General features: G+C 32.8%; 55 protein-coding genes, 2 riboswitches and 1 other annotated feature (2 of these 58 cut by a window edge). Of the genes, 15 read left to right on the top strand and 40 right to left on the bottom strand.

Annotation, left to right across the window (positions count from 1 at the left end; all coding sequences use genetic code 11):
• Positions 1-741, bottom strand: the start of a protein-coding gene (gene acsA / locus ACY191_RS07695) for an acetate--CoA ligase (protein WP_107512578.1). 969 nt of this gene lie to the left of the window's left edge; 741 of the gene's 1,710 nt are visible here — the first part of the coding sequence; its start codon is at positions 739-741; its stop codon lies off the left edge, out of view.
• A gap of 179 nt (positions 742-920) precedes the next feature.
• On the opposite strand from acsA, the gene ACY191_RS07690 reads away from it, so the two are divergent.
• Both ACY191_RS07690 and ACY191_RS07685 read left to right on the top strand, forming a co-directional pair.
• Entirely contained in the window at positions 921-1,553 is a 633-nt protein-coding gene (locus ACY191_RS07690) for a GNAT family N-acetyltransferase (protein WP_042738406.1), read from the top strand.
• A 13-nt stretch (positions 1,554-1,566) separates the two neighbouring features.
• Positions 1,567-2,724, top strand: a complete 1,158-nt coding sequence (locus ACY191_RS07685) for an acetoin utilization protein AcuC (RefSeq protein WP_042738405.1) — start codon at positions 1,567-1,569, stop codon at positions 2,722-2,724.
• A 187-nt stretch (positions 2,725-2,911) separates the two neighbouring features.
• On the opposite strand, the gene ccpA is transcribed toward ACY191_RS07685, so the two are convergent.
• The 10 genes from ccpA to ACY191_RS07635 all read right to left on the bottom strand — a co-directional run bounded on the left by ccpA (position 2,912) and on the right by ACY191_RS07635 (position 16,303).
• Positions 2,912-3,901, bottom strand: a complete 990-nt coding sequence (gene ccpA / locus ACY191_RS07680) for a catabolite control protein A (RefSeq protein WP_229367289.1) — start codon at positions 3,899-3,901, stop codon at positions 2,912-2,914.
• Positions 3,902-4,250: 349 nt separating this feature from the next.
• Entirely contained in the window at positions 4,251-5,342 is a 1,092-nt protein-coding gene (locus ACY191_RS07675) for a bifunctional 3-deoxy-7-phosphoheptulonate synthase/chorismate mutase (protein WP_042738403.1), read from the bottom strand.
• Between the two features lie 594 nt (positions 5,343-5,936).
• Entirely contained in the window at positions 5,937-7,316 is a 1,380-nt protein-coding gene (locus ACY191_RS07670) for a hypothetical protein (protein WP_229367290.1), read from the bottom strand.
• Positions 7,317-7,397: 81 nt separating this feature from the next.
• Positions 7,398-7,910, bottom strand: coding sequence for a DUF948 domain-containing protein (locus ACY191_RS07665; protein WP_042738401.1), 513 nt, complete (start codon positions 7,908-7,910; stop codon positions 7,398-7,400).
• A gap of 70 nt (positions 7,911-7,980) precedes the next feature.
• Positions 7,981-9,294 carry a UDP-N-acetylmuramate--L-alanine ligase gene (gene murC, locus ACY191_RS07660; RefSeq protein ID WP_229367291.1) on the bottom strand — a complete coding sequence of 438 codons (1,314 nt, stop codon included), beginning with the start codon at positions 9,292-9,294 and terminating at the stop codon, positions 7,981-7,983.
• Positions 9,295-9,334: 40 nt separating this feature from the next.
• On the bottom strand, positions 9,335-13,279 hold the full coding sequence (locus ACY191_RS07655) for a DNA translocase FtsK (protein ID WP_229367292.1): 3,945 nt from the start codon (positions 13,277-13,279) through the stop codon (positions 9,335-9,337).
• A 15-nt stretch (positions 13,280-13,294) separates the two neighbouring features.
• Positions 13,295-13,894 (bottom strand): YtpR family tRNA-binding protein, encoded by a 600-nt coding sequence (ytpR, locus tag ACY191_RS07650; protein WP_229367293.1) that lies wholly within the window; start codon positions 13,892-13,894, stop codon positions 13,295-13,297.
• A gap of 17 nt (positions 13,895-13,911) precedes the next feature.
• Positions 13,912-14,775, bottom strand: coding sequence for a DUF1444 domain-containing protein (locus ACY191_RS07645; protein ID WP_042738397.1), 864 nt, complete (start codon positions 14,773-14,775; stop codon positions 13,912-13,914).
• Positions 14,776-14,900: 125 nt separating this feature from the next.
• Complete coding sequence (locus tag ACY191_RS07640; RefSeq protein WP_042738396.1) at positions 14,901-15,212, bottom strand: thioredoxin family protein; 312 nt, start codon at positions 15,210-15,212, stop codon at positions 14,901-14,903.
• Between the two features lie 14 nt (positions 15,213-15,226).
• Complete coding sequence (locus ACY191_RS07635; RefSeq protein ID WP_229367294.1) at positions 15,227-16,303, bottom strand: M42 family metallopeptidase; 1,077 nt, start codon at positions 16,301-16,303, stop codon at positions 15,227-15,229.
• A gap of 82 nt (positions 16,304-16,385) precedes the next feature.
• Between ACY191_RS07635 and ACY191_RS07630 the strand changes: the two genes are divergently transcribed.
• The gene (locus ACY191_RS07630) at positions 16,386-16,706 is read left to right on the top strand and encodes a PepSY domain-containing protein (RefSeq protein WP_229367295.1); all 321 of its coding nucleotides are present in this window, start codon (positions 16,386-16,388) and stop codon (positions 16,704-16,706) included.
• Between the two features lie 147 nt (positions 16,707-16,853).
• On the opposite strand, the gene ACY191_RS07625 is transcribed toward ACY191_RS07630, so the two are convergent.
• The 8 genes from ACY191_RS07625 to ACY191_RS07590 all read right to left on the bottom strand — a co-directional run bounded on the left by ACY191_RS07625 (position 16,854) and on the right by ACY191_RS07590 (position 25,436).
• Entirely contained in the window at positions 16,854-17,681 is an 828-nt protein-coding gene (locus tag ACY191_RS07625; protein ID WP_463269995.1) for a YtnP family quorum-quenching lactonase, read from the bottom strand.
• 157 nt (positions 17,682-17,838) lie between these two features.
• On the bottom strand, positions 17,839-18,477 hold the full coding sequence (trmB, locus tag ACY191_RS07620) for a tRNA (guanosine(46)-N7)-methyltransferase TrmB (RefSeq protein ID WP_229367296.1): 639 nt from the start codon (positions 18,475-18,477) through the stop codon (positions 17,839-17,841).
• 12 nt (positions 18,478-18,489) lie between these two features.
• Positions 18,490-19,281 carry a phosphotransferase family protein gene (locus tag ACY191_RS07615; protein ID WP_042738391.1) on the bottom strand — a complete coding sequence of 264 codons (792 nt, stop codon included), beginning with the start codon at positions 19,279-19,281 and terminating at the stop codon, positions 18,490-18,492.
• 435 nt (positions 19,282-19,716) lie between these two features.
• The gene (gene dat / locus ACY191_RS07610) at positions 19,717-20,592 is read right to left on the bottom strand and encodes a D-amino-acid transaminase (protein ID WP_042738390.1); all 876 of its coding nucleotides are present in this window, start codon (positions 20,590-20,592) and stop codon (positions 19,717-19,719) included.
• 2 nt (positions 20,593-20,594) lie between these two features.
• Complete coding sequence (pepV, locus tag ACY191_RS07605) at positions 20,595-22,004, bottom strand: dipeptidase PepV (RefSeq protein WP_042738389.1); 1,410 nt, start codon at positions 22,002-22,004, stop codon at positions 20,595-20,597.
• A 680-nt stretch (positions 22,005-22,684) separates the two neighbouring features.
• A complete protein-coding gene (locus ACY191_RS07600; protein WP_042738388.1) occupies positions 22,685-23,089 on the bottom strand; it encodes a YtxH domain-containing protein in 405 nt (134 codons plus the stop codon).
• A gap of 14 nt (positions 23,090-23,103) precedes the next feature.
• On the bottom strand, positions 23,104-23,802 hold the full coding sequence (locus tag ACY191_RS07595) for a pseudouridine synthase (protein WP_107527464.1): 699 nt from the start codon (positions 23,800-23,802) through the stop codon (positions 23,104-23,106).
• Positions 23,799-25,436 carry a putative polysaccharide biosynthesis protein gene (locus tag ACY191_RS07590; RefSeq protein WP_042738386.1) on the bottom strand — a complete coding sequence of 546 codons (1,638 nt, stop codon included), beginning with the start codon at positions 25,434-25,436 and terminating at the stop codon, positions 23,799-23,801. The genes ACY191_RS07595 and ACY191_RS07590 overlap by 4 nt, the downstream gene beginning before the upstream one ends.
• Before the next feature lie 327 nt (positions 25,437-25,763).
• Here ACY191_RS07590 and ACY191_RS07585 point away from each other — a divergent pair, with 327 nt between their 5' ends.
• Positions 25,764-27,032: a BaiN/RdsA family NAD(P)/FAD-dependent oxidoreductase gene (locus ACY191_RS07585; RefSeq protein ID WP_229367297.1), complete on the top strand. Its 1,269-nt coding sequence runs from the start codon at positions 25,764-25,766 to the stop codon at positions 27,030-27,032.
• A gap of 147 nt (positions 27,033-27,179) precedes the next feature.
• On the opposite strand, the gene ACY191_RS07580 is transcribed toward ACY191_RS07585, so the two are convergent.
• The 3 genes from ACY191_RS07580 to ACY191_RS07570 all read right to left on the bottom strand — a co-directional run bounded on the left by ACY191_RS07580 (position 27,180) and on the right by ACY191_RS07570 (position 31,439).
• Positions 27,180-27,491 (bottom strand): rhodanese-like domain-containing protein, encoded by a 312-nt coding sequence (locus tag ACY191_RS07580; RefSeq protein WP_229367298.1) that lies wholly within the window; start codon positions 27,489-27,491, stop codon positions 27,180-27,182.
• A 17-nt stretch (positions 27,492-27,508) separates the two neighbouring features.
• On the bottom strand, positions 27,509-29,923 hold the full coding sequence (leuS, locus tag ACY191_RS07575) for a leucine--tRNA ligase (protein WP_107642304.1): 2,415 nt from the start codon (positions 29,921-29,923) through the stop codon (positions 27,509-27,511).
• Between the two features lie 48 nt (positions 29,924-29,971).
• Positions 29,972-30,171, bottom strand: a binding site (T-box leader).
• A gap of 92 nt (positions 30,172-30,263) precedes the next feature.
• Positions 30,264-31,439 carry an MDR family MFS transporter gene (locus ACY191_RS07570; RefSeq protein ID WP_042738382.1) on the bottom strand — a complete coding sequence of 392 codons (1,176 nt, stop codon included), beginning with the start codon at positions 31,437-31,439 and terminating at the stop codon, positions 30,264-30,266.
• A gap of 106 nt (positions 31,440-31,545) precedes the next feature.
• Here ACY191_RS07570 and mnmL point away from each other — a divergent pair, with 106 nt between their 5' ends.
• A complete protein-coding gene (gene mnmL, locus ACY191_RS07565) occupies positions 31,546-32,499 on the top strand; it encodes a tRNA modification radical SAM protein MnmL/YtqA (protein ID WP_042738381.1) in 954 nt (317 codons plus the stop codon).
• On the top strand, positions 32,496-33,056 hold the full coding sequence (mnmM, locus tag ACY191_RS07560; RefSeq protein ID WP_229367299.1) for a tRNA 5-(aminomethyl)-2-thiouridylate-methyltransferase MnmM: 561 nt from the start codon (positions 32,496-32,498) through the stop codon (positions 33,054-33,056). The genes mnmL and mnmM overlap by 4 nt, the downstream gene beginning before the upstream one ends.
• 426 nt (positions 33,057-33,482) lie before the next feature.
• On the opposite strand, the gene ACY191_RS07555 is transcribed toward mnmM, so the two are convergent.
• The 3 genes from ACY191_RS07555 to ACY191_RS07545 form a co-directional block, all read right to left on the bottom strand.
• Positions 33,483-33,884, bottom strand: a complete 402-nt coding sequence (locus ACY191_RS07555; RefSeq protein ID WP_229367300.1) for a transcriptional regulator, SarA/Rot family — start codon at positions 33,882-33,884, stop codon at positions 33,483-33,485.
• Between the two features lie 145 nt (positions 33,885-34,029).
• Positions 34,030-34,986: an L-lactate dehydrogenase gene (locus ACY191_RS07550; protein ID WP_042738378.1), complete on the bottom strand. Its 957-nt coding sequence runs from the start codon at positions 34,984-34,986 to the stop codon at positions 34,030-34,032.
• Positions 34,987-35,373: 387 nt separating this feature from the next.
• A complete protein-coding gene (locus tag ACY191_RS07545; protein ID WP_042738377.1) occupies positions 35,374-36,198 on the bottom strand; it encodes an alpha/beta fold hydrolase in 825 nt (274 codons plus the stop codon).
• A gap of 271 nt (positions 36,199-36,469) precedes the next feature.
• Here ACY191_RS07545 and ACY191_RS07540 point away from each other — a divergent pair, with 271 nt between their 5' ends.
• A complete protein-coding gene (locus ACY191_RS07540; protein WP_042738376.1) occupies positions 36,470-37,471 on the top strand; it encodes a proline dehydrogenase family protein in 1,002 nt (333 codons plus the stop codon).
• A 189-nt stretch (positions 37,472-37,660) separates the two neighbouring features.
• Here the strand turns inward: ACY191_RS07540 and ribH are convergent, their stop codons facing one another.
• The 5 genes from ribH to ACY191_RS07515 form a co-directional block, all read right to left on the bottom strand.
• Complete coding sequence (gene ribH / locus ACY191_RS07535; protein ID WP_042738375.1) at positions 37,661-38,122, bottom strand: 6,7-dimethyl-8-ribityllumazine synthase; 462 nt, start codon at positions 38,120-38,122, stop codon at positions 37,661-37,663.
• 13 nt (positions 38,123-38,135) lie between these two features.
• Positions 38,136-39,320, bottom strand: a complete 1,185-nt coding sequence (gene ribB / locus ACY191_RS07530; protein WP_042738374.1) for a 3,4-dihydroxy-2-butanone-4-phosphate synthase — start codon at positions 39,318-39,320, stop codon at positions 38,136-38,138.
• A gap of 11 nt (positions 39,321-39,331) precedes the next feature.
• Entirely contained in the window at positions 39,332-39,967 is a 636-nt protein-coding gene (gene ribE / locus ACY191_RS07525; RefSeq protein WP_229367301.1) for a riboflavin synthase, read from the bottom strand.
• A 7-nt stretch (positions 39,968-39,974) separates the two neighbouring features.
• Positions 39,975-41,018, bottom strand: coding sequence for a bifunctional diaminohydroxyphosphoribosylaminopyrimidine deaminase/5-amino-6-(5-phosphoribosylamino)uracil reductase RibD (gene ribD, locus ACY191_RS07520; protein WP_107579945.1), 1,044 nt, complete (start codon positions 41,016-41,018; stop codon positions 39,975-39,977).
• A gap of 164 nt (positions 41,019-41,182) precedes the next feature.
• A riboswitch (FMN riboswitch) is annotated at positions 41,183-41,314 on the bottom strand.
• 253 nt (positions 41,315-41,567) lie between these two features.
• A complete protein-coding gene (locus tag ACY191_RS07515) occupies positions 41,568-43,028 on the bottom strand; it encodes an FAD/NAD(P)-binding protein (protein ID WP_463269994.1) in 1,461 nt (486 codons plus the stop codon).
• A gap of 176 nt (positions 43,029-43,204) precedes the next feature.
• On the opposite strand from ACY191_RS07515, the gene ACY191_RS07510 reads away from it, so the two are divergent.
• A complete protein-coding gene (locus tag ACY191_RS07510) occupies positions 43,205-44,131 on the top strand; it encodes an osmoprotectant ABC transporter substrate-binding protein (RefSeq protein WP_107528089.1) in 927 nt (308 codons plus the stop codon).
• Positions 44,132-44,828: 697 nt separating this feature from the next.
• Here ACY191_RS07510 and sagB read toward each other — a convergent pair.
• Both sagB and ACY191_RS07500 read right to left on the bottom strand, forming a co-directional pair.
• On the bottom strand, positions 44,829-45,680 hold the full coding sequence (gene sagB, locus ACY191_RS07505) for a peptidoglycan release complex glucosaminidase SagB (protein WP_042738369.1): 852 nt from the start codon (positions 45,678-45,680) through the stop codon (positions 44,829-44,831).
• Positions 45,681-45,846: 166 nt separating this feature from the next.
• Positions 45,847-46,068, bottom strand: coding sequence for a hypothetical protein (locus ACY191_RS07500; RefSeq protein WP_042738368.1), 222 nt, complete (start codon positions 46,066-46,068; stop codon positions 45,847-45,849).
• 221 nt (positions 46,069-46,289) lie between these two features.
• Here ACY191_RS07500 and ACY191_RS07495 point away from each other — a divergent pair, with 221 nt between their 5' ends.
• Positions 46,290-46,754, top strand: coding sequence for a sigma-70 family RNA polymerase sigma factor (locus tag ACY191_RS07495; RefSeq protein WP_042738367.1), 465 nt, complete (start codon positions 46,290-46,292; stop codon positions 46,752-46,754).
• Positions 46,755-46,769: 15 nt separating this feature from the next.
• On the top strand, positions 46,770-47,192 hold the full coding sequence (locus ACY191_RS07490) for a competence protein ComK (protein ID WP_042738366.1): 423 nt from the start codon (positions 46,770-46,772) through the stop codon (positions 47,190-47,192).
• A 6-nt stretch (positions 47,193-47,198) separates the two neighbouring features.
• Here the strand turns inward: ACY191_RS07490 and ACY191_RS07485 are convergent, their stop codons facing one another.
• Complete coding sequence (locus ACY191_RS07485) at positions 47,199-47,648, bottom strand: hypothetical protein (RefSeq protein ID WP_042738365.1); 450 nt, start codon at positions 47,646-47,648, stop codon at positions 47,199-47,201.
• Between the two features lie 351 nt (positions 47,649-47,999).
• On the bottom strand, positions 48,000-48,713 hold the full coding sequence (locus ACY191_RS07480) for a transaldolase (protein ID WP_042738364.1): 714 nt from the start codon (positions 48,711-48,713) through the stop codon (positions 48,000-48,002).
• A 286-nt stretch (positions 48,714-48,999) separates the two neighbouring features.
• Between ACY191_RS07480 and ACY191_RS07475 the strand changes: the two genes are divergently transcribed.
• The 3 genes from ACY191_RS07475 to ACY191_RS07465 all read left to right on the top strand — a co-directional run bounded on the left by ACY191_RS07475 (position 49,000) and on the right by ACY191_RS07465 (position 50,089).
• Positions 49,000-49,305 (top strand): hypothetical protein, encoded by a 306-nt coding sequence (locus ACY191_RS07475; protein ID WP_042738363.1) that lies wholly within the window; start codon positions 49,000-49,002, stop codon positions 49,303-49,305.
• Positions 49,306-49,370: 65 nt separating this feature from the next.
• Positions 49,371-49,736: a fluoride efflux transporter CrcB gene (crcB, locus tag ACY191_RS07470; protein ID WP_042739017.1), complete on the top strand. Its 366-nt coding sequence runs from the start codon at positions 49,371-49,373 to the stop codon at positions 49,734-49,736.
• The gene (locus ACY191_RS07465) at positions 49,733-50,089 is read left to right on the top strand and encodes a fluoride efflux transporter FluC (RefSeq protein WP_042738362.1); all 357 of its coding nucleotides are present in this window, start codon (positions 49,733-49,735) and stop codon (positions 50,087-50,089) included. The genes crcB and ACY191_RS07465 overlap by 4 nt, the downstream gene beginning before the upstream one ends.
• Positions 50,090-50,198: 109 nt before the next feature.
• Here ACY191_RS07465 and ACY191_RS07460 read toward each other — a convergent pair whose 3' ends face one another.
• The 3 genes from ACY191_RS07460 to metK all read right to left on the bottom strand — a co-directional run bounded on the left by ACY191_RS07460 (position 50,199) and on the right by metK (position 53,712).
• Positions 50,199-51,035 (bottom strand): aldo/keto reductase, encoded by an 837-nt coding sequence (locus tag ACY191_RS07460; RefSeq protein WP_229367303.1) that lies wholly within the window; start codon positions 51,033-51,035, stop codon positions 50,199-50,201.
• 480 nt (positions 51,036-51,515) lie between these two features.
• Positions 51,516-52,424, bottom strand: coding sequence for an NERD domain-containing protein (locus tag ACY191_RS07455; protein ID WP_107513097.1), 909 nt, complete (start codon positions 52,422-52,424; stop codon positions 51,516-51,518).
• 91 nt (positions 52,425-52,515) lie between these two features.
• Positions 52,516-53,712 carry a methionine adenosyltransferase gene (metK, locus tag ACY191_RS07450; RefSeq protein WP_107513098.1) on the bottom strand — a complete coding sequence of 399 codons (1,197 nt, stop codon included), beginning with the start codon at positions 53,710-53,712 and terminating at the stop codon, positions 52,516-52,518.
• Between the two features lie 109 nt (positions 53,713-53,821).
• Positions 53,822-53,934, bottom strand: a riboswitch (SAM riboswitch).
• A gap of 165 nt (positions 53,935-54,099) precedes the next feature.
• Here metK and pckA point away from each other — a divergent pair.
• Positions 54,100-55,689 carry a phosphoenolpyruvate carboxykinase (ATP) gene (gene pckA / locus ACY191_RS07445; RefSeq protein WP_042738358.1) on the top strand — a complete coding sequence of 530 codons (1,590 nt, stop codon included), beginning with the start codon at positions 54,100-54,102 and terminating at the stop codon, positions 55,687-55,689.
• A 117-nt stretch (positions 55,690-55,806) separates the two neighbouring features.
• Here the strand turns inward: pckA and ACY191_RS07440 are convergent, their stop codons facing one another.
• Together ACY191_RS07440 and ytkD are read right to left on the bottom strand one after the other, a co-directional pair.
• Positions 55,807-56,595, bottom strand: a complete 789-nt coding sequence (locus ACY191_RS07440; RefSeq protein ID WP_229367304.1) for an alpha/beta hydrolase family protein — start codon at positions 56,593-56,595, stop codon at positions 55,807-55,809.
• Positions 56,576-57,055, bottom strand: coding sequence for an RNA deprotection pyrophosphohydrolase (gene ytkD, locus ACY191_RS07435; RefSeq protein WP_042738357.1), 480 nt, complete (start codon positions 57,053-57,055; stop codon positions 56,576-56,578). Before ytkD ends, ACY191_RS07440 begins: the two co-directional genes overlap by 20 nt.
• A gap of 60 nt (positions 57,056-57,115) precedes the next feature.
• Here ytkD and yidD point away from each other — a divergent pair, with 60 nt between their 5' ends.
• Positions 57,116-57,352, top strand: a complete 237-nt coding sequence (yidD, locus tag ACY191_RS07430) for a membrane protein insertion efficiency factor YidD (protein WP_107513312.1) — start codon at positions 57,116-57,118, stop codon at positions 57,350-57,352.
• On the opposite strand, the gene menC is transcribed toward yidD, so the two are convergent.
• Positions 57,349-57,671, bottom strand: the end of a protein-coding gene (gene menC, locus ACY191_RS07425) for an o-succinylbenzoate synthase (RefSeq protein ID WP_229367305.1). 682 nt of this gene lie beyond the right edge of the window; 323 of the gene's 1,005 nt are visible here — the last part of the coding sequence; its start codon lies beyond the right edge, outside the window; its stop codon occupies positions 57,349-57,351. The genes yidD and menC overlap by 4 nt on opposite strands.

Below are 57,671 nucleotides of genomic sequence, written 5' to 3'. Positions count from 1 at the left end.
AATATCATCTTCTTGGAAATCTAATACATACTTACCTGAAATATAGTGTTGTAACATTGCTCGTTGTGCATGTAATACACCTTTGGGTTGACCTGTTGAACCTGACGTATAATGTAAGATTAAGCCATCATCTAATGTTAGCCATTCAATATCAAATGTATCGCTTGCCGCTTCAAATTCACTATTGAAATCAACATGTTCAGCATCAACCTCTTCATCTACAACTACGATTGTTTCTAAATGAGGCAATTTATCTTTTGGTATTCTTGGTAATAAAGCATTAGTAGTAACAATCACTTTTGCTTCACTGTTTTCAAGTCTATCAGACACTGCTTTTTCCATAAATGCTTCAAACAATGGTCCAACGATTGCTCCAATTTTCAAAATACCAAATAACGCAAAATATAATTCTGGCGTTCTAGGCATGAATATAAATACACGATCTCCTTTTTCTACATGCGCTTTATCTTTTAATACGTTAGCTGCTTTATTACTATTTTCCTGCATTTCTTTAAACGTATAGCTTTCTTTTCGCTTATCGTCTTTATAATTTAATGCAATTTTATCCGCTTTTCCTTCATCCACATGTTTATCAATACATTCATATGCCATATTAACTTTACCTGTTTCTGACCATGAAAATACCTTTTCAACTTCTTTCCAATCGAAGTTATTATATGTTTGTTCATAATCCTGAAGGTTAAAATTACCGTTATCCCCTTTATATACTTCTACTTTCATTTTAAATCCCCCTTATGAAATCGTTTGCTTTAAAAATATTATATCGAACAATTTCCGAATTTTCAAAATAATATTATGTAAGCGAATACATTTTTATGTTATTTTTTTATTTTTTAACATATAATATGAGTAAACGAATTGGGATATATTAAACATATGAAGTAGTTTGGAGTGAGAAAATGAAACATATTAAAACATATCAATACAAAGATTTTAATTTAGATGAAGGCCATTTCGTAATAGAAGGTCCCGTGTCCCACAGTGAACTAAATCAAATGACCTTTGATAATGGTTTGAAGTCTTTCCGCTCACCAGATGAACAGTTTGAGGCAGTCAAGGAAATCAGTGAGTTACCAGAAGGTCGCATATTCGTCTTGAGATTAGACAACCATATCGTTGGTTATGTGACATATCATTATCCTGATCCTCTAGAAAGATGGTCAACTGGTAATTTAGAATACCTCATTGAACTCGGTGCCATTGAAATCAGTTTACCTTACCGACATTTACGTTTAGGTAGCGAATTGATTAAGATTAGCCTAGCTGGTGACGAATATGAAGATTATATTGTATTAACTACTGAGTATTATTGGCATTGGGATTTGAAAAATGCAAAACTTGACGTTTATGAATATAAAAAACTCATGCAAAAATTAATGGGATATGGGGGCCTAGAAATTTTTGCTACAGATGATCCTGAGATTACCAGTCACCCTGCTAATTGTTTAATGGCTAGGATTGGTTCAAGAATTTCAATTGATCAATTACAAGCGTTTGATGATATCAGATATATGAATCGCTTTTTCTTTTAAAGGGGAGAAATTTATGAATAATAAGCAACAACTTACGGGCTATGTCTATTCTAATGATTTATTGCAATATCGCTTTAGTAACAGCCATCCATTTAATCAAATGCGCCTTAAATTAACGACGGAGTTATTAACAGAGCTAGGTTACCTTAAACCCTCTCATATTATCAAGCCACGCATCGCTACAGATGATGAAATCGCACTTATTCATAGCTATGATTATATTCAAGCAATTCGACATGCATCGCACGGAATTCTAAGTGATAGTGAAGCTAAAAAATATGGTCTTGATGGTGATGATACACAACAATTTCGCATGATGCATAAGCATAGTGCTAGAATTGTAGGTGGAGCATTAAATTTAGTTGATCAAGTTATGACAAATCAAATAACTAATGGCTGTCACTTAGGTGGTGGATTACATCATAGTTTACCTGGCAGAGCAAATGGCTTTTGTATCTATAATGATGTTGCTATAGCGATTAAGTATTTAATGAAGTATTATAATCAACGTGTACTTTGTATTGATACAGATGCACATCATGGCGATGGTACACAATGGAGCTTTTACACGAATGACCAAGCTTTAATTTATTCTATTCATGAAACTGGAAAATTCTTATTCCCTGGTTCAGGACATTACACAGAGCGTGGGAATGAAGAAGGATTCGGATATACTGTCAATATGCCATTGGAACCCTACACAGAGGATGAATCATTTATAGAGACATTTAAAGCAACAATAGAACCCGTTGTCGCATCATTTAATCCAGATATTATTATTAGTGTACATGGTGTGGACATACATTATTTGGATCCATTGACACATATGCATTGTACCTTAGATGCACTATACCAAATTCCTTATATTATTAAATCATTAGCTGATACATATACCAATGGAAAGGTTATTATGTTTGGCGGTGGTGGTTATAATATTTGGAAAGTTGTGCCAAGAGCTTGGACACATGTATTTCTAGCTCTTTTAGGAGAAAGTCCATTAACAGGAAATTTGCCTGAAGCGTGGATAAAAAAATGGCAACATTACGCGCCCATAACCTTACCAAATACATGGCAAGATGAATGCGAAGATTTTCAAGTTATTCCAAGAAAAGATGAAATTAGTGAAATTAATATGAAACGTGCGCAACAAGTACGGAGTTGGTTTATTTAATCATTCACTTCCCTAGCCAATGATTAATCAAATCCAATTGCCACATAAAAAATACCCCCTTATCTTCATTGGTAAAAGGTAATCAACAGATTAGAAGATAGATTACACTATTTTCTAACATGATTACTTCAGTGAAAATAAGGGGTTATTTATATAAGAAACGGTCTAACTTCGTAATATTAAATGATTACTTAGTTGTACCTCTATATTCAATTCTGTGCGGCAAGATAACATTAGGCTCTTCTATTTCTTCTTCATTCATATACTTAGTTAATAGTCTCATACCTACTGCCCCGATATCATATAACGGTTGAATAACACTAGATAACTGTGGTCTAACCATTTCAACTAATCTCGTATTATTGAAGCTTACTATTTGTAGTGATTCTGGTACACTAACACCAACATCTTGTGCTGAGTGTACTAAACCAATAGCTTGCTCATCACTAATAGATAAAATTGCATCTGGTTTAGATGATTTTAATGATTCAAATGCACGAACACCATCTTTGTATGTCTCATTACCATTAAAGATTAAGTCGTTGTCTAATTGTAATTGATGTTGAGATAAGACTTCTTGTAGTCCTGCTAACACATCTTCTTGTGCTTTCTTAGAATAATCTCCACCAACAAAAGCAAATGACTTAGCACCATTGGTAATTAACTGACTAGTAATTTCCTTGGCTGCTGCTTTAAAATCAATGTTTACAGAAGCAATGCCATCATCTTTACCATTTGTACCCGATACAACTACTGGAACTGAAGATTTATTAATTAAATCTTTGATTTCCTCAGAGATTGTACCACCTAGGAATATAATTCCATCTACTTGTTTACTTAATAAATTGTTAAAAATTTCCTTTTCCTTAACTGGATCATTATCAGAATTTGAGATAATAGAATGATATTTATACATTGTCGCTATATCTTCTAATCCTCTTGCCAATTGAGAATAATAAACATTAGAAATATCTGGTATAATTACGCCTACTGTTGTAGTACGTTTACTCGCTAATCCACGTGCTACTGCATTTGGTCTATAATTTAATTTTTTTATAACTTCGTTCACTTTGTCTCTCGTTTCAGGTTTAACATTTTGGTTTCCGTTAACGACACGTGACACGGTTGCCATTGAAACGCGTGCTTCTCTTGCAACATCATATATTGTAACTGTCATAATTTCCTCCTTGTAAGCGATTTATTTGTTATTATACTCTGTTTTCACAACTTTTCAAAGTTTACCACATTTTTTATAAATAGAAAATCATTTTGTTTTGAATGTCATAATTATGTCATTATATATAATTACATTTTATTTTTATACAGTGTAATAACTCGCCATAACTGCAGTAGTCTACTAATCAAGTCATTTATATCCTTATACTTGTTAAGAATAATACATTTAAGAATTAAATTAACGAAAATATCCCTATGTGTTTCAAACTAGAAACAACATAGGGATATTTTAATCTGTATCGTTAATTACACAAATAACATTATTATCTAATGTATATTTTGCATGGTGCTTATTTTAATTGTTTACTGTTATACATGTCTGCTAATGGCTTAAGCTCATTGTAGAATTTATCAAATTCGTTCAAGTCCATTTGTTGACCACTATCACTTAATGCTACTGCTGGATCTGGATGAACTTCAGCCATAATGCCATCTGCGCCCACAGCTAAACCTGCTTTAGCTGTCGGTAGCATGATATCTTTTCTACCTGTACTGTGTGTCACATCGACCATAACTGGTAAGTGTGTACCTTGTTTCAAAATTGGTACCGCTGAAATATCTAAAGTGTTTCTAGTTGCTTTTTCGTAAGTACGGATACCACGTTCGCATAAAATAATATTATTATTACCTTGTGATGCAATGTATTCAGCAGCATAAATAAATTCTTCAATTGTTGCTGATAATCCACGTTTTAATAATACTGGTTTATTAGAGCGACCTGCTTCTTTTAAAAGTTCGAAGTTTTGCATGTTACGTGCACCAATTTGGAATACATCTAAGTATTCATCGGCAACTTCAAAATCTGCAGGATTTACAATTTCACTGACTACATTTAAGCCGTATTTATCTTTTGTATTTTTAAGTATTTTTAAACCTTCAACACCTAATCCTTGGAAATCATATGGTGAAGTACGAGGTTTAAATGCCCCACCTCTGATGAATTTTTCGCCTCTCGCTTGTAATTCTGCAGCTACTGCATCAACTTGTTCTTGTGATTCAACAGAACATGGACCAAATACAAATGATTTATTACCATCTCCAATAATTCCACCATTATCAAATTGGACGATTGTATCTTCTGGTTTTAATTTTCTTGAAACATATAAATGTTTTTCATTTTCAGATTTTTGTAAATCAGTAGAGGCTTTAAAAATTTCTTTAAATAATTGCTTAATCACATTATCGTTAAATGGACCTTCATTTTTATCTAAAAGTACATTAATCATTTCTTTTTCACGTTGTGGATCATAAACCATTGTACCTTGTTTACGTTTCTCCTCACCGATTTGTTGTGCCAATTTCCCTCTTTTAGATAAAAGCTTTAAAATTTCATCGTTAATTTCAACAATTTCGTCTCTGTATTCTTGTAATTTATCTGTCATTTAAGTCACCTCTATGAAAATTTTAAACTGCATATTTTATTCTGCTTTAAAGCGATAAAATATTTGTTAAACGTAATTCTAACAATAAGTACCAATAAGTTCAAGTCACTATTTAAAAAATTTTCACTTTTAAGTGAATAACATTAATGATAACTGAATTTTCAGTCAGTTACTAGTTATATTTTACACTTTTCATCAAATTTATTAATTTAATAACAAAATGTTAATATTTATTTTGAAACCTTTAACACGATACAGTTTTAAAGCAGAAATGTATTAACGTATTTGTAATCATAGTCGTGATGTGAACAATTCATTATTCGCTTCTACAATTCAACAAGTCATCACATAAAAATCCATTTTGTCCTTGCCTATCACTGTAGTTAATTTTGGTATATTTCTTATGCGTTTTAATTTTTATTTAAAAAAAGCTGCTGACTCCCGTCTGTAATCAGGGAATCAGCAGCCTAGAAAATAGTATACTAAGCGAGTCATTACTTTAAAAATTTCGTATCTAATGCTGTTAAAACTTGTCTATAATCAACGTAATTACTCAGTATAATCAATACATTATTCAATAATTTGATTTAGCATTTAATCATTAAATGTTCGTTTCGCTATTTTACTTTTTGCCTTTTCAGCTTTTTTTGCTTGAGGACGATTTTTCGTATATGTCGAATTATTAGCGTCTTCATCTGTTTGTTCTTTAGCACTTCCGTGAGAAATAATACCCTCATTATAATCAACTTGTTCTTCACTTTGATTTGATGCTGTAGATGTTGATGTTGATTTATTACCACTTTGACCAGCTTTGTCATGCGTAATGATACCATCTTTGAATGATACAGTTTCATGTACTTGTTCCACTCTTCGTTCGGCATCATGAGGTTTTGATGCTGAAGTAGCAGTTGCACCTTTATTACCTTTATCAGCTGTATTATCTACCTTATCAGTTGATTCAACAGAAGTCTCAACATTGCTTTCTGTAACTAAGTTAGGAACTTCCGTTTTGTTATTACCTTTGATACCTTCTGGTGTTAATAGATTAGCAGTGTTATCTGCAACATTTGTGTCATTTTGTATCAAAGTTTGTTTTGATTTAGCAGCTGAAGCTAAACCTGCCGAAGTTACTGTACCAACCGCAACGGCACTAGCTTTCGTCGTACCATTCGATTGAGTTGTTTCAGATTTACTTTCTGTAACTAAATTTGGTGTTTCTTTTGCTTCAGTGGATGTTGATTTTTTGTCTTCAGATACTAATTCATCTGTTCTATTAGCTGTTTCCTCATCGTTGTCAATTTTATCATTCTTATCAGCAGCCGCTTTTGCGATTCCAGCTGCAGCAACTGTACCACCTGTAGCTGCAGCAATTTTTGCGCCATTATGATCGGAACTGGTTTCAGATTGTGATGAAGCTGAAGCATGATTTTCCGACGTACTCTGTGTCTCATCTTTAATCGCTTCTTGTTGGGCTGCAACCTCACTTTGGCTCGGTTCCTTAGAAGCATCGATATGTTTAGTTTCTAACTCTGCTACATTGCTTTCTTCGTCAGATGACTTCTGTGTTGCACTCACATCTTGTTGAGATTGTTGTGCATTTGGAGAAGTATCTGCTAAATGATGTTCTGCTACTTCTTCTTTAATAGCATCCTTTTGTGCCGCTAATTCGGCTGCTGATACACTTTCTTGGTTATTAATCGACGCTTTAATGTCTGCTACTTGTTCCTCTGCAGCACGTTGATCTGCTTCTGTTTGGTTAATTATACTAGATTTAAATTGGTCTTCTTTAGATTGTTTATCGGAATATTTGTCATTACGTGGTTTACTTAACGTCACTAGACCTATAGCTGAGCCGATTACTGCCCCTACAATAAATCCATAGACAAAGACATTTCTACTGCCTTTTGAAAAATATTCAGGCACTTCGTAACTTTCTAAATTTCTTTCATAGTTATCTCGATTGTAATACTTCATAAATGATAGCCCCCTATAACAAATGCACTTAAATAAGTTTAAATCCTCATTTAAGTGCATTTGTTTGTTTAAGTATATGAATTATTTATTATCAACTCGTGTAGTATAGCTATGGTTACCTTCGTTTGAGAAGTTCGCATCGTCTGCTACTCCACTTGTTTTATAACTTGCACTATTTCTACGATTTCTTCTGTTTTGCCATTTATCAGCAACTTCCATTGCTACATTTGACCATTGAACAACTTGAGAAATTTTATCTTCATTTTGAGAAATATTGTGCGTAATAGAGTTTGTAACTCGGTCTACAGAACCGTTTAAAGTTTGTACTGAGTCACCAATTCCTTTAACGGCATCAACCACTGAGTTCAAACGATCTGATTTGCCTTGGATGTCTTCAGTTAAGCGGTTTGCTTTGTGAAGTAAATCCGTTGACTCACGTGTAATACCTTGAATTTGTCCTTCAACACCATCTAGTGTTTTAGCAACATGATCTAAGTTTTTCTTGACTGAAAGTAATACAACTACGATACCAATTACTAGTATAAGAAATGCGATCGCAGCGATAATTCCAGCTATAGGTAAAATCCATTCCATTAAAAACGCCTCCTAATAAACATATGTTGTTACTTAATATAACTACCCATCTCATTTTAACATAAACATATTAAAATGAGGTAGTTACACCAACATTTTCCATGTATGCGCGTTGAATTTTTTGTATATCACCAGCGCCCATGAATAAAATAACTGCATTATTATATTGTTCCAATGCATTCACTGATTCTTCATCGATAAGTTTTGCACCATCAATTCTATCAACCAGATCTTGTATAGTTAAATTACCACTATTTTCTCTGATTGAACCAAAAATTTCACATAAAAATGTATGATCTGCTGTATTTAAACATTCAGCAAATTCATCTAAAAATGCTTTAGTTCTACTGAAGGTATGTGGTTGGAACACAGCAATAACTTCTTTATCAGGATATTTTTTTCTAGCAGTTTCAATCGTTGCACTGATTTCACGTGGATGGTGTGCATAATCATCAACAAGAACTTGATTCCCAACTTTAGTCTCATTAAAGCGTCGTTTCACACCACCAAATGTTTCAAGTGCTTCTTTAATATTAGCTACATTTAGATTTTCTAAATAGCTAATCGTGATAACTGCTAATGCATTTAGAATGTTATGATCCCCAAATTGTGGAGACAAGAATGTATCATAGTATTTATTTTCTACATAAACATCAAATTGCGTTCCTTTTGGACTTATTTGAACATTATCCGCATAAACATTATCATCTTTTGAGAAGCCATAATAATACACTGGTACATCTGCTTTGATGTCACGTAAATGTTCATCTCCGCCCCAAGCGATAATACCTTTTTTAACATTACGTGCCATTTCTTGGAAAGCATCAATTACATCATGGATATCTTTGAAGTAGTCAGGATGATCAAAATCAATGTTTGTCATGATGGCATAATCCGGATGATAGCTTAAGAAATGTCTACGGTATTCACAAGCTTCAAATGCAAAGTAATCACTTTCTGGAATACCTAAACCAGTACCATCACCAATTAAGAATGACGTCTTCTTATCACCATTCATTACATGTGATAGTAAACCTGTAGTTGATGTTTTACCATGAGCACCTGTTACTGCAACAGATGTATATTGGCTAATAACATGACCTAAAAAGTCATGATAACGAATTACATCTAATTTCAATTCATGTGCTCTTACCACTTCTTCATGTGTATCTGGAAATGCATTACCTTGAACGACAATCATATCTTCTTTAATATTTTTTGCATCAAAAGGTAAGATTTCTATGCCATTATTTTTTAATGCAACTTCTGTAAATACATAATTTTTTATATCTGAGCCTTGTACTTCATTTCCAAGATCATGCATTATTTGTGCTAATGAACTCATACCGGCACCTTTGATGCCGACAAAATGATAATGTGTCATTGTAACACTCCTCTTTTATTAATTTTTATTTTTCTCTCAATTAATCGTTGTTTAAATCAGCTTCTGTTATATATACATCTCTTGGTTTAGAACCATTAGCTCCTGAAACATAGCCTAATTGTTCTAACTGATCTATAATTCGTGCTGCCCGATTATAACCTATTTGGAAATGTCGTTGAATAAGTGATGTTGAAATATGTCCTTCTTGTAACATAAAGCGACAAACATCATTGAACAAATCATCTTGTGGTTGGGCTTCTGTCTTCTTCAATAATTCTTTCTCTTCAAATAAATATTCAGGTTCACGTTGTTGTTTGATAAAGTCAACGACATCATCAATTTCTTCATCTGATACGAATGTGCCTTGAACACGTATCGGTTTATTCATACCGCTACCTAAATAAAGCATATCTCCGTAACCCAATAATCTTTCGGCGCCACCACTATCTAATATAGTTCGAGAATCTACGCTTGATGATACCATAAATGCAATTCTAGTTGGTATATTAGCTTTAATTAAACCAGTAATTACATTAACAGATGGTCGCTGTGTAGCTACAAGCATATGAATTCCACATGCACGTGCTTTTTGAGCAATTCTAGCAATTGATTGCTCTACTTCTTGTGGGGCCATCATCATTAAATCTGCTAACTCATCAATGACAATAACAATTTTCGGCATTCTATCTTCATAAGCTGCTTTTTTGTTAAAGGCAGTAATGTTACGCACATGGTATTTGGCAAATACTTTATATCTACGTTCCATTTCCTCAACAGCCCATTTTAGACTTTGTGTTGCTGCCTTCACATCTGTTATAACTGGTGAAACTAAATGAGGTAAATCATTATATGGTGCTAATTCTACCATTTTCGGATCAATAAGTAACAATCTAAGTTCTTCAGGATGATTTTTATATAAAAGTGACATTAAAATACTATTAATACACACTGATTTTCCTGAACCTGTTGCACCTGCAATTAATGCATGTGGCGTCTTAGCAATGTCCATCAATAATGGTTCATTATTGATTCTATAACCCATCGCAACTGTAAGTTTTGATTCCGAATTTTTGAATTTCGGTGTATCTATAATTGAGCGCAAATTCACTTTTGTAGATGATTGGTTTGGTACTTCTATACCTACAAGACTCGTTCCAGGAATTGGTGCCTCAATTCTAATGTCCTTAGCTGCTAATGCCATTTTGATATCATCTTGTAGAGCAGTAATTCTTGAAACCTTCACACCTTTTTCAACAGACAATTCAAAACGAGTAACACTAGGACCTTCTGTAACATTTTGTACTTCCGCTGGAACATTAAAGTAATAAAAAGCCTCATTCAATTCTTGCTTCTTCTCTTCAATCCAGGAATTATCTATTTCATGTTCTTCTGGCTCCTCTAATAATACAGGACTCGGTAACTTAATATTTGGTCCCCTTCTGATAACTGGTTTCTCATTATTATCATCTTGGTGTTCTGTGTTAGAAGCACTTTCCTGTGGATGTTTATTGAACTCTGGTTGTAACGGTGGTATTTCAGTATTTCCTTGATTCACTTGATTAGATTCTGATAACACCTCATTATCGACTGATGTTTCCAATTTATCATCCGTTTGTTCAGCTATTGAATGGTCTCGTGTTTGATTTTCAACGCTTAACGATTCAGCTGATTCAGGTTCTAATGTAGGTTCTGATACTGTAGAATCGCTTTGGTTCAAGTTAATATCTTGGTGTTGATTATTTTCACTGGTTGAATTTGAAACTGTCTCAAATTGTGTATTGACTTCGCTTGTTTCTAATACGTTATCAGTAGTAATTTGTGTTTCTACTGTTTGCTCATTTTGCTGTTGATTCATACGTGATGTAGACAAGTTTTGTCTTGATTTTTTCGCATCCATCATGCGTTTTTTATCAGATGGTGTCATAACAACATTAAATGGTTTACCACCTTTTCTGAGTGGTGCATTGTGTTGTGATTGATTTGATGTTTGTTTATTTTGTTTGATATTGTCATCCGTTTGTTCCACGTGCGATACTGCTTGCTGTGTGCCAACATTTTCTTGTTGTGTATTAGCATCAGCTGCATTTGATTTAGAATCATCTTCAGTATCATCTACTACCTTGCTAGGATTATCAGATACATTGTCAATTGTTTCTGACGATTTCACTTCATTATTGTGGCCGTTCGACTCACTTGTAGTTTCAGATAATTCTGCATTTTGGTTTGCAACACTTTGACTATCAAGTTGCGATAAATGCTTAGATGAATCCAATTCACTTGTAGAAGTTATATCAGCATCAGCTGCTTCACTTGTAGAAGATGAATCTAATTCACTATAAGCTACAGAAGTTGCTTCTGATGTTTGATATGATTGAGCATTTTGTTCATAGTCAGTATCATCGACAACTGAATTCATTGTAGATTGTTCATCATGATCATGGGTCGCTAATTCTTGATTATGCTCTATTTCATCACTGTTTTTATCGTTTTCATTTACAAGTTCACGATATTGCGCATCAACTATTTCATCTTCTAATGCTTGATGCTTGCTCTGATCTAAGTCATTATAAGCCGAAGTAGCAATGTCTTGGTTAGTTGCATGCTCAATACCAGAATTTTGCTCACTATCATCCTCTTCCAGATCAGCAGCTTGTATAGATTCTGTTACTTCATCATCTTTGTTTGTTAAATATGAATCATGATTTTCTGTATTATTCAAATCATCTTCAGTAACTTCATCGATTTGTTGATATGATTGGTTAGCTGTATGTACATCACTAATATTATCCAAATCAATTTCTTCATAGTTAAACAAGCTTGTAGACTCATTATTTGAGTAATTTTCAGCGTTTTGAATATCTGACTCAGCTGAACTATAACCCGTCTCTTCTGAACTTGAATCACCATTTTTTTGAGATTCATCATAACTATTCAAATCATCAAGTGAACTTTCACCTAAATGATGTTTAGCTTGTTTTGCATACATCTCATTAATTGCATTTTGAATACTATCTTCATGATTATCATTATTTTGTTGTCTCTTCTGTTGTAATGCTTTTTTAAATTGACGTTTTTGTAATAATTTTCTCTCACGTTCTTTACGTATCTCTTCAACGATTTGAGAAGCATAAATGTTTTCAATATTAATGGTATTGTTTTTTGGTCCTTTAGACTGTTCTTGTGACTTATTCGCTTGATTAGTTGACTTATGTTCACCATTATTTTCAATATTACTTTTAGTATCAGATACATTAGAATCTATATATTGATCATTATAAAAAACTGTTTGTTGCGTATCTTTTGATGTGGATGATGTTGTACTACGGTGCTGTGTACTTTGCTCCGTATTCACCTTATCAATCTTGCTATCACTTTCATCTGTATCGTTAGATGTCGGTGGAATCACACCATTTTGCAAAGGACGTGGTTTTTTAGTTCCAAAGATTGCAGATGGCACTTCACTGGCTTTAAATTCACTTTGATGATATTTAGGCGCTTGGTGATTTGCCTTTGAATGTGTATTCGCTCTTAAAACATCTGTTTGAATTCGCATCCTTTTACCATGATGTTGTTTCTTTTCTCTTGACGTTTCTTCGTAACTACTATGTTGGTGCGCTACGTTAGAATTAACTTCATCATTTGTAGTATGCGCTTTTGCACTTTCGTGCATAGTTCTTCGTCTTCGATGTGGATGATTGACACTGACACGCTCGCCTTGATCTTCGCCTCGAGTTCTGTCCTTCTGTTGTGTCTCATGAAGTTTATCTTCGGAATCAACTTGTTCCTTGTGTGCTTGTTCACTCTCTAATCCGTCTACTGGAAAGCGAAATTTTCCCTTTGGTCTTTCATAAACGTCATTGTTTTGTGGAAGTAATGATTCACGCTTTTCTTGTTGCTTAGCTTTTTGACGTCGTTGGCTTCTTTTATTGAGATAATCATCATTAGAACCATTATCTTCTCCAAATAACTTGTCGAACCAGCTCATTCATACATTACCTCCTTATTCTTCAAAAAATGCTTGACCAACTGTGTAGTCATCAGACAATACCATTATTCCTTTTTCTTGAGGTGCGTTTGGTAAATTTAATTCTTTCATTGAACAAATCATACCACTTGAAGCTACACCTCTTAATTCTGCATCTTTAATTACCATACCGCTAGGCATAACTGCACCTACTTTGGCAACTACAACTTTCTGTCCCGCTTCAACATTCGGTGCACCACAAACAATTTGTAATTGCTCTGTAGCAACATCCACTTTTAGTACACTTAATTTATCAGCGTCTGGATGTTTTTCTTTCGTTTCTACATAACCTACAACAAACTTAGGAGAAAAATCTGCATTTAATTTATAGTCAAAGCCAGCATTTGTAATTGCAGTTTGTAACTCAGCAACCAATGCTTCAGTCAACTTGATATGACCGTTTCCGCTTATTTGAGATTTTTTTGAAATATTAAAAATGTTGTATCCAACAACTTGATCGTTATTTCTAATTTCTACAACATCACCTTTTGTTACGTAATCGAATGGCCCTTCAGTAACTTCAATTTGTAAAAATGCGACATCGCCGACTGCTTCATTATTGTAAAATAAATTCATGATTTTTAACTCCTTAATTATTTCTTATCTTTATTTTCATATTGCTTTCTAGTTGCTTCTAATCTTTGGATGACATTAGGATCTCGTTTTTGTTTATTATTTTTACCTAAGATAAATATAGGTTCAAAATGTCCTTGATCATAACCAAAGGATAATGAAGTGATAGGAACTAATCCTTTAGTGAAGAACTCCATCGTTAAATGTGCCATTACATCGTATCCTGTCTTATTACGAATATCTGCAATAATCAAGACATCTTGATGTGGTGCTGCTACTAACATTTCACCTTCACATTGACTTTGTAAATCATTTAGAAAACTTGTATTTAAAATTCTACTCGCATCATATCCATCATTGGAATTTACGAAATAAAAAATATTACCTTTCACTTCATCTGTTTTATATTTATTTTCAAGTTTACGTATATTAAATAAAGCCATTTCTTTTAATTGTTGCTTTGTAAGATTTAATTGCTGTAACATCTTTTCATCAATTAACCGATAAGATTTCCCTAAATCTACAGCATAATAAATATTAGTTTCTGCAGTATGCGGTTCAATCACAAATGCATTACCATTTTTATCTTTTTTATCAAAGCTTGGAGATCTAAGTACTGGCATAATTTGAATATTTTCTATATCAGTTACTTGCTTTTCTTTCATTTGTTCAATTGCTTCTTCGACATAGTAGACAATTTCATCTACTACATTTTCCTGTTGTTGTTTATACTTTGCTACTATTGTAGAAAGTTTGACTGTAACACCTTGGTTATTATCAGTTCTAGAAATTCGTAGCGTTTCTTCATCGCGATTGAAACTAAATTTTACATCTAAATGGTTTAATCGCTCTTTGAGTTTATCTCTCATTTGAAAGACATTCATAATTAACACTCCTATTTACGTGCCTTATTACAGTTTACAATAAATATACCCTTAGGAACAGAAAAAAAGTACGTTCTAAGGGTATATATTTTTCAAATTCTGTTTATGGTTTTTTAACTCAATTTTTAATTTAATGACGCTAAAAAACTATCGATTTGTTCGATTGATTTTCTTTCTTTTCCAATATAGCTACCAATTTGCTCGCCATCTCGATAAACTAAGAAACTTGGAATGCCCATAATACCATGTTCAATACAAATATCTAAATATTTATCTCTATCCACTGATACAAAATTATACTCTTGATATTTGTCTTCTAGTTGTGGTAAATCTGGTTCAATAACTTTACAGTCTGGACACCAGTCTGCAGTAAATAAAAATACTGTTTGTTGTTGCTTAAGTTCTTTAAATTGTGTTTCATTTTCTAATGTTTTCATAGTATCTCTCCTAGTTATTTATATTGTAAAGTTTGAATTTGGTCATCATCAAGTCGTTTCGTTGCTTCGTACAGCAAATGTCTAGCGGCAAAGTAATCTCTGATATCAAACACTGAGTCTGTACTATGAATATAACGTGCACAAACTCCAATTACAGCAGTTGGTACACCTATTCTCGCTTTGTGAATTTCACCACCATCTGTTCCACCAGGTGAAATATAGTATTGATGGTTAATTTTTTGATCATTTGCGATTTCCAATAGATAGTCTCTAAAGCTAGGTTTCAATAACATTGTACCGTCTTTAATGCGAATTAATGTGCCGCCACCTAATTCTCCAGACAAATTTTGCTTGCCTTTCATATCATTTGCAGGAGAACAATCGACTACAAATGCTACGTCAGGATCAATTAATTCTGCAGCTGCACGTGCGCCGCGCAAACCTACTTCCTCTTGAACATTTGCACCAACATACAAATCAAAATCTAATGTTTCATCTTTTAATAATTCTAATAATTCTAACCCAATTAAACAACCATATCTATTATCCCATGCTTTGCTAGCAAAACGATAATCAGACAACTGTGTAAGTGATGTATCAGGAACAATCGTGTCCCCTATTTGAACACCTCTCGCTATAACAGATGCATCATCTTCACAACCTATATCTAACATTAAATCTTCAATTTTAGGTGCCCCTTCACTTCCGGTTCTAAAATGTTTAGGAATATTTGCAACTACACCTGTTATTTCTTCATTATTGCGTGTTTTTATTTTCAAACGTTGGCCTTGCCAAATATCAGTAGCTACACCACCTAAATTTGTGAACTGAATCATACCTTGCTTTGAAATATTTGTAATCATAAATCCAATTTCATCCATATGTGCGGCTACCATTACACGTTTAGGGTTTGCTACTTTCGAGCGTTTAACACCATAGAACCCTCCCATACGGTTATAGACAAATTCGTCTACATAAGGTTCCATCGCAGAAATTAGATAATCTTTCACGTTATCCTCAAATCCTGGTGCGCCATGCAATTCTGTTAATGTTTTAATTCTGCTTATTGTTGTTTGTTGATCAATATTCAATTTCGTTCACTCCTTAACATTTATTATATCATCTTCAATATGGTACACTATTAATATGACTTTAATGGGGGTAGATTCTGTCATGTTGAATAAAAAAAACTTATTCATCATAATATTTATTTTACTTGCATCCATTGTCGGAGTAAGTTTTGCATTTAATAGTCGCAAAAATCAACAACGCCTTAATCCTGAAAAGGTCATTAAGGAAGTAAGAACATATTTTATGAATGTCGTAGGTTCATACATATTAAATGAAACCATTCATTATAATCATGGCGATAAAGTATTAGTTGTATATCAAGGTGGTATTACTACACAACATAATGGCAACATCACTTACTATGATTTCTTTGCAGATGCTTCGACTGGAGAAATTATTGATATTATTGAATGTACAAAATAAAGGCTAAAGCAAGAGCATATCCACACTTGTTTAGTGGGTATATTAAATCAATTGTATAAACACTTTGTAAAATGGGAAACTGTTGATCATCAACATGTGAACATGGTGTTCTATATCTAGATTTAACGCTCTTACTTTAGCTATTTTTTAATTTCGTGACAGATAACTTTGTATCTCATTTGGTCTATCTTTATCATATTTTACTGCGAAATAATTATTGTCATGATAGAACAAGAACCAATACCCTTCATAGATAAATTTTGGTATCAATCGCTCCTTCGCTCTGATTGAATCCATTGGATAATCATCATAAGCGGTAACCCATAATGGATTTTTATGGGCTGTTGTTGGAAAAATATCGCCCATATGTACCGCTTTTTCCCCTTCACTTTCAATCGTAATGATAGAGTGGCCATAACTATGTCCACCAGTATGGCTAACTGTAATACCTGGATACACTTCATATTCTTTTTCAAAAAGAATTAAATTTCTCTGAAATGTACCATTGTTTTTTGGCCAATATGTTGATTTACTTCTTATATTAGGACTTTGGAACTCATGCCACTCATCTTGTTGAAAGACATGGATAGCATTTGGAAAGCTAGCATTCCCTTCATTATCAGTTAACCCTGAGGCATGATCAAAGTGTAAATGAGTTAAGATAAGTATATCTATGTCAGCTCTAGTTAAATGCAGTGCTTTTAAGTCCCTATCTATATCACTTTCATATTCAGCACCAAAGTTCCTACGTTCTTTTTCAGTTAGCTTTCCTACACCGATACCTGTATCGATTAAGATGTTTTTATCCTCAGTTTGAATTAAAATAGGGTGTGTAGGTAAAGGAATTTGATTCTTCTCATTTACCTCGTATTTTTTTGTCCACAATGCTTTCGGCACGACGCCAAACATTGCACCACCGTCAATATTGGTAATGCCTCCATTCACATAACGTACGTTAAATTTGCCAATTCTCATAAAGACTTCCTCCTAACCATCGATATGTATTAACTTGAACACTCCTTATACTAATACAATACCCTCGTTTAATACAATCATGATTGTTTCTAATCGTATACCCTAAATTTCGACATAAAAAAATTGATAGAGCATATGCGCCCTACCAATTTACATATTATGAGTGAAACTTAGCTTCCATACGATAAATTCTCGATCCTTTTTCAGAAAACTTTCGCTCATATTCAGTTTCTATATTACCTTCTACATCTTCTTCATGGAGATTTAGATTAATCTTTGTAAAATACATACCAAATTGCGACATACTTTCTAAACTATAAGCAAATAAACCTCTATTGTCTGTCTTAAAGTGAAGTTCGCCATCTTTCTTTAAGATTTGTTTATATAGTGCTAAATAGGTATGATATGTCAATCTTCGCTTGGCATGTCGATTCTTTGGCCATGGATCAGAGAAATTTAGATAAAGTCTATCAACTTCACCATCAACAAAATACTCATTTAATTCAACGGCATCATTACAAATTAACTTTATATTTGATAAATTTTGTTCTAGTACTTTATCCAAAACTTTTACCATCACATTTTTCTCACGTTCCATCGAAACAAAATTTATTTCTGGATTTTGAGCTGCGAGTGTTGTAATAAATTGTCCCATGCCAGAACCTACCTCAATGTAGATTGGCTGGTCATTATTAAACCATTCTCGGATATGCCCAGATCGACTACCGTCTATATCAACGATATCTGAATGTGATTTAAGATAATCTTCTGCCCATGGTTTATGACGCATTCTCATATTGATAACTCCTTAAATAAATGCATTGTTATTCATCATTTCGTTCAAGAATTTCAACCACATATTCATATCTTTATAACGTTTTTGTTCTTCATACCACTGTATCATTCCAATGGCTTGAATAGCTGTATACCACTTCATACGTTTTTGTAGATCTAATGAATCTTTCACTCCATAAACATCTAACCATTGAGGCCATTTACTTTCTGGAACGTAATTGTAAAGCAGCATACCTAAATCAATTGCAGGATCAGCTATCATCGCATCTTCCCAATCAACAAGATAAAGTTCATCATGATCAGATAACAACCAATTATTATGGTTTACATCACCATGAACAACAGTAAAGAAACGTGGATCTAAACTAGGTAAATGATCTTCTAAATAAGTTAACGCTTTTCTAACAACATGGTGTGTTAGCACTTCTCGAGATAAGGAGGCATTAATTTTATTCAACATAATATCTGGTGTAATGGGCTCCATTTCCATACGTTTTAACATATTTAGTAATGTTTTAGAATTGTGTATTTTTTTCATTAATTGTGCTACACGTTCCTCATGCATTTCATCGAAAGTAAGTTCTCTACCGTTTTTCCAATGTTGTGCGGTTACAACTTCACCTGTTTCGATACGTTTTGTCCACACTAGTTTTGGTACGATACCTTCAGCAGATAATGCCGCTATAAAAGGATTTGAATTTCTTTTCAAAAATAACTTCTGTCCATCTTGTTCGGCCATATAAGCTTCCCCAGATGCACCACCTGCTGAATCAAGCGTCCATCCTAATTGATAAAACTGCTCCAACACGTTCACCTCACTTTCAATTAGAAAATGGCTCTAGAAAAACAAATTTCAAGAGCCACATATAATAATTTCATTCACAAAATTATAAACTTCAACCAATTTTAATGTGTTTTCGTAAGAATCGACACACTTGTCCCTTTTGGTTCAAGTTCCTTTTTACTTTATAATTCGTACATACTGATCATGTTAATTTATAGCAACCCGTATAGCATACCATAAATTAACATGGTACAGAGTACTTAATTTTAAATTTCTCCATCTTTTTTATGAAATTTTCTACTTTCAAATTTCAAGTCTCATAAAAGATTTTATATTGTTTGGCTATGTATTTCAACCAAAAATGAGAAACAAAAAGTGACTTTTTACTTCTATAAATCGTATAGAATTTTAATTCGGCTCAGTTAGCATTATAACATAATTTGGCGTTAAATTATGTTATATTTTTTGTCCATTTTCTTGAAATTCTCCACTAACTGTATCTATATAGCGTGTGAAACCTTCTTGTAATTTTTTAGTGATTGCACCAACTTTTCCATCACCTACAGATTCACCATTTAGTTTCACTACTGGCATTACTTCGATTGAAGTACTAGAAACAATGACTTCATCAGCATTTTTTAAGAAGTCTAATGTAAACGTTTCTTCGTTAAATGGAATATTTTGTTCTTCTGCAATATGCTTTATCACTTTACGCGTGATTCCATTTAAGATGTAGTTATTCACTGGATGTGTGTATATTTCTCCATCCTTTATCGCATAAACATTACTTGAAGAACCTTCAGTAACAATGTCTCCTCTATGTTGAATTGCCTCTTTAGCATTGTACTTCACTGCCAATTCTTTAGCTAAGACATTTCCTAATAAGTTTAAACTCTTAATGTCACATCTTAACCAACGAATATCTTCGGTAGTCACTGCATTGATACCTTCCTCTAATTCTTTATAAGGACGGCCATAATTCTTTGTAAATGCCATTACATTAGCTTCTACTGAAGGTGTTGGGAAGGCATGGTCACGAGGCGCAGCACCACGAGTAACCTGAATATAAACGCCACCATTTACTATGCCATTCGCATTGATTAATTCTTGAACAAGTTCAATTAATCCTTCAACTGAATATTTTAAGTCTAAGCCTATTTCTTTTGCACTTCTTAACAATCTTTCAAAGTGTGGGCGTGCTGTGAAAATATGGTTATCATAAATTCTTACATATTCATAAATACCATCGCCAAAAACATAACCTCTGTCGTTATACGGAACATTTGCCTCTTGTTCATCTACAAGCTTTTCATTGATTAATACTTTTGTCATAGTTATTCCTCCACACATAATGCATACAATGATTCTAAATAAATACTTGTCGCATTAAATAATTGTTTTTTTGTAATATATTCGTTTTTCTGATGCATTAAATCTTCAGAGTCATCAAACATCGCACCAAATGCTACACCTTTATCAAGGTTACGTGCGTATGTGCCACCACCAATAGTATATGGTTCAGACTCATCACCTGTTTGGTTTCTATATGCTTGTACTAATGTTTGAACGAATGGATCGTCTTTTTCTACATAATGAGGTGTTTGGTTTTTACCTAATTCGATAGAAAAGCCTAATTCCGCTATTTCTTTTGTAAACCTAGACATCGCTTCATCAAATTCGAACCCTTCAGGATATCTTAAATTAATACCAAATTTCCCACCTTTAGTATTATTATATTCTATTACCCCAATATTAGTAGTAACATCACCCATGATTTCAGTATGATATTTCATTCCCATTTTTTCACCGAAATGTGAGTTGAATAAATACTTTTCACTAAAATCTACAAAATTAGCAGCTGATTTATCTAAATCGAGTTGAGATAAGAAGTTTAATAAATATAACCCTGCATTAATACCTATAGATGGATCCATACCGTGTACTGCTTTACCCTGTACATTCAGTACTAAAACACCGCTATCAACCGAACTCTCGCCTTCTAATTGATTATCTACAAGGAATTGTTCAAAGTTTTGAATCACATCTGTCATATTTTCTTTCACATTAATATGTGCTTCTGCTTCATCAGGAACCATGTTGTATCTTTGACCTGATGTAAATGAACGTAATTCGTATTCTGGTTCGTCTTGTTCCTCTGCTTGTTCATTTTGTATCACATCGAATGTACTTATCCCTTTTTCTCCATGTATTGCTGGGAATTCCGCATCTGGAGCGAAACCTAACGCTGGCATTTCTTCAGTTTTGAAGTAACGATCAGTACATTTCCAATCAGATTCTTCATCTGTCCCTATTATGATATGTATTCTTTTTTTCCAATTGACTTTCATGTCATTAAGTATTTTTACAGCATAGTAAGCAGCAATTGTAGGACCTTTGTCATCTAACGTTCCTCTAGCAATCACTTTATCTTCTGTCACTACAGGGTCAAATGGATTTGTATCCCAACCTTCACCAGCTGGTACAACATCAACATGACATAAAATACCAAATACATCTTCGCCTGATCCAACTTCAATTCTTCCTGCAATATGATCTACATCATGTGTACCAAAACCATCTCGTTCTGCAATTTTATACATATAATCAAGTGCCTGACGTGGTCCTGGGCCTACAGGGTTCTCTGTAGAGGATTTACTGTCATCTCTTACACTTTCAATAGCTAATAATCCCTTTAAATCTTCGATGATTTGATTTTCGTATTCTTGTACTTTTTCTCTCCACATTCGTGATCAACTTCCTTCTTCAAACTAATATATTTTATATTTTACATGAAGTAACGGATAAACTACAGTGAGATGACAATATTATTTCAAAATTTTATCTGTTATATTTCACCTAAAACAGTAAAACTACTGAAATGTTATGCTTTATCCATTCTGTATCAAAAACTAACAAATGATCTATATTAGAAATAGTATACATATAAATAATCAACCAAAGGGTTATTAACCATCCTCACTATATACAAACTGTAATATATACTTATTAAAGAATCATCCACTTCAGTTGGATTTAACACAACAAAATACTAAACAACATGAGCTTTATTGTTTCAAGCATAACCGTTAGCATCAGAGTATTGGTTTATGTGGCGCTTGGTCATATTATGGATATTGAGAATGTTGCTCAACTCATTCCACAGTATACGAGCATTAACAGTGCTCCATATTCTTATCATATATAAAAACAATAACTGCTTAAACAGACACACGCGTACTGACTATTTCTTTAGTAAACCTTGGTATTTTACTTATAATCCTCGTCACTGTAATCCAAAAATAAAAAAAATGAGTGGTACGGTGTTTTAAAGTCAAAACACCGTACCACTCATTATTAATACATATGATAGAGTACCAAATACTATTTCAAAGCTTCTTTACTCTACTTTCGTATACACTATTACTTATGATTTTTTATTGCCATTATTTTTTAATTCTTCTTCAGTAACTACACGTAAGTTATTTGAAGGATCCGCTGCACCTTCGTCAGCAAAGCGTGCTTCTTCAATTTCTTTATTGCTATCTGCTGTACCTTTGAAGTGTTCCTTTTGACTATTAACAAATCCTTTTGGATCTTGTTTAACCTTTTGAGCATAGCCTTTCGGATCTTGCTTCACTTCATTAAAAGTTTCTCCTGCTTTTGAGCTGATTTGTGTAGCGATATCTTTAGCATTTTGCTTGTAAGATTCTGGGTTGGATTTATATTTACTATATTCATTTTTTAATTTATCTCTGTTTTCCTTTTTAGATAGTACCACTGCAGCTGCAGCGCCTCCAACTCCGATTAATGCACGTAGTAATTTTGACATGAAAAACACCTCTTTTATTTTAATCCTAATTGTTTAAAATCTTGCTCAGTTAAATGACGATAAGTCCCTTGAATTAAATCATCATCAAGTGCTAAGTCACCGATTTTAATTCGCTTTAATTCAATCACTTCATTGTCAATTGCATGAAACATACGTTTGACTTGATGGTACTTACCTTCATAAATTGTTACGAAAGACTGTTTCTCTTGTTCGCCTACCTTTAATTCAGCAGGCTTTGTCAATCCTTCATTCAATTCAATACCCGTTTTAAACAATTTTATATCATTTTTTGTAATTGTTTTTTGAGAAATCACTTCATATGTTTTAGAAACATGTTTGGTTGGGCTCATCAATTGATGATTGAAATCACCGTCATTGGTAATCAACAATAACCCTTCCGTGTCTTTATCCAATCTACCTACAGGAAACAAGTCAAGATACTTATAATCATCTATTAAGTCTATCACTGTTTTATGGTGATCATCTACGGTCGCTGAAATATAACCTTTAGGTTTATTCAGTAATAAATAGACTTTATCTACATATTGAATACGCTCACCATTTAGCTTAACTTGGTCTTCACTAGGCTGAATTTGTGTCTTCGGTGATTTTTCAACTTGATTATTAACTGAAATAGCACCTTTTTTTAATAATTGCTTTACTTCTGTTCTAGTGCCAACACCCATATGACTTAAAAATTTATCTATTCTCATGATGCAATGCCTAGTTTCCTTCTAATTTTATTTGGAATATCACCTAAGAATTCATCTGCCAATCTATTCTTCATAGTGAAGCTAGCATAAATCAACATACCTACAACTACACTTATGATAACAATAATTAATGCACCGATTTTATGTTCTTGTGAAATAAAGAGCTGTAAGATATATGATGTAATTTCCACAGCAACCATCATAATTAAGCCATATAAGAATATTTTAGAAAAATGTAGCCATGTTTCACTAAAGTTGAATTTCGCATATTTTTTCAAAATAACAAAATTACATGATACAGCAAATAATAATGCAATTGCTGTACTAAGTATTGCACCTGCTGAATGGAAAGCTACAATTAGCGGTGTATTCAAAATAACTTTGATAACAACTGCTGCTAAGATAATGAATACAGTTAATTTCTGTTTATCTATACCTTGTAACATTGATGCAGTAACACCTAATAAAGAAATCAATATTGCTACCGGCGCATAATAGAATAGCATGTGACTACCATCGACATTATATTTATAAAACACTGTATATAAAGGAGCTGCCAAAGCCATGATTCCAAGTGCAGCTGGAACAGTAATATACATTAATACACCTAACGATGTTCTAATTTGACGGTGCATTTCATTAATTTCTCCTGCAGCATAAGTCTTCGTTATAAATGGAATTAAGCTTACTGCAAAGCCAGAAGCTAATGATGTTGGTATCATTACAATTTTATTCGTTGTCATGTTTAATATTGTGAAGAAATAGTCGTGTAGTTGGTTTGGAACACCAGCTACTCCCAATGCCGCATTATGCGTAAATTGGTCCACTAAGTTAAATAGTGGGAAGTTCAAACTTACAATTACAAACGGAATACTATAAGAGATAATCTCTTTATACATACGACCATAAGAAACATTTATACCTGTTGTATCACTAGCTACCATTTTTGAAATGTGTGGTTTTCTTTTTCTCCAATAATACCAAAGCGTAAAGATACCAGCTATTGCACCTACTGCCGCCGCAAACGTCGCAACAGCATTCGCAGATAGAATTGATCCATTAAATACATTTAATACTAAATAACTTCCTATTAAAATAAATAATATTCGAGCTACTTGTTCAAGCACTTCCGATACAGCTGTTGGCCCCATAGATTTATAACCTTGGAAGACGCCTCGCCACGTAGCTAGTAACGGGATAAAGATTACAACCATACTTATAATTCTAATAATCCAAGTAATATCAGCAACTGTCCATGCACCTTTGCCACCTGATTCATTTGCTAATGTAATCGTCGCTATGCTTGGTGCTAATAGATAAAGTAATAAGAAACCAATTACACCGGTTATAGACATTACCATAAAACTAGATTTGTATAATTTCTGACTGACTTTATATGCACCTAGCGCATTATATTTTGCGACATACTTCGAAGCCGCTAATGGTACGCCGGCAGTTGCAACTGCAATTGCAATATTATATGGAGTATACGCATAGTTAAAAGGTGCTAATTTTTCTTCGCCACCTATAATTGCGTAAAACGGGATAATATAAACTACACCCAGTATTTTTGTTATTAAAATACTTAATGTAATCAAGAAGGTCCCCCGCACTAATTCTTTACTTTCACTCATTCAGATCTTCCTATCTCAAATTTAATTTTTACACTCGTAAACTTTATCATAACGTTTTAACAATTATTTTTCAAAAGTAAATATAATGAAAGCATGATGAATCTTAAAGTTAAGCATAAATCAAATAACTTATATGTATTTAATCATCTTTAAAATGATGTAAAACCTATTAAACCATTTAGATAATAAAGCTTTGCCCTTTTAATATCTATCCTTTAAAATATAATGTTGTTATATAACGTGTGGGAAACATGTGTTTAAAGTGTTAATCGTAAAATAATATTTCTTCATATAAAATAACACTATATAGTAAAGGGAGGCAATAAAATGTATCAAACAATCATTATAGGTGGCGGACCTAGTGGTCTAATGGCTGCAGCTGCTGCAAGTGCTGATGGAGAACGTGTTTTACTGCTTGAAAAGAAAAAAGGTTTAGGTAGAAAATTAAAAATATCTGGCGGAGGACGTTGTAATGTGACTAACCGCTTACCTTATGATGAAATTATCAAGAATATTCCTGGAAACGGAAAGTTTCTATATAGTCCCTTTTCAATTTTTGATAATGAATCAATTATAGCTTTTTTCGAATCACGCGGTGTCAAACTAAAGGAAGAAGATCACGGCAGGATGTTTCCTGTGTCTAATAAAGCACAAGACGTTGTAGATACACTTGTTACAACATTACACCAAAACAAAGTTGAGGTGAAAGAGGAATCCACAGTTGAAAAAGTGGAATATACTTCACCAGATTCATTTAAAGTGACTTTGAATAATCAAAAGGAATATCAAAGTAAATCATTAATAATTGCTACAGGCGGTACAAGCGTCCCACAAACTGGTTCAACTGGTGACGGATACAAATTTGCGACTTCATTAGGCCATACAATTACCGAACTATTCCCTACTGAAGTCCCAATCACCTCTGCCGAGCCATTTATTAAAGATAAAAGATTAAAAGGATTAAGTTTGAAAGATGTTGGCGTGTCAGTTCTTAAAAAAAATGGCAAGAAGAGAATTACACATCAAATGGATATGATTTTCACCCATTTCGGTATAAGTGGCCCTGCTGCGTTAAGATGTAGCCAATTTGTCTATAAAGAACAAAAAAATCAAAAGAAACAAGACATAGAAATGCAAATCGATGCCTTCCCACAACTAACAACTGATGCTTTAGAACAAGAAATTAGAGGATTATTGAATGCGGCACCAGATAAATATGTAAAAAATAGTTTACATGGTTTAATAGAAGAAAGATATTTGCAATTTATGATTGACTGCGCAGAAATTGACGAAGACTTAACCGCACATCATATTTCTAATACGCAAATAAATACGCTTGTAGCATTATTTAAAGGCTTTACCTTTAAAGTTAACGGAACATTACCCATAGATAAAGCATTTGTAACTGGCGGCGGCGTGAGTTTAAAGGAAATACAACCTAAAACGATGATGTCTAAGTTAGTCCCAGGATTATTTTTATGCGGAGAAGTACTTGATATACATGGTTATACCGGTGGTTACAATATTACAAGTGCATTAGTTACCGGACATGTAGCTGGTTTAAATGCAGGTTCATTTTCCACAACAATAGATTAACATCATATAAATTGTAGTTAAATTACAAAAATCACTACTAATTCATAAACCTATAAGCCTCATTGAGTTTCTAAATCATATAAAAAAGCACGTACTTTGAGTATTAAAATTACTCACTCATGTACGTGCTTTTTTTAATATATTTATTTAAATACTATTAATTTCAAGGCCTTCGTCTCCCCAAGCATCCATGCCGCCTTCAACGTTAACGGCATTGACACCCTGTTGTTCAAGATAATGTACAACTTGTGCACTACGACCCCCAACTTTACAAATAATATAATATGTTTCATCACTGTTAAAATGATTTACATTGTCAGGAATATCATTCATAGGAATTGTTTCAGCACCAGGAATAATACCCATTGCTGTTTCTTCATCAGTTCTAACATCAATTATTTTTACTGGTTCTGAACTGAGTACCTTTTCCTTTAATTCATCAACTGTAATTGTTTCCATGTTGAACCCTCCTAAAATTATTTCGCTACTATATTCACTAACTTTTGTGGTACTGCTATCACTTTCTTGATGTCTTTACCTTCAATTTCTGATTTAACTACGTCATTCTCTAACGCAAGTTGTTCCATTTCTTCTTTTGTAGCATCTTTGGCAATTTTAAGCTTAGCTCTCACCTTACCATTAACTTGAATCACAATCTCTACTTCATCATCAACTAACATCGCTTCATCAAATGATGGCCATGGTTGATAAGTGATTGTTTCCTCATGTCCAAGTTTCGCCCAAAGCTCTTCAGAAATATGTGGTGCAATTGGAGCTAACATTTTTATGAAACCTTCAATATAAGGTTTATAGATTTCATTAGCTTTGTAACAATCATTAATAAATACCATTAACTGACTTATTGCGGTATTGAAGTTCAATGTATCAAAGTCTTCGGTTACCTTTTTCACAGTTTGGTGATAAGTTTTGTCTAATGATTTATTATTTTGAGCTACTACTTTGTCAGTTAGCGTATCATCTTCTGTTACCAAGAGTCTCCAAATACGATCTAAGAATCTACGTGAACCGTCGAGTCCATTTTCACTCCAAGCAATTGCAGCATCTAGTGGTCCCATAAACATTTCATATAGGCGTAATGTATCTGCACCATGTGATTGTACAATATCATCAGGATTAATTACATTACCTTTTGACTTACTCATTTTTTCGTTACCTTCACCTAAGATCATACCTTGGTTGAATAATTTTTGGAATGGCTCTTTTGTTGGAACAACGCCTAAATCAAACAATACTTTATGCCAAAATCTTGCATATAATAAGTGTAATACTGCATGTTCTACTCCACCAATATATAAATCAACAGGCAGCCAGTGCTTAAGCTTTTCAGGATCAGCAAGCATTTTTTCATTATCTGGATCAATATATCTCAAATAATACCAACAGCTACCAGCCCATTGTGGCATTGTATTTGTCTCGCGACGTCCCTTCATTCCTGTCTCTTCATCAACAACGTTTACAAACTCATCAATATTCGCTAATGGCGACTCACCTGTTCCTGATGGTTTGATTTCATCTGTTTCTGGTAACAATAATGGTAATTCTTCTTCAGGAACAGTAGTCATTGAACCATCTTCCCAATGAATAACTGGAATTGGTTCACCCCAGTATCTTTGTCTACTGAACAACCAATCTCTTAGTTTGTAATTGACTTTTTTAGTTCCAACACCTTTTTCTTCTAATAACTCTATCGCTTTTTTAATGGCAGCTTCGTTATAAAGACCATTTAACTCACCTGAATTAATATGTGGTCCATCACCAGTATAAGCTTCTTTAGTTAAATCGCCACCTTCGATGACTTCAACAATCGGTAAATCAAATGCTTTAGCAAATTCATAGTCACGTTGGTCACCACTTGGTACAGCCATAACCGCACCTGTCCCATAAGTTGAAAGTACATAATCTGCAATCCAAATTTGAGCCTTCTCACCTGATAAAGGATTAATTGCATATGCCCCTGTAAAGACGCCTGATTTTTCTTTTGATAAACCAGTACGTTCTAAATCAGATTTTTTCGCCGCTTCTTCTTGGTATTGCTTAATAGCTTCCTTTTTATCATCGGTAGTAATTTCGTCAACCAACTCATGTTCAGGACTAAGCACTAAGAATGTTGTACCATAAGTTGTATCTGGACGTGTGGTAAATACTTCGATTTGGGCATTACTATTTTCAACATCAAAGTTAATACTTGCACCTTCAGATCTTCCAATCCAATTTCTTTGCATATCTTTTAATGATTCTGGCCAATCTAAATCATCTAAATCTTCTAGTAGGCGATCAGCATATTCAGTTATTTTTAAGACCCATTGTTTCATTGGTCTTCTATAAACTGGGTGTCCTCCTCGTTCAGATACCCCATCAATTACCTCTTCATTCGATAATACAGTTCCCAATGCTGGACACCAGTTAACCGCTACTTCATCTACGTATGCTAGCCCTTTATTATATAATTGAATAAAAATCCATTGCGTCCATTTATAATATTGAGGATCCGTTGTGTTTACTTCTCTGTCCCAATCATAACTAAAACCAAGTTCTTTAATTTGACGCTTGAAAGTTGCTATATTTTGCTTAGTAAATTCTCTAGGATCATTGCCTGTATCCAATGCATATTGTTCTGCAGGCAACCCAAATGCATCCCACCCCATCGGATGTAAAACATTGTAGCCTTGCATTCGTTTATAACGAGAAACAATATCTGTAGCAGTATATCCTTCTGGGTGTCCAACATGCAAACCTGCACCTGATGGATACGGGAACATATCTAATGCATAGAATTTCTTTTGTCCAAGATTATCACTTGCTTTAAATGTTTTATGTTCTTCCCAAAAATCCTGCCATTTTTTTTCGATTTTATTATGATTGTAATTCACTACTTTTCCTCCTATTCAATAAAAAACATCCCTAACTATTATTTAATTCAAAGGGACGACAAATTAAATCAGCCGCGGTACCACCCTGCTTCACAAATCTTGTGCACTCGTTTCAATTAATAGTTTGAGATGTTATCAATTCACTTTACGTTCTGGTAAGTTCACTTAACACTTAACACTAGGTTTCACCATCCCCTAGCTCTCTGATGATAAGTATTTAAGTTACTACTCCTATACATTACTAATAATATTTTAAATAACACTTTATTTCAAGTAGTAAAATGTATTTAAAGCTTTATTCGCTTGATTCATTGTTCATTGTAATTACTAAACTTTTAAGTTATGAAGCATTTATCTTATTCAAATAGTGACTTAAGATAAATATACAAATTATAGCGATGAATAATAAGCACATCATAATTAGAAACATTTTTTGAATATCATAAATATCTACAATCATGCCACCTAACAATGGTCCAATCGCTTTTCCTATTGTCGATGCTGAATTTACATAACCTTGAAACGAACCTTGTTTACCCTCTGGAGCCAATTTGTTTGCAATCGTTGGAACTGCAGGCCACACAAACATTTCTCCAAATGTTAAAATTATCATTCCGATCATAAATACTGAAAATTGTTCTGCAAAGCTTGTTACAAAAAATGAAACTATAAATATACAGACACCTACAAACATTTGTCTCTTTAAATTACCTTTCATCAGCCGAATAAATGGATAAATCAGAGGTTGTGCCACTAATATCAAAATACCATTTACTGTCCACAACAAACTATATTGACCCATCGTAATATTTAAAGATTGTGTGAAGGAAGCAATTGTACTCTCCCATTGAATATAAGCAATCCAACAAATAGCGAATAAGACACATAATGCAATCAACGCTTTAAAGTACAATCTATAAGACTTAGAAAATAACTTTAATGCTTCTGGTGATTTAACTTTGACATCTATTTTAATATTGAATTGTGTTATTGCTACAATTGCAAATAACACATACATCAGTAAATTCGCAATAAATATATAGTTGAAGCTCAACTCAGCAACAAATCCACCTGATGCAGCACCAATCGCAACACCTAAATTTTGAGCTAAATAAATTGCATTAAATGTCTGTCTACCACCATTGGGCCATACAGCACCAGCCATAGCATAAATTGCTGGCACAATCATTCCACCGCCAAAACCTAAAGCAACTAACCAAACTGCATACCAAGGCCAACCATGGAAACAATTCAATAGCGTCGTACTCATCAAGCAAATGATAGTTCCTAATATAATCGTGCGGTAGCCACCTAATTTATCAAATAATGTACCACCTAGTAAATTACCCACAACCATACCTATAGAATTAATCATTAACACTAGTCCTGCCATTGTTAAACTTTTGTGCAAAACATCATTCATATATATTGTATTTAACGGCCACAAGAAACTTGAGCCAGTTATATTCAATGCCATACCAATTACCAACCACCAAACAGATTTAGGCATTTTCATTTAAAAGGCTCCTTTCTTTCAAATTTTCTCATTTCACTCTAAACACTATAGCATTAAAATATGTTAAAATCTTTAACTAGAATGAATTTAGAAAGGAAAATGTCTCATGGGTCAATTTTTCCCTTACGCATTTGAAAACAAAAGATATCATACATGGAATTACCACTTAAAAAATAAATTTGGACAAAAAATATTTAAAGTAGCAATCGATGGCGGATTCGACTGTCCTAATAGAGATGGCACTGTTGCACATGGTGGCTGCACATTTTGTTCAGCTGCAGGTAGTGGTGACTTTGCTGGGAATCGCGCAGACCCAGTAGAAGTACAATTCCAACAAATTAAAGATCGCATGCATGAGAAATGGCACGAAGGTCAATATATAGCTTATTTCCAAGCTTTTACAAACACACATGCCCCTGTTGAAGTATTACGCGAAAAATACGAAGCAGTATTAAAGGAACCTGGTGTCGTTGGTTTATCTATAGCAACACGTCCAGATTGTTTACCAGATGACGTGGTTGAATATTTAGCAGAACTAAACGAACGTACTTATTTATGGGTGGAACTCGGATTACAAACTGTACACCAAGAAACATCTGATTTAATAAACAGAGCTCATGATATGCAAACGTATCATGATGGTGTTGCAAAATTGAGAAAGCATAATATTAACATTTGCACACACATCATTAATGGTTTACCAGGTGAAGATTACAATATGATGATGGAAACAGCTCGAGAAGTTGCAAAAATGGACGTTCAAGGTATTAAAATACACTTATTACATTTGTTAAAAGGTACACCGATGGTCAAACAATACGATAAGGGTATGTTAGAATTCATGTCTCAAGAAGAATATACAAACTTGGTATGTGACCAATTAGAAATCATCCCACAAGAAATGATCGTTCATAGAATTACAGGAGATGGACCGATAGATTTAATGGTAGGTCCTATGTGGAGTGTCAATAAATGGGAAGTACTAAATGAAATTGATAATGAATTAGCAAGAAGAAATTCTTATCAAGGTAAATACTTTGAAAGTACTGTAAAATCATGAAGGTAGAACGCATTTTACCATTTGCCAAATCATTAATTACCAGTCATGTTAATTCAGAAAGCATTGTGATTGATGCTACATGTGGTAATGGTCATGATACATTATTTTTAGCTGAGCAAGTACCTGATGGTAAAGTTTATGGATTTGATATACAAAAAACAGCAATTCAGAATACCTTTGAACGTACGAAACACCTTGATAATGTAACATTGATTCAAGACGGCCATGAGCATGTGCAAACATATATACCACCTACTGATTATGGTCATATCGATGCAGCAATCTTCAATTTAGGCTACCTACCTAAAGGAGATAAATCAGTTGTTACCAAACCACAAACGACAATTGCAGCTATTGAGGATATTTTTCAAATATTATCCAAAGAAGGTATCATTGTATTAGTCATTTATCATGGACATCCTGAAGGGAAAATCGAAAAGGATGCATTATTTGACTATTTAACACAAATCGACCAAGAACAAGCCCATGTATTACAATATCAATTTATTAATCAACAAAATAATCCACCTTTTATATGCGCAATAGAAAAAAGATAAATACCGAACACTTCAAACAATAAGGCGCATAACAAATTTAAAGCAAATAAATTTAATATCTTAATCAAAATTATAGCAGTCATGTTAGTGACTTTATTAATGTCATATATCGATACACTGTGAATTTCATATGGTAGCATGTACACATACACAGCGCTCAGCTTTAACAAAAACGTTAATTTCTATTTAGAACATATAGAAATTAACGTTTTTTGCTTTTATATAATTGGTCGCACATTGAACTACAATCCGTCTTGTGTATTGTGTTATAGTGTAAAATTTTTAAAAAAGAGCCAATCCATTACAGATCAGCTCTTTACCTTTGAGATTGGGAGTTCATGTCCCAATCTCTATTTACGCAAATATAATTATTTCACGCATTTAATGTTACAGTAAAAGTTATAATTCAACCTACTTTAACATTCCCTATAAATTTAAAATAGATTTAAGACTGTTTTGCATGCTTGATGACTTTGAATCAATTTCTTCTTTAAAGAATGACAAAAGATCTTCCCTTTGATCTTTCAATTTCACATTGAAATGAATAATAACTGTACGTTCATCATTTTGTGGTCTTTCTTTTAAGATCCACTCTTTTTCAACTAAATCATTATACGTTCTTGTACGTTTGTATGATTTAATTTGAACGAAACCATCCATTTCCTTTAAAGTCATTGATCCTTCTTTCCATAAAGTAAGAAGTATTAAGATTTCTTCTTTAGACATTTTGTACTGCTTCTGAACTTTGCTAAAGATATCATTGATGTCTTGCAATACTAATTCTAATCTCAATACACCATCAACATTATCGGCAAGTGTCTTTCCCATAGAGTACTCCCCCAATCATAGTAAATGATATATGTTAGATTAACTTGTAAAATCACATTCCCCAAGAGTGGTAAATCTACTCTTTATAAATATTTGATTTTAAAACAAAATTAATCTTATTTACAGTTTAAATATAAACAATGAATTATGCAATTATATCCGTGATTTTATTTTGCATTTCTTTCAAAACTTTTGAAGAATGCTCAAATAATTTAATTTCTTCATCATTTAATGGTGTTTCAAATATTTTTACTGCTCCATTTCTATTTACTAATGTAGGAACACCCATATAAACATCGTCTTGTCCATACTCACCTTCTAAATAGCTAGATACTGTTAAAACTACATTTTGATTTTTCAAAATTGCTTTTGTGATGTGTAATAAGCCCATTGCAATACCGTAGTATGTCGCACCTTTAGCTTTGATAATATCATAAGCAGCATCACGCGTATTAACGAAAATTTCATCAATTCTATGTTGTTTGCTAGGATCATCTTTTAACATATTATATAAAGGTTGTCCTGCAATGCGTGTTTGTGACCAAACAGCTAATTCTGAATCACCATGTTCTCCAATAATTGAACCTTCAACACTACTTGGAGATACGCCAAATTCTTGTGCTAATTCATATTTGAAACGTGCAGTATCAAGGATTGTTCCTGAACCAATAACACGTTCTTTAGGTAAGCCAGAAACTTTATGAGTAACATAAGTTAATACATCAACTGGATTACTTGCGATTAAAAATATACCGTCAAATCCAGAATCCATAATTTCACTTACGATAGATTTAAATATTTTAGTATTTTTTTCAACTAAATCTAGTCTAGTTTCACCAGGTTTTTGTGCTGCACCAGCTGTTATAACAACTAAATCTGCATCGCTACAATCACTATATCGTCCTGCTTTAACATTAACTGGGGAATCGCCATAAGGTGCTCCGTGATTTAAGTCTAATACATCACCTTTCACTTTCTCTTCCGCTAAATCTATAATAACAAGTTCATCAGCAATACCTTGGGCAACCATTGCAAATGCATAACTAGAACCAACTGCTCCATCACCAACTAATACAACTTTGTTTCCTTTAATCATTTCCATATTAAAACTGCCTCCCTCAAATACTATTCAAAAGTTTATTTAATTTATGTTTGTTATGTGATTTTTTTCACAAATTAAATATACCAAACAATTTTAGTTTTTGCAATATTTTTTGTGAAAATAATCACAATATTTTATTGATATATTCATACAGTTCAGAAGTATTACATTTTAAATGAATTGCAGATTATAAAAATACTCCCTTCAAAGGCTTCACTTTTCAGTGTCTACTTTAAACGGAGTATCTCAACAGCAACTTGTATTTTTTAATTTTGAGCGGGAAAATTATCAACCAAACCAAAAACTTGAGATATGGCGTATAACCATTCAACTCAAAATCCAACTAGCAATCATAAATTTTCAACTAAATAACTAATTCATGACACATTATGAAGGTTCATTTTCATCATCAATTACAAATCCATTATTACTTGAACTATTATTTAAGAAAGCTAAGATATAGCGCATTACCTCATCACGTTCAGGTTCATTGTGTACCTCGTGATACAAACCTTTCCATTCTTTAAAATACAGTTCATTGGTTGTGACCTTATCTTTAACTAGTTTCATTGCAGTGATATCTGCCACCTTATCTGCATCACCATACATCAATAATAAAGGTATAGATTCTATATCCTTTAAATGTGTCACTGTTTCTTTCATAATGTCTGTAATTTGTTTGTACCAATTATATGTAACTTTTTGCAACATCAATTGATCATTCATCGTTTCTTCAATGACCTCTTCATTACGTGTTAAATCTTCAACCTTTATACCTACTTTAAAGCGTTTATCCTTGGCCATTTTCCCTACGTTTGAAATCACTTTATCTTTACGTGTTTTATTGCCTTTTTTAAATTCTAATAATGGTGAAATTAACATAAGTCCTTCAATAGGTACGTCGACCTTTTCAAGTAGATTCAACATAATTAAGCCGCCTAATCCAACACCTAATACATATGTAGGAATCTTATATTCATTTGCGATTCTTATCCATTCAAGTATATGCTCATGGTAAACGTCAAAATTTTCAATTTGACCTTTATTAGAACGAGAAGTTTGGCCTTGACCTGGTAAATCGCCCATAATCACATGGTATCCATTACGGCGAAGCATGGTAATAACATATGCATAGCGTCCTGTATGTTCTAGCATATTGTGAGCGATCACAATGACGCCTTTAGCTTCATTTTCTGTTTCCCATTTCCACATAATTACTACTTCCCCTTCTATATAAAAATTTAATTCATTACATTTATTGTATCAAAATCGTATACGATATTTCCATTTTAAACATGTAGTTTGTCGTGAATGATTTAATTTTTGTTCCATTATATATATAAAAACACTTCTATACCAATTACATGAGTGTACTATGAAATATAAAGTGTAATATATTTTATTGTAAACGATTTCTTTAACAATTGATTCATGCTACACTATTATAGAAAGGTAAGCTATTAGCAGAATGGGAGGAATTAATATGCCAATTGTGAAAAATTTTTTTATAGGACTATCTAACAATACTTTATTAAATAATGCAGCTAAAGAAATCGGTCCCATGTTAGGAGCGAATAAAGTTGTAGCAGGAAACACAATCCCTGCTTTGTTAGACACAATTGAACGTTTAAACGATAAAGGAATTACAGTTACTGTTGATTGCCTAGGTGAATTTGTGGACACTGAAGGCGAAGCGATACAAGCAAAAGATCAAATCTTAGAAGTGATGTATGCGATTAATAATCATAATTTAAATGGCCATATGTCTATTAAACTGAGCCAATTAGGTTCAGAATTTGATATTGATTTAGCTTATCGTAATTTACGTGAAATATTATTGAAAGCCAATGAATTCAATAATATGCATATTAATATTGATACTGAGAAGTATGATAGTTTATTCGATATCACGCAAGTGCTAGATCGTTTAAAAGGTGAATTTAAAAATGTAGGTACTGTTATTCAAGCATATTTATATAAAGCAGATGCTTTGGTAGATAAATATCCAGAACTTAGATTAAGAATGGTTAAAGGGGCTTATAAAGAAGCTGATAATATTGCTTACCAAACCAAGGAGGAAATTGATGAAAACTACATACGTCTAATCAAGAAAAGATTATTGACGGCTAAGAATGTTACATCAATTGCTACGCACGATGATCGTGTCATCACTCACATCTTACAATTTATTAAGGATAATAATATACCTAAACATCGATATGAATTTCAAATGTTATATGGATTTAGAACTGAATTAGCTGAAGAAATCGCTAAAGATGGCTATAATTTCTGTATTTATGTACCATTTGGTGATGATTGGTTTGGTTATTTCATGAGACGCTTAGCGGAAAGACCACAAAACCTTAATTTAATGTTCAAAGAATTTACAAAACCTGAAGTGCTTAAAAAGGCTGGTATTGTTGCAGCAAGTGTAACAGCTTTAGGTGCAACTATTGCACTTTTCAAAAAGTTCACTTCAAAATAACACAGTATTAAAGTGATTTTGTAACTACAATAAATAAACATGGATGATGCATTATGAAAGTACTTCACAATGTCTAAACCATTAAAATAAAAAACAGTAATCTAAGTCATAGCCTAGATTACTGTTTTTTATTTCCTTAAAGTTGAATTGACAGTCAATTGAACAATGACATTTATTAAAAGCTATAACTTAATTAATAGATTTTAATAAGTTTGCCATTTCAATTGCACTAACTGCAGCTTCTGAACCTTTATTACCTGCTTTTGTACCCGCACGTTCAACTGCTTGTTCAATATTTTCAGTAGTTAAAATACCAAATATAACTGGTGTATCCGATACATCATTTGCTTTAGAAACACCCTTCGCCACTTCATTACAAACATAATCGTAATGTGTCGTCGCACCACGAATAACACAACCTAAAGTAATAATTGCATCATATTCATTTTTTTGTGCTAATTTTTTAGCAACTAACGGAATTTCAAATGCACCTGGCACATAAGCAACATCAATATTCTCTGCTGCCACTTCATGACGTACGAGTGTATCTTTCGCACCATCTAACAAACGATTTGTAATAAAATCATTAAACCTACTTACAACTACTGCTACCTTTAAATCAGAACCTATTAATTTACCTTCAAAATTCATATCAAATTTCCTCCTATATTAAATGACCCATTTTTACTTTTTTTGTATCCATATAATCTTGATTATATTTGTTTGTTGGTACAACAAGCTCAATTCTTTGTGCAATCTGAACACCATAGTTTTGTAAACTTTCAAATTTCTTAGGGTTATTGCTCAATAAATTGACTTGCTCAATACCAAAGTATTTTAAAATTTGTGCAGCATCGGCATAATCTCTTAAATCTTCTTCAAAACCTAGAGCAATATTAGCTGTTACTGTATCATAACCTTGCTCAATTAATTCATACGCTTTTAATTTATTAATTAATCCAATACCTCTTCCTTCTTGTGGTAAATACAAGATTACACCGCCGTGTTCACTTATATATTTCATTGATGCCTCAAGTTGTTCACCACAATCACATCTTTGGCTATGGAATATATCACCTGTGACACATGATGAGTGAATACGAACATTTTCTGTTTTTCTAATATCTCCACTGACAATTGCTACAAGTTCTTCATCACTGTGATTCGTTGTAAAGCCATACATATCAAAGTTGCCAAATTGTGTTGGCATTTTCACTTTTGCCTTAGCTTCGATTGAAGTATCATTATTATTTTTACGATAACGCTCTAAATCTTCAATAGAAATCATAACCAACTGATGCGTTTCTTTAAATGCTTCAAGTTCATCACCCTTAGCCATAGTCCCGTCATCATTCATAATTTCACAAATCAATGCCGCTGGTTTGGCACCTGTTAATTTGGCTAAATCAACAGAAGCTTCTGTATGGCCTCTTCTTGCTAATACACCATTATCCTGTGCAATTAAAGGGAACAAATGTCCCGGTTTATTAAAGTCATTTGCTTGAGCATTCTCTGCGATTAAAGCTCTTGCAGTCATCATTCTTTCGTCTGCACTGATGCCTGTCGTTGTATTAACATGATCCACACTAACGGTAAATTGAGTACCATAAATATCTGAATTATGATTAACCATTGGTGCTAATTCCAATTTATCAGCTATTTGTTTACTTATGGGAGCACATATTAAGCCTCTACCAAAAGTAGCCATAAAATTAACCGTATTATCATCCATCCATTCAGTTACTGCTACAAGATCGCCTTCATTTTCTCTATTTTCATCATCTACTACTATTACACTTTTACCTTCTTTTAAAGCTTGTAGCGCATCCTCTATTTTATCTAATTTCATATATAGCCCTCCTAAAATCCAAACGCTTTAAGTTTGTCAGACGTTAATCCTGAATCAGTTGATTCCATTATTCTTTCAACATATTTGAATAACATATCTGTTTCAATGTGGACTGGATCACCAACACGTTTATCATTCAGTATCGTCGATTTTCTAGTTTCTGGAATAAGATGAATATCAAATTCCGTATCCTTTAATTTAAAAATCGTTAAACTTACACCGTCTACCGTAATAGACCCTTGTTGCACCATTTGCTTAATTAAATTTGAGTTATTGGGTTTGATTGTTACTATTTTTGAATTATCTGAAGCTTGTATTCTTGTAATCTTTGCTACTTCATCGACGTGACCAAGCACGAAATGTCCACCAAAACGACCTTGTCCGCTCATAGCCCTTTCCAAATTAACTTCTTGTGCTTGGTTTAACTGATTTAAATACGTTTTATTTTCAGTACCTTTTATTACTTGTACAGAAAATGAATAATCATCAAATCCAACGACTGTTAAACATGCGCCGTTCACACTAATAGAATCGCCGATATGCATATCTGCCAATATCGTTTTACAGCCGATTGTTAAATTAACCACAGATTGTTGTGTCGATATTTTATTTATTGTACCTACTTCTTCAACGATACCTGTAAACATACTGATTTCACTTCTTTCGCAATTCTAATTTAATATTTTGCTCAAGCAAATTGGAATTCACAATTTCAAATTGTGGTACATCAGCTAAATCAACAACTTGCTCTGTGTGGAAGAATTGATTGTGACCTGAACCACCTATTAATTTCGGGGCATAATATATGATAAGTTCATTGATAAATTCTGTTTGTAAGAATGTAGTAGTTAAGGTCGGACCTGCTTCAACGAGTAATCGACCGACACCTCTTGCATACAAATCTTTTAATATATTTTCAATTGAGCAATGTTCTAATTGCGTAACTGTTATTTGCTCGTGTTTACTTTCTAATTGTTTATTTTCTGTATAAATCCAAATTGCTGTAGATGGATCTTTAAATATATCTAGTGACATATCTATCTCACCAGTTTTTGATAAAATGACTCGAATAGGATCTTTACCATTTTCAATACGTGTTGTGTATTGTGGATTATCCGCTTCTAAAGTTCCTCTACCTGTTATTACTGCATCATGTTGATGACGTAATTTAAAGACATCTTGCTTTACTGCTTTATTTGTAATCCATTTACTTTCTCCAAAGTCTGTCGCTTGTTTACCATCTAAACTGCAGGATACTTTAACAGTAACTTGTGGTAAACCTTTGCTTTTAGCTTCAAAGAAATCTCTATATAGCAGTGCAGCATCTTCATTAGGTCTATATTCTACTTCGATGCCTGCCTCTTTCAAAATTACATCACCATTTGAAGGTAGTGTCGTATCTTTCACTGCATACACCACTTTCTTCAAACCATGCTCAATAATTTTATTAACACATGGTGGCGTCGAACCATAGTGTGTACATGGTTCTAGTGAGATATAAATCGTCCCACCTTCTGCAGCATCTTGTGCCATATCTAAGGCTTGTACTTCGGCGTGTTTATCGCCTTTCTTAAGATGTGCACCTAAACCTACGATGCGTCCATCATTTACTACAACAGAACCGACAGGTGGATTTAATCCTGTTTGTCCATCTACCATCTTCGCTAATTCAATTGCGTAATTTAAATATTGACTCAAGCTAATCACCTCTAAAAAATAAAAAACACCTGAAATCGTACATTTCAGGTGTGGGATATATGCGTTATAACATTATAAACTTAGATTTAAATACACTTATCCAAAAATAGAAATAAGTGAATGCTAAATAAAACACTACATTAGTGCCTTTTATTAGTTATACGTTATTCTTTCTCCCATCCAGACTATACTGTCGGCTCTAGATTTTCACTAGATCAGCCACATTTGAAAACAAATGCAGGTCGCAGGCTTAATTTACTGCCGGTTGGGAATTTCACCCTGCCCCGAAAGAATATATGAAATTGTAAATTGCTGTTTGAGTCAAGCAACTTTAATTAAGTTACAAGAACATAATACTACAATAATTCAAAAATAACAATTCTTATTACTTAAGTCGGCTTTATTTTTTTGAATTTCGTCATTTTATAACTATTAAAAAGCCCGTCAAATCAACTTCATCATCATTTGCAATTATAAAAAAATTATTATACTTTTTATATTTATTCATTAAAATCAAAATACATGACATAGTAATAACATACTTTGCATTTAATTTTCCAACAATCTATGAATAATACCAGTCGCTTGTCTTACAATCATAGTCACACCATTTCTAGATTGATTGATACCATTAGTAAGCTGTCCTAATGCAAACATATTTTGTAACGTACCATATCTAGGGCTTATGACTTGGTTGGTTTCTGCTACAATTTGAATACCACCTAATGGGTGCGCTTGTATGACCTGCCTATTTTCTAAATTAATAACAAGTTGATCATCACTATCAAGGTCTTTAAGTTGCGTCTTAGAACCTGTGGCATTAATCACTATATCAAAGTAATCATCACCATGATTTGCATATGTCAATTTAAACTGATGGTTGTTATATTCAATATTTTCTAAACCATCATAAATTCTTATTTGTTCATTTTCTATATGCTCAATCAATAATTTAGCTGTTCTAGGTGGCATTGGATTGGAATTTGCTTTCAATATGGGTTGATATTGTTCTAAGAAGCGCTTTTGATCATTCCTATTGAAACTGTTCCAAATCCAATTTAAATTTTCCTTTATTAACTCAAGTATACTTTGAAACTTACCTAAGTCTTCTGCATGTTCTAGATCATATTTCAAATCTTCGACAGAATTACCAACTTTTCGATGCACCAAAGTTTCCACTGGTATTTCATAAATGGCACATTCTTTTAAAAATAGTGCCATCGCATCATCCAATGGTACATTCCCAAAATTTTCTGCTTTTAGTTCATTAAATTTTTTAGGGGTTAAATATTGGAATGTGATTTCTGGCATCTCACCTCTAACACTTGGTAATTCACCTTTACGACTGGCTACAGTAATTGGTAAATTGATGTGATGTTCGGTAACATAACGAATAACATCTAAACTCGCTAAACCAGTTCCTATGATAGCGATATTATCAGTATCTTTCACATTGTCTAATGTATGGTAAGTTGGGTATGGTGTGTGAATATAACCTGGTTTTCCTTTTAATTGATATGGATCATGATATGATAATGTTCCGACCGTTAAAAAGACAATGTCATAGGTCTTGCAATGCTCCATATCATTTGATGTACAGACATGATATAACACATCCGTCTCACCGATATTTGATTCAATGAACACTTCAGCAACTTCTTCCTTTATGAGAGTTACATTAGCATTGGCATTATTAATTTTATCCACAAAAGCCTTCATATAATGACCAAACACAAATCTCGGTAAATATTCAGGATTTGAAAACTTAAATTTTGATTGCGCCTGATACCAATCAAAGAATTCACGCTTATTATCTAAATTCAACGACATCTGTTCGGCAGGTAAGTTGATAAGTAATTGATCACTATCATTTTGAAATGGTACACCTTGCCCCATATTTATAGGATTATCATATGCATCAATTTGCATATCTTGAAAGCGTCTTGATTTAGACAATTCTTTTAGTACTGTGACACCCGCAGTTCCCATTCCTATTATTGCAATTCTCATAGTTACCCTCCACCTATTCAATTAATTATATATATTATAACAATCTACCGGATCTAATAACATTTTAATGTATTACTAATACTTCAAAAGCTAAGTTACCCTTTTATATTAAATATGTTAATCTTAAAATAATAACAATTATATTTTTTGATATTTCAAATTTAAAGGGGAAAGTCATGAATTTCATCAAGCATATTCTATTATTATGTATAGGTAGCCTTATTTTTGTATCCGGTTGCGACTTACCAGGTTTAGGTGGTAGCCAAACGAACAAGTCTGTAAAAATATCAGCTCTTGCCACGAGTGAGTCACAAATTATGGCATATATGCTAAAAGACTTAATCGAACACGATACGAAAGGCAAAATTCAAGGTTCAATTATTAACAATTTAGGTTCAGCAACAATTCAACATAACGCTTTGCTAAAGGGTGATGCAGATATATCAAGCACACGCTATACTGGAACTGATTTAACTGGCGTCTTAAAACAAAAACCTATTACAGATTCTAAAAAAGCAATGCACATTACGCAAAACGGTTTCGACAAAAAATTCGATCAAACGTTCTTTAATTCTTATGGTTTTGAAAATACATTCGCATTTATGGTTACCAAAGAGACAGCACAAAAATATCATCTACATAAAGTATCAGATCTAGAAAAAGTAAAAAATCAAGTTAAGGTGGGCACGGATACAACGTGGATAAAACGTGGTGGTGATGGTTACGAACCATTTAAAGTTCACTATGGATTTGGATTTAACAATTTAAAACCGATGCAAATCGGTTTGGTCTATGATGCACTCAAAAACAAAAAATTAGATGTTGCACTGGGTTATACCACTGATGGCAGAATTGCAGCTTATGATTTAGTCGTACTAAAGGATGATAAAAATTTCTTCCCTCCATACGATGCTAGTGCAGTTGCACCTAATAAACTTTTATCTAAGCATCCAGAAATTAAACGCTCAATCAATAAATTAGACAACAAAATCAACACAAAAGAAATGCAAAAATTAAATTATGAAGCTGACGGTGAAGGTAAAGAACCAGCAATTGTAGCACAAGATTTTTTAAAGAAGCACAATTATTTTGATAAAAAATAATTTTTCGCTTATGATGACGGCACTAACTAAAAAAGCAAGTTACGCATATAAAAAGGAAGTGAACTTATGAAGTTTATGTTAAAAGTGTTTGTTTCTTCATTAATGATGTTCATATTATTAAGTCAAAAAAACAAAGCTAAGTAAAATTAATTCGCCCTATTCAAATGATTGAAGTTAACAAAAATAATAAATTCAGATTAGCTATGAAAATGTCTATGCCGATAGACTTTTCATAGCTTTTTATAGTTGTAAAGAAACGCTAATATTTACTAAATTTCATTTTGTATTGTTGGCTCGCTTTCCTAGGGGACAGCTTCAGCTTGTAGTCTTCAGCTCGTCCTGTTCCCTCAGGAGTCTCGCCATAATACTTCTCAAATTTTATACTGTTACTTTAAAATTATTCATCATACATTTTGTTTTATATTTAAGGTGTTTGTGTTAAAACAGAAATCTTTAAGTTTAATGACTACTTACTTTTAAACTTTTACTGTGATATTTATTTTGTAATAACTCGTTTTATCGGCTCGCTTTTCTAAGGGACAGCTCAGCCTATAGTCTTCAGCTCGTCCTGTTCCCTCAGGAGTCTCGCCATAATACTTTTACAAATTTTTAATCGTACATATAAAAAAGCCCTTAACTGAATAACTACAATCAGTTAAGGGCTCTTTTAATAATACATTAATAATGATATATTCACTTATTTTCTATGCTTTTCATCATCTTTATAAACAAAATATTTAAAGTATTTACCTTCAGTTTTCATATCTTTGTAGAAATTGGCCATAATACTAGCATTACTTTCAGCCCATTTTATATCCGTGGCATATTGATGTTCACCAGGATTTTTCGGATTCCATCTCATGCTATATAAAGTATTTTGATCTTTGTTAGATAAGAAATGACTATGAATGAAGTCGGCACCACCACTAATCGCTTTTTCAGGTGTATCCCAACCGTGTTTTTTAGCATATTCTGAACCCGTTTTAATCGGATCCTCATCCAATGCCCCGACACCAAAGAAGTTATAATATTTCTTGCCATCAATTTCTACGCCACTTGCTAATTCACTTTTAGCAGATCCTGTTTCTAAAAGTGCATGCGAAATCAAATATACTTCATTTACATGTTTCTCTTTCGCTGCATTAATAAATGCATCCGTATGTTTTAATAGCGTTGGATTATCAAACAACATACGTTTAATTCTGTTTTTATCTATTCCTTGATAACGATCTAATTCTAAAAATTGATATTTTTGTGTATCGCTATCTATAAATTTATTACTATCCATGGCATCTTTTATTTCAGTTGAAGACGCATCTCTCCAAGTCTTATTATCTTTGCTTGACACTTGTTGACTTGTATAATTATCAATTTGCTTTTTAGCTGCTTTATCTAAAGTCACTTTTAGATTTTCAACACTTTCTTGTTTATTAACTGATTTAAAGAATATTTGATCTGAAATCATTGAAAAAACAATGACTGCAGCCACGCCTAAAACTACCAATAATCCTATTATTGATAACAAAGACCCTTTTTTATGCTTCGTCATGTTCACACCTCATAGGTAATAATTGAAATTTTAGCCCTATCATCGTGCAAAAAACAAATAAGTTAAGGCTATCCGATAATAGATTTTAACACTAAATAGTTGAACAGACAATTTTATACATTGGTTGTTACATATTCATAAAAAAAGTAATGAAATTTTAATTTCATTACTCTTGACTTTTATATTCCATAATAATAAAACTCATCGCTTGTGATCTATTTTTATAAAAATATCGGTTAAGATCAATTGTTCCCTCAATCTCACCATCTCGATATTTCATTTCTTTAGAAACATTATTTATCATTACAAAATCGGATTTATCTTTTATCCTATCTAAATCATTATGCTTAGCAAAAAAATGCTCTAAATTTAAATGTGCGTAATCCATATAAACCTCCTGAATATAGTCCGAAGTTAACATTATACTTTAAAATGCAGTATTTTTAAGTTGAATACGCTTTTGTGTCATTAAACTTAAAATTTAACTATCTACGACTACTATTTAACACCTATTATTAATATTTAGCAAATGAAAATTTTTATTTTCATTTATAAAATATGTCCATCCGGAAATAATTGTTATATATATAACTTTGGAGTAAAAATTGAATGATTGAATCAAAACTAACAGAGTATAATTATATTATAGCTACATTGTTAAATAAGTACCATATAAAGTACAATTATGATGAATTTGCACAATTGTTATTTATACGCATGTGGGAGTTAATCCAAGAATACAATCCCAACCAACAAATGTCGTTAAAAACATTTCTATTTACCCGCTTGAACTTTTACCTCATCGATCTATTCCGCTCAATTAAAAAAACTGAACCCATCGACTTTAATACGATTACGCTCGATAGTCAAATACATGAAAGTTCACTAGAACAACTTACTTGCTACAACCATTTTCTTACCACTTTGTCCCGTAAAGAACAATATTGGTTAAAGCTCAAATTAGCAGGATACAAACAAAAAGAATTAGCAAAATTTTTAAATTGTTCTATTTCAACATTAAAGAACTATCAAAAAAGTATCAAAATAAAATATTTATCTTACTATACCAAATAAAGAGGTTATCAAAACATGAAAATGAATATAAAATTATTGTATTTTAAAACATATATATCAGCACAAATACTTACACTCTGCCACTTTTCAACACACCATTTCCTCTATCCCGCTACAATGGACAAAACACTGCGTTACTTTTTCGAAACACAACAATTATCCATCCCCTTGCAAACTAAAAAAGCAAAACAGACTCTGAACATTAGAAAATTCTTACCTTTATACATAAATAGTGAAACAATTTTATTCCCTTTAACTACGAAACGTTCAGCAATCCAATACTATATCAATGCAATGGCTATAACCGGATTAAAGTCATTACAATATGGTACAGTCATTTATTTTGAAAATACTAAATATATAGAAGTTACAATTCCATATACTTTTGTATACAAAAAATGGCAAGAAAGTATTTCGCTTTCCCACCATTCATATTAATTACTCTTATAAATCTTTATTATGTTTATATTCAAGCAGTTTCTTCGTAAAGTAAGCAGTCACTTGCTTTATTGCATACAAACAAAGAATGATTAATAGTATTGACCCTACTAGTGTTAATAGAACGACTGCAGTGGATAGCTGTACTTCTGGTTTAATAAAGTATTGAACAGAAGACAAACTTGCTAAAAAGCCAAATAAAAACAGACCTAGTAACACTATATATGTAACTAATATACCAATTAACATCACAAATAATTGTGTCGTTGAAGTTACCTTTTCCTTAAATATATAAGATTTTAAAAATTGATTTGAAAATGCGATTGGCCGATTTAATTCACCAGATTCATCACTGTCTATCTTCGCTTGTAATACTTCATCTAATATTCGCTTCTCTTTCTTATTTAAAAACCACAATTGCTTTTTTACTTTTTGTTTAAAAATATTTACTTTCATTTTTTATACTCCTTTAGCATGTCACGCGCTAATAGCTACAATGTTTTAAAAATTAAAACTACAATGATTAATTATATATTAATTCATAAACTTGCATAGTATAAATTTGAATTTTTTATAAATATTCACACAATAGCTAATGAATCGACCTAATAAATCAATTAATTTTATGGCATGTATTTTTACAATTAAGAACCCTTATAACATTGCATCATGTTATAAGGGGGCACTATATTATTACAAAGTATCAAAGCTAGTCATATATTCGGACTCATCTGTCCTTTTTCTGCTCTTTTTATTTTTTAAAAGAACAAAAAACCCTATAAACATTGAGTTTATAGGGGATATTGATTATAAAATTGATAAACCTGAAGATTGGATATCTTTTGCAAAGCCTTTAACTGTGTCAACAGATAATTCGTCGATATCTCTACCTAAGTTTGTGTTAACTTTTTTAACTACATCAGCTGGACAAGTAATAATATCAGCACCAACTTCATCAGCTTGAATAACATTAATTACTTCACGACAGCTTGCCCATAATAATTTAACGCCATCTTTACTATGCGTAATTTCTGCTGATTCTTTCATTAATGGTAATGGATCTACACCTGTATCAGCAATACGGCCAGCAAATACTGAAACATATGTTGGTACACCTTCAGTAACAGCTTCAGTAATTTCTTTAACTTGATCTAAAGTATAAACAGCAGTTACATTTAAACGAACATTGTCTGCTGATAATTTTTTAATTAGAGAAATTGTTGATTCACCTTTTGTGTTTACAACTGGAATTTTAACAAATACGTTTTCACCATATTGTTTTAAAATTTCAGCTTCTTTTTCCATAGTTTCTAAGTCATCTGCAAATACTTCAAATGAAATAGAGGCATCTGGAATTTCACGTACAGCTTCTTCAGCAAATGCTTTATAGTCTGTTACGCCAGCCTTAGCCATTAAGCTAGGGTTAGTTGTAAAACCATCAACTTGTTTATTTTTATAAGCAGCTTTCATTTCTTCAATATCTGCACCATCTGCAAACACTTCAACATTTAATTTTGCCATTAAAAATTCCTCCTGACTAAAATAAATAATTCTATAAAGAATTATTTTTATAACGGTTATTAACCATTCAACTCATTTATACCACCATTTAACATGAAATTCTAATTTTTTGCTTAAATTGTCAAAATTTTTAGAGTAGAATTTTACAAATTACAGTAGTAAATTTGCCTCAATAGTAAGATTTTCATCATAATAAAAATCTTGCTTTTTCTTTTAATTGTAAATTTAGTTAATTTTATGTAAAAATATGGTATCATTATTAGATGAATTGCACTAGGAGGTAAATATGGCACGTTCAAAACTTTATTTTTATTTATCTAGTTTATTGATTATTATCAGTTTTTATTTTAATACTAGAAATCCTCTTCTAAATATGCACTTTAATTCTATAATTAAACTAATTTTTGTTTGTAGTATTATAAATGCTGTTATTTTAATAATTTCTATTATTTTTGCAGATAAATCGATTAAACATTCTCAAGACAAATCAGATTGGATTAGAAAAGCGAGTAAAATATTACCGTTTGTATTACTCATCGTAATTATCATTCATATCCTTTCTTCGCTTTCAACATTTGGTATTATTTTCTAAATTATGCTACAAAAGGTAAAATACTTTTGTAGTATTTTATTTTATTGAGAGGAAGCGTATAAATGATGCAATATCTATTTATTTTTATTGGTGGCTCAATTGGAGCACTTTTAAGATATTGGTTTTCTTTTATGAATCCTGATAGTGGCTTTCCCACCGGTACTTTCATAGCTAATATCATGGGTTCTTTTTTAATGGGATTGTTAGGTAGTTTAGCACTAAAATATTTCGCCAATAACGCACATTTAAAAAAAGGTATTACTACTGGCTTTATCGGAGCCTTTACCACCTTTTCTACTTTCCAATTTGAATTAGTATCTATGTTAGCGCACCAGTACTATTTATTATTAGTTATTTATGCGATTACGAGTTATATCATTGGGATTATAGTTTGTTATATCGGTGTGCGAATTGGAGGGAAGATAGCATGATCAATATTTTATTCGTAATGTTAGGTGGCGGTATCGGAGCAGTCATTAGAGGCTTTATTACAAATTATTGTGCTACTAAATTCACTTCCCCATTTCCAATTGCTACGCCATTCGTTAATATTATAGGTAGTTTCTTTATCGGCTTTATTATGGGAATGACTATACATACATCTTGGATACATCCATTGCTAATTATTGGTGTCCTAGGCGGATTAACCACTTTTTCTACTTTATCTTCTGAACTTGTAAAGATGTTAGTAGATAAACAAAATCTGTGGCATTTTATTGGATATTCCTTACTCCAATATGTTGTTTCATTCGCCGCCTGTTTCATCGGGTATATTATTTTATAAATGTAATCAGCAATATTAGTTAACAAAATAAAGAACCCAGTAAATGAATTGTTATAAAAACGCATTTACTAGGTTCTTTTTAATATTAATATTTCTAAATTTAAATGGTTTATTCGCCAGTAAATTCTAATGGATTTGGTCCAATACGTTTATCTTCATTTAACTGGTCTAATTTTTCAATTTGCTCTGCAGTCAATTTAAAGTCAAAGACATTTAAGTTTTCTTCAATTCTAGATGGCGTCACAGATTTTGGTATAACAACGACACCATGGTCTATATTCCATCTAATAACTACTTGAGCTGGTGTTTTACCAATTTCTGTAGCAACTTGTTGCACTGTCTCATCTTCTAAGATTTGTGCATTCATTAATGGTGACCATGACTCAGAATGGATATTTTGAACTTCTAGATAGTTTCTTAATTTTTGTTGCAGTAAGTATGGGTGAAATTCAACTTGATTAATCACTGGTTTAATTGAAACTTGAGCTAATAGTGCATCCAAATGACTTGGTTCAAAGTTACTAACACCGATATTTTTAACTTTATTATCTTTATATAAATCTTCCATACCTTGCCATGTATCAATCATTAACGCTTCATCAGTACCTGGCCAATGCATAAGATACAAATCTAAATAGTCTAATCCTAATTTTTTTAAACTCGTTGCATAAGCATCTGCAACATTGTCTCTGCCATAATCTGCTAACCATAACTTCGAAGTAATAAATAGTTCGCTTCGGTCAATACCAGTAGATTCTAACGCTTCAGCAATACCTTCGCCAACTTTTTCTTCATTTTCATAAATCATAGCTGTATCAATATGGCGATATCCACTCTCTATAGCATGTTTTACTGCTTCTTTACATTGATCGCTATTATCTACTCTAAATGTACCTAATCCAAGTATCGGCATTTCATTGCCATTGTAAAACGTAATATTTTCCAATGTTCATATCCCCTTTTTTACTTTACTTATCTTACATGATATACAATTTCGTAAGTCATATAAATCAAAAAGCTTCATAACCAAATAAATTAGCTATTTATTACGTTAATCACTAATATGTATTGCACATATTTACTACTTCCAAACTTTAATTTATCATAGTTTTCTCAGTTCGTTTTCCTAGCATGTCATCTCACCATTGGTCTTTGCCTAGCATTTTTCACTTAGGCCTCTCGCCAGATACTCCACATGATGATGTATTTTCAAATCAAAAACTTCAAATTAAATTTATCTACGCTACAATTAATTACACGGAATTTATTATTTTTTGTTATCTACATATATTACGAACCAAATTTAAATATAAAAAAAAGAGCTAATCAACAATGGATTAGCTCTCTTTTATTTGAGAATGGATGATTTAAGTCCCAACCACTCTATTCATTTCAGAAAATTGATTACGTTACTTTAGCAAAGATATTAATTAAAAGATTCAATTTCATCCATAATGCGTTGTAAATCTTCGACAGTGTATTGAATTCGACCATGGAAGACAAACTTATTAAAGAATTCATCCAATTGTTCTGGACCAACAAGCACTTTAGAATTTGAACTTTGTGCATAGTTTGTGATTGTAACAGCACCTTCATTCTTCGGATTAAAGTACAAGATAGTCGTCGGTGTGAATTTCAAGTTCAATTCTGTTTGAATATCGCCTGCTAACTTTTCAATATCATTAATATGCTCAGTATAATTTACAAAATTCAATGATTTCTTATCATCATTTTGATCTAATACTAATGTTTGAGCCTTTTGCTTATCAAGATCTAATGTATCGAAGACTTGCTCAATCATTGGTTGATCTTTGAATTGATTTGCACTGATGCCATTATAGACATGACCTTTTAACAATTGGGAATCGATTATATATAACCCTGTACGTGTTAATACTAAATGACTGATATGTTGCACATCACTAAATTCATTTCGTGGTAAAAAGATATTGGCCATAATATGCATATCTTCAGGTCTAATTCGCTTTTCATTTACTAAGCGTTCCCGAATACCAATCAATCTCATATCTGTTACATACTCACTATGATTTTTTGAGAAAAGTTTCAGTGCATCAATTTCTCTATCTTTAGTATTGACTGTCGCATCATATTCTTCTTTTTGTTTTGTAACAGTCTTTTTATTTTCGATTCTTTCTTTTTCTAATTCTTCTTCGTGTGCTTCTTTTAACTTTTGTTCTTTAGATTGATATTGTTCTTCAATCTTTTTCTGTGCTTTCTTCTTACTGTTTAAAGCAGCAATAAATAAAATCAAACAAATAATTGCTACGATAATTGCCACGATTAAACCAATTTCTAAAGGTCCCAATGAGTTCATAACAATAACGCTCCTTTATGTGATCAGTAACTTTATTATAATGGAAATCATCTGTTTATTCGAGTGTAAACTATACACTTAAGGCAATTTATTATGCTTGTACAGAATCTTTCAATAAGTTGACTTTATCAAGTTTCTCCCATGGTAACAACACATCCGTACGACCAAAATGACCATATGCTGCAGTTTGTTTATAAATAGGATGTTTTAAATCTAACATTTTTATAATTCCTGCCGGTCTTAAATCAAAGTGAGTTCTAACCGCTTCAACTAACACACTTTCATTCACTTTTCCTGTACCAAATGTATCGATTGATATAGAAACTGGCTCTGCAACACCAATTGCGTAAGCAAGTTGCACTTCACATTTATCAGCTAATCCTGCTGCAACAATGTTCTTAGCTACATAACGTGCTGCATATGCTGCTGAACGGTCAACTTTTGTAGGATCCTTACCACTAAAGCATCCACCACCATGGCGTGCATATCCGCCATACGTATCTACAATAATCTTACGACCTGTTAAGCCCGCATCTCCTTGAGGTCCACCAATTACAAATCGACCAGTAGGATTGATGTAGAATTTTGTTTGTTCATCTAGTAAATCTTTTTGAACTGTTGGATAAATAACATGCTCTTTAATATCATTTTGAATTTGTTCTAATTCAATATCTTCAGCATGTTGCGTAGAAACTACAATTGTGTCAATACGGCTTGGTTTATCATGTTCATCATATTCAACAGTTACTTGCACTTTACCATCTGGGCGAAGATAGTCTAATATGCCATCCTTCCTTACGTCTGATAAACGTTTAGATAATTGATGAGATAAGAAAATTGGCAATGGCATATAAGTATCTGTTTCATTTGTTGCATAGCCAAACATTAAGCCTTGGTCTCCGGCACCTGTCGCCTCTATTTCCGCCTCAGATAAATCATCGCGATATTCTAATGCGGTATCCACACCTTGAGCGATGTCAGGTGATTGTTCGTCTATCGCTGTTAATACTGCCATTGTTTGACTATCATAACCAAATTTAGCACGCGTATAGCCAATCTCTTTAATTGTCTCTCTTACTACCTTAGGAATATCAACATAAGTAGTTGTTGATATTTCACCTGAAATTAACGCCATACCAGTCGTAACTGTCGTTTCACAAGCTACACGTGCATTTGGGTCATCCTTTAATATTTCATCTAAAATCGCATCTGAAACTTGGTCGGCAATTTTATCTGGATGTCCTTCTGTTACAGATTCTGATGTGAATAATCTTCTATTGTAAGTCATAATTTGCTCCTTTAGTTTTAAATTACGAATATTCTCTATACTGTGAGCTCATTAAAAAAGGGCCTTTTCACTATATTAAATAGAGAGAAGGCCCTAATACGTCCATTCGCTCTTATCGTTCAGACGGTATTTGTCTGCAAACGGTTTGGCACCTTTCTTCGTATTAAGAAGAGGTTGCTGGGCTTCATTGGGTCCATGTCCCTCCGCCTCTCAGGATAAGAGAATCCGTTAATCACTATAGTACCGAAGTTAAGTAATAATGTCAATTTAACATTTATTAATATAAATTTTAAATTCCCTTTAAAATGATGTGTACTAATAAATCATATGTGTTATACTTTTTAATTGTAAAGGCTTACAATACAAATAACTTTGGAGGGATTGAGTATGGCTGTAGATACATACACATACACTAATAAAATCGAAAACATTTTGGGCAAAACGTCATCATTATTCCAACTTTCTACAACACAATTGTATAACAAGATTTTAAATAATGGTGAGGGTGAATTAACAGAACTTGGAGCAATTAATGCAAAGACTGGTAAATATACTGGACGTTCACCTAAAGACAAATTCATCGTGACAGAACCATCTTATAGAGATTCTATCGATTGGGGTAATATCAACCAACCTATCGAAGAGGAAACATTTTTAAAATTATATGACAAAGTTCTTGAATACCTAGATCAAAAGGACGAACTTTATGTCTTTAATGGTTATGCAGGTAGTGACGAAGAATCACAGTTAAAGTTAACAGTAATCAATGAACTTGCTTGGCATAATTTATTCGCCCAAAACATGTTTATACGTCCAAAATCTAAAGAAGAAGCACAAGAAATTAAAGCTAATTTCACAATCGTGTCAGCGCCACATTTTAAAGCTAATCCAGAAGTAGATGGTACAAATTCTGAAACATTTATCATTACTTCATTTAAACACAAAGTTATTTTAATCGGTGGTACTGAATATGCAGGTGAAATGAAAAAAGGTATTTTCTCTGTAATGAATTACCTGTTGCCGAAAGATAATATTATGAGTATGCATTGCTCTGCTAACGTCGGCGAAAAAGGCGATGTTGCACTATTCTTCGGTCTTTCAGGAACAGGTAAAACAACGTTATCCGCAGATCCTACACGTAAATTAATTGGTGATGATGAGCACGGATGGAATGACAACGGGATCTTCAATATTGAAGGTGGTTGTTATGCAAAAGCAATTAACCTTTCATATAAAAAGGAACCACAAATTTACGACGCTATCCAGTATGGAACAATTTTAGAAAACGTTGTCGTTGATGAAGACGGTGATGTAGATTTCGATGATAATAAATACACAGAGAATACACGTGCTGCATACCCTATCAATCATATTGATAACATTGTAACACCATCAAAAGCTGCACATCCTAATACAATTATATTCTTAACTGCAGATGCATTTGGTGTATTACCTCCAATTTCCAAATTATCTAAAGATCAAGCAATGTATCATTTCTTAAGTGGGTTCACTGCTAAATTAGCAGGTACTGAACGTGGCGTTACAGAACCTGAACCATCATTCTCAACATGCTTCGGCTCACCTTTCTTGCCATTAAATGCAAAGGTATATGCAGATTTACTCGGAGACCTAATCGATAAACATGATGTTGATGTCTATCTCGTAAACACTGGTTGGACTGGTGGTAAATATGGTGTTGGTAGAAGAATCAGCTTAAACTACACTAGACAAATGGTAAACCAAGCCATTACAGGTAAACTTAAAGATGCTGAATACATTAAAGATGATATGTTCGGATTAAATATTCCAATTCATGTCGAAGATGTACCTCAAACATTATTAAACCCAATTAACGCTTGGAGCAAATCAGATGAATACAAAGCGCAAGCTCAAGATTTAATCGACCGCTTCAAACGTAATTTTGAAAAGTTTGGTGAAGAAGTATCTGACCTAGCAAAAAATGGTGGATTTAAATAATACCAAAAAAGACCGTGTGCCTAACACACGGTCTTTTTTTATATAAATTAACAAAAATAAATATATTTTTAAACATTCAGGCTATTATATTCCAACTCATTTTAGAAGACGATTATATTAAATGTAGTGTTGCTGAATACAATTATTTTCAACATCCGTCATCCACTGCTTAACAGCGTTTAATGCATGTTTAATTGCAGGCGGTCTTGGTACATGACCTTCATCCATTTGATAAAATGTACGAAATGTCACGTTTCTTTCAGACAATTTACATTCTAAATGATATGCTTGATGTATACCTACTTGTTTATCCTTGCCACCATGCACAATGAAGATGGGCGGACACTCTGAGTTTATTGATGTCAATGCATCTCGCTTAGCATAAGCAGCATAATCTTTCTTTGGGTGACCAATCATTCTGCGTAACATTCCTCTTAAATCAACACGTTCTTCATACATTAAATGTATATTCGACACGCCACCCCAAATGATAAAGCTTGAAACTGGCAATGCTTGGAAAGTTAATAAACCTTGTAAGCCACCCCTAGAAAAACCAACCATATGTATTGGTGCATCAGGATACATGTCATGTAGTATTCGAACAGCAACGCATACATCATCCAAATCACCGCCATAAAATTCATCTTTACCTTCACTACCATTATTGCCACGATAATAAGGACCAAATACTAAAGTGTGCGCATCATAAAATTGCATCAAACGTCCTGTACGGACCATCCCTACCTGTCCTTTACCTCCGCGCAAATATATAACTATGCGTTTCACAGTACGTGTTGGTCGCATCATCAGTCCACGAACCTTTAAATTATCAACCAAGTACGTAACCTCTTCAAATATATGATCTAAACTCTCGACTGGCATGCGCTTATGATTTATAAAAGCCAATTTCCATCACTCTTTCTAAGCATTGTAAAATTGCTGCATCTTTTAATAAATAGCTCTTTTTGTTGCTCGGTACTTCTGAAACATCATTAAAGCATAAAGGACCATGCGTTTCATAATAATTTAACTGTTGCTCTAAGACATCTACGGTGACCATAAACACATCTTTAGTAAATCTTTTACCGCAAGTTCTTTCTACATAATATTGGGCAATATAATGAAATGTTTCTCCAACACCACCAGTTTCTTCAAACAATTCCCTTTTTGCAGCAACTAAACTGGTTTCCCCAGGTTCAACCTTGCCTCCCGGAAATTCAATACCTCTTACTTTATGTTGTGTGAATAATAATTTCCCTTGATAGTTCGGAATGATTAGAACGTGTTCACCGTCAGGAATATCTGAATCGTCTTTATACGTTAAATATACATTATCATTTTCTTTATCTTTAAACTTCACGCTCATCACTCTTCCTCTTTCTATGTTAAACTAACAATGCTATGATTTTAGTTGGAGGCTAATTATATGAAAAAAATTTTCCTTGGACTCATTTATATTTATCAACATTATATTTCACCCGTGACACCAGCAACGTGTAGATTCTATCCTACTTGTTCTGAATACACACGCGAAGCAATCGTTGTTTATGGTCCATTTAAAGGTACATGGCTAGGAATCAAACGCATACTGAAATGCCATCCACTGCATAAAGGCGGATTCGATCCAGTTCCGTTAAAGAAGAATAAGTCAACTAAAGATTAATATATACGTTTAAGTCTTGATGTCAGTACTATTGGAGGTTCAAATTGAATAGAACCTCCTTTTAATATGCCTGAATTTGCAACCACATCTTGCTCAAAGTAATATCCAGCTGGTGTAATATCACTTGGAAAATCTGCCCATTGAGCAACCATCGCTGTAAAATAGCGACTTAATCCATATTCATACATGCCACCTATAACCACTTTACCACCATATTGTTTAATAACATCAATTAATTCGATTACGCGATCAATACCACCTAACCTAAACGGTTTGACAATGATAACCTCGACATTATATCGATGTAATGCATCTATTA

It is taken from the genome of Staphylococcus sp. TCBT05, assembly GCF_055179755.1.
Note: the sequence above shows the minus strand (reverse complement) of the source record. Positions and strands in the feature narration are given on the sequence as shown.

What these genes read in the sequence shown, in the direction of transcription:
- ACY191_RS07455 (WP_107513097.1), bottom strand. Translation starts at nt 52,424, where the DNA reads ATGAACTCATTGGGACCTTTAGAAATTGGTTTAATCGTGGCAATTATC.
- ACY191_RS07475 (WP_042738363.1), top strand. Translation starts at nt 49,000, where the DNA reads ATGGCACGTTCAAAACTTTATTTTTATTTATCTAGTTTATTGATTATT.
- ccpA (WP_229367289.1), bottom strand. Translation starts at nt 3,901, where the DNA reads ATGACAGTTACAATATATGATGTTGCAAGAGAAGCACGCGTTTCAATG.
- ACY191_RS07480 (WP_042738364.1), bottom strand. Translation starts at nt 48,713, where the DNA reads ATGGCAAAATTAAATGTTGAAGTGTTTGCAGATGGTGCAGATATTGAA.
- pepV (WP_042738389.1), bottom strand. Translation starts at nt 22,004, where the DNA reads ATGTGGAGAGAAAAAGTACAAGAATACGAAAATCAAATCATCGAAGAT.
- ytkD (WP_042738357.1), bottom strand. Translation starts at nt 57,055, where the DNA reads ATGAGCGTGAAGTTTAAAGATAAAGAAAATGATAATGTATATTTAACG.
- trmB (WP_229367296.1), bottom strand. Translation starts at nt 18,477, where the DNA reads ATGAGAATGCGTCATAAACCATGGGCAGAAGATTATCTTAAATCACAT.
- ACY191_RS07670 (WP_229367290.1), bottom strand. Translation starts at nt 7,316, where the DNA reads ATGAAGTATTACAATCGAGATAACTATGAAAGAAATTTAGAAAGTTAC.
- metK (WP_107513098.1), bottom strand. Translation starts at nt 53,712, where the DNA reads ATGACTTACAATAGAAGATTATTCACATCAGAATCTGTAACAGAAGGA.
- ACY191_RS07585 (WP_229367297.1), top strand. Translation starts at nt 25,764, where the DNA reads ATGTATCAAACAATCATTATAGGTGGCGGACCTAGTGGTCTAATGGCT.
- ACY191_RS07690 (WP_042738406.1), top strand. Translation starts at nt 921, where the DNA reads ATGAAACATATTAAAACATATCAATACAAAGATTTTAATTTAGATGAA.
- ACY191_RS07675 (WP_042738403.1), bottom strand. Translation starts at nt 5,342, where the DNA reads ATGACAGATAAATTACAAGAATACAGAGACGAAATTGTTGAAATTAAC.
- dat (WP_042738390.1), bottom strand. Translation starts at nt 20,592, where the DNA reads ATGACAAAAGTATTAATCAATGAAAAGCTTGTAGATGAACAAGAGGCA.
- ACY191_RS07625 (WP_463269995.1), bottom strand. Translation starts at nt 17,681, where the DNA reads ATGAGAATTGGCAAATTTAACGTACGTTATGTGAATGGAGGCATTACC.
- ACY191_RS07580 (WP_229367298.1), bottom strand. Translation starts at nt 27,491, where the DNA reads ATGGAAACAATTACAGTTGATGAATTAAAGGAAAAGGTACTCAGTTCA.
- mnmM (WP_229367299.1), top strand. Translation starts at nt 32,496, where the DNA reads ATGAAGGTAGAACGCATTTTACCATTTGCCAAATCATTAATTACCAGT.
- ribB (WP_042738374.1), bottom strand. Translation starts at nt 39,320, where the DNA reads ATGAAATTAGATAAAATAGAGGATGCGCTACAAGCTTTAAAAGAAGGT.
- ACY191_RS07510 (WP_107528089.1), top strand. Translation starts at nt 43,205, where the DNA reads ATGAATTTCATCAAGCATATTCTATTATTATGTATAGGTAGCCTTATT.
- ACY191_RS07540 (WP_042738376.1), top strand. Translation starts at nt 36,470, where the DNA reads ATGCCAATTGTGAAAAATTTTTTTATAGGACTATCTAACAATACTTTA.
- ribH (WP_042738375.1), bottom strand. Translation starts at nt 38,122, where the DNA reads ATGAATTTTGAAGGTAAATTAATAGGTTCTGATTTAAAGGTAGCAGTA.
- ACY191_RS07555 (WP_229367300.1), bottom strand. Translation starts at nt 33,884, where the DNA reads ATGGGAAAGACACTTGCCGATAATGTTGATGGTGTATTGAGATTAGAA.
- ACY191_RS07490 (WP_042738366.1), top strand. Translation starts at nt 46,770, where the DNA reads ATGAAAATGAATATAAAATTATTGTATTTTAAAACATATATATCAGCA.
- ACY191_RS07600 (WP_042738388.1), bottom strand. Translation starts at nt 23,089, where the DNA reads ATGTCAAAATTACTACGTGCATTAATCGGAGTTGGAGGCGCTGCAGCT.
- yidD (WP_107513312.1), top strand. Translation starts at nt 57,116, where the DNA reads ATGAAAAAAATTTTCCTTGGACTCATTTATATTTATCAACATTATATT.
- ACY191_RS07515 (WP_463269994.1), bottom strand. Translation starts at nt 43,028, where the DNA reads ATGAGAATTGCAATAATAGGAATGGGAACTGCGGGTGTCACAGTACTA.
- ytpR (WP_229367293.1), bottom strand. Translation starts at nt 13,894, where the DNA reads ATGAATTTATTTTACAATAATGAAGCAGTCGGCGATGTCGCATTTTTA.
- ACY191_RS07665 (WP_042738401.1), bottom strand. Translation starts at nt 7,910, where the DNA reads ATGGAATGGATTTTACCTATAGCTGGAATTATCGCTGCGATCGCATTT.
- ACY191_RS07595 (WP_107527464.1), bottom strand. Translation starts at nt 23,802, where the DNA reads ATGAGAATAGATAAATTTTTAAGTCATATGGGTGTTGGCACTAGAACA.
- mnmL (WP_042738381.1), top strand. Translation starts at nt 31,546, where the DNA reads ATGGGTCAATTTTTCCCTTACGCATTTGAAAACAAAAGATATCATACA.
- murC (WP_229367291.1), bottom strand. Translation starts at nt 9,294, where the DNA reads ATGACACATTATCATTTTGTCGGCATCAAAGGTGCCGGTATGAGTTCA.
- ACY191_RS07685 (WP_042738405.1), top strand. Translation starts at nt 1,567, where the DNA reads ATGAATAATAAGCAACAACTTACGGGCTATGTCTATTCTAATGATTTA.
- ACY191_RS07655 (WP_229367292.1), bottom strand. Translation starts at nt 13,279, where the DNA reads ATGAGCTGGTTCGACAAGTTATTTGGAGAAGATAATGGTTCTAATGAT.
- sagB (WP_042738369.1), bottom strand. Translation starts at nt 45,680, where the DNA reads ATGACGAAGCATAAAAAAGGGTCTTTGTTATCAATAATAGGATTATTG.
- ACY191_RS07630 (WP_229367295.1), top strand. Translation starts at nt 16,386, where the DNA reads ATGTTGAATAAAAAAAACTTATTCATCATAATATTTATTTTACTTGCA.
- ACY191_RS07590 (WP_042738386.1), bottom strand. Translation starts at nt 25,436, where the DNA reads ATGAGTGAAAGTAAAGAATTAGTGCGGGGGACCTTCTTGATTACATTA.
- ACY191_RS07545 (WP_042738377.1), bottom strand. Translation starts at nt 36,198, where the DNA reads ATGTGGAAATGGGAAACAGAAAATGAAGCTAAAGGCGTCATTGTGATC.
- ACY191_RS07495 (WP_042738367.1), top strand. Translation starts at nt 46,290, where the DNA reads ATGATTGAATCAAAACTAACAGAGTATAATTATATTATAGCTACATTG.
- ribE (WP_229367301.1), bottom strand. Translation starts at nt 39,967, where the DNA reads ATGTTTACAGGTATCGTTGAAGAAGTAGGTACAATAAATAAAATATCG.
- pckA (WP_042738358.1), top strand. Translation starts at nt 54,100, where the DNA reads ATGGCTGTAGATACATACACATACACTAATAAAATCGAAAACATTTTG.
- ACY191_RS07485 (WP_042738365.1), bottom strand. Translation starts at nt 47,648, where the DNA reads ATGAAAGTAAATATTTTTAAACAAAAAGTAAAAAAGCAATTGTGGTTT.
- ACY191_RS07465 (WP_042738362.1), top strand. Translation starts at nt 49,733, where the DNA reads ATGATCAATATTTTATTCGTAATGTTAGGTGGCGGTATCGGAGCAGTC.
- ACY191_RS07645 (WP_042738397.1), bottom strand. Translation starts at nt 14,775, where the DNA reads ATGAATGTCTTTCAAATGAGAGATAAACTCAAAGAGCGATTAAACCAT.
- ACY191_RS07550 (WP_042738378.1), bottom strand. Translation starts at nt 34,986, where the DNA reads ATGGAAATGATTAAAGGAAACAAAGTTGTATTAGTTGGTGATGGAGCA.
- ACY191_RS07500 (WP_042738368.1), bottom strand. Translation starts at nt 46,068, where the DNA reads ATGGATTACGCACATTTAAATTTAGAGCATTTTTTTGCTAAGCATAAT.
- ACY191_RS07640 (WP_042738396.1), bottom strand. Translation starts at nt 15,212, where the DNA reads ATGAAAACATTAGAAAATGAAACACAATTTAAAGAACTTAAGCAACAA.
- ACY191_RS07570 (WP_042738382.1), bottom strand. Translation starts at nt 31,439, where the DNA reads ATGAAAATGCCTAAATCTGTTTGGTGGTTGGTAATTGGTATGGCATTG.
- crcB (WP_042739017.1), top strand. Translation starts at nt 49,371, where the DNA reads ATGCAATATCTATTTATTTTTATTGGTGGCTCAATTGGAGCACTTTTA.